The organism is Barnesiella sp. An22 (genome assembly GCF_963931395.1).
Taxonomy (GTDB): Bacteria; Bacteroidota; Bacteroidia; order Bacteroidales; family Barnesiellaceae; genus Barnesiella; species Barnesiella merdigallinarum.
The window spans coordinates 1,902,652-1,960,322 of record NZ_OZ007014.1 but is presented as its reverse complement, the minus strand read 5'-3'; the positions used below and the strand labels follow the sequence as shown (position 1 = coordinate 1,960,322).

Here is a 57,671-nt window from a genome sequence, read left to right as displayed (position 1 = left end):
CATATTTGCCTACGCAGCGCGAAGCATTTCCGCACATCTCGGCTTCACTGCCGTCCGAGTTGAACATCCGCATTCTGAAGTCACAACTCTCCGAGGGCATGATAATCACCAATCCGTCGGAGCCCACCCCAAAATGCCGGTCGCTCATCTGTCGGGCCAACTCGCCCAAGTCGGCAGGCAACGGTTCAAATCCATTCAGGTAAATATAGTCATTGCCTGCACCTTGCATTTTCGTGAATCTCATAAGAACACTCTTTTTGATACAACATTTCGGTTTTCGAAAACTAAATGCAATTATTTTGTTGCAAAATTACCCTTTTTGACAAACATACTTACAGATTGAAAGTATAAATATTGTATAAATACATTTATATATTATAAAAACAGCAACACATTTAACTACCCTCCCGTACAGCCGATGCACAGTTCGAAAATTTATTTTTACAATCTGGCGGTAAAACCTGCGGAATAGGGATTTTTTTCCTATCTTTGCATGGTTTTCACGATAGAAATCCACCCTACTTACTTAAGCTAATTACTAATACATATATAATTCTATCGTAATGCAAACAACAAAAAAGGCTTCTCTAATCCTGGATGATGGTACCGTATTCGTCGGGAAATCATTTGGCTACGAAAAACCTGTTGCCGGCGAGGTCGTCTTCAACACCGCAATGATGGGCTATCCCGAAAGCCTGACCGACCCCTCCTACTCCGGACAAATCTTAGTGACCACCTACCCGCTTATCGGAAATTACGGAGTGCCTCGGCGTGAAGAGGTAAATGGATTGTCACGATTCTACGAATCGGAAAAAATCCACGTCGAAGCACTGGTCGTATCGGACTACTCGTTTGAATACAGCCACTGGAATGCCGCCAAGAGTTTGGCCGACTGGCTGAAGGAAGAAGAGATTGTGGGTATCTACGACATCGACACCCGCGAGTTGACCAAGCGATTGAGAGAGCACGGCTCCATGAAAGGCAAAATCGTAATCGAAGGCGGCGACGACATCGAGTTCGTAGACCCCAACCTTACCAATCTGGTAGCCAAGGTGAGCTGCAAAGAGGTGATTCGCTATGGAAACGGCGATAAGAAAGTGGTGCTGGTCGACTGCGGCGTGAAGCACAACATCATCCGCTGCCTGCTCAAGCGCAACGTGACCGTCATTCGCGTGCCCTGGGACTACGACTTCAACACGCTCGAGTACGACGGCCTGTTCATCTCGAACGGCCCGGGCGACCCCGACATGTGCGGCATTACCGTAGACCACATACGCCAGGCCATGAACGGCACGAAACCCATTTTCGGCATCTGCATGGGCAACCAACTGCTGTCGAAAGCCGGAGGGGCCCGCACCTACAAACTCAAATACGGACACCGCAGCCACAACCAACCGGTGCGCCAGGTGGGCACAAACCGCTGCTTCATTACCTCGCAGAACCATGGCTTTGCCGTAGACAACTCGACTCTGGGAGCCGACTGGGAACCGCTCTTCATCAACATGAACGACGGCACCAACGAAGGGATACGTCACAAATCGAAACCCTACTTCTCGGCCCAGTTCCACCCCGAGGCTGCCAGCGGTCCTACCGACACCGAGTTCTTGTTCGACGAATTTGTAAAACTGTTGTAAACCCGGAAATACCATACCTATGAACCAAGAAGAGATTAAAAAAATAAAGAAAGTATTGCTGTTAGGCTCCGGAGCCTTGAAAATAGGTGAAGCCGGTGAATTTGACTATTCCGGGTCGCAGGCCTTGAAAGCCCTCAAAGAGGAAGGCATCACGACGGTTTTGATCAACCCCAACATCGCCACGGTACAAACCTCGGAGGGTGTGGCCGACAAGATTTACTTCCTGCCGGTTACCCCCTACTTCGTCGAGCGGGTTATCCAAAAGGAGCAACCCGACGGCATCCTGCTGGCCTTCGGCGGACAAACGGCTCTCAACTGCGGTGTGCAGCTCTATCAGGCCGGCACGCTCGAGAAATATAACGTGAAGGTATTGGGTACGCCGGTACAGGCCATCATGGATACCGAAGACCGCGAACTCTTCGTCAAAAAACTCGACGAAATCGATGTCAAGACCATCAAGAGCGAGGCCGTCAACTCGATAGAAGATGCAGTTCAGGCTGCCGCCGAGCTGGGCTACCCCATCATCATCCGGGCTGCCTATGCGCTGGGTGGATTGGGCAGCGGTTTCTGCGACAACGAAGAGGAGCTGCGGTTGAAAGCCGAAAAGGCGCTGTCGTTCTCGCCCCAGATTCTGGTAGAGAAATCGCTCAAAGGCTGGAAAGAGATTGAATACGAGGTGGTGCGCGACCGCTACGACAACTGCATCACGGTATGTAACATGGAGAACTTCGACCCGCTGGGTATCCACACGGGCGAAAGTATCGTGGTGGCTCCGTCGCAAACACTCACCAACAGCGAATATCACAAATTGCGCGAACTGGCTATCCGCATTATCCGCCACATCGGCATCGTGGGCGAGTGTAACGTGCAGTATGCCTTCGACCCCAAGTCGGAAGACTACCGGGTAATCGAGGTAAATGCCCGTCTGAGCCGCTCGTCGGCCCTCGCCTCGAAAGCTACGGGTTATCCGTTGGCCTTCGTGGCTGCCAAACTGGGTTTGGGCTATGGCCTGTTCGACCTGAAAAACTCGGTCACCAAAGAGACCAGCGCCTTCTTCGAGCCGGCTCTCGACTACATTGTCTGCAAAATACCCCGTTGGGACCTGGGCAAATTCCAGGGCGTAGACCGCGAGCTGGGCTCCAGCATGAAATCGGTCGGCGAGGTAATGGCCATCGGCCGCACCTTCGAGGAGGCTATCCAGAAAGGTCTGCGCATGATTGGTCAGGGCATGCACGGCTTCGTGGAGAACAAGGAACTGGTTATTCCCAATATCGACAAGTCGCTGCACGAACCTACCGACAAACGTATCTTTGTCATCAGCAAGGCCATGCGCGCCGGTTATACGGTAGACCAGATACATGAACTGACCAAAATAGACTGCTGGTTCCTGCAAAAACTGATGAATATCGTGCGCACGGCTCACGACTTGGAAGAGCTCGACGAGTCGATTACCCGCGCCGAGAATCCCCAGGAATACTACGACCTCATGCGTCGGGCCAAGATACAGGGCTTCTCCGATTTCCAGATTGCCCGCGCCATCTGGAAGGAAAAGATGGAAGACTGCCACATGCAGTGGGTGCGCCAGTTCCGTAAATCGCTCGGCATCGTCCCCGTGGTGAAACAGATCGACACGCTGGCCGCCGAGTATCCGGCACAGACCAACTATCTGTACCTGACCTACAGTGGCATCGCCAACGATGTGAAATATCTGGGCGACCACAAGTCGATTGTGGTACTGGGTTCGGGTGCTTACCGCATAGGCTCTTCGGTTGAGTTCGACTGGTGCGGCGTACAGGCCCTGAATACCATTCGCAAAGAGGGCTACCGCAGTGTAATGATCAACTACAACCCCGAAACGGTATCGACCGACTACGACATGTGCGACCGCCTCTACTTCGACGAGCTGACCTTCGAGAGGGTGATGGATATTCTCGAGCTCGAGAATCCTCACGGCGTAATTCTCTCGACCGGCGGACAGATTCCCAACAACCTGGCCACGCGCCTCGACGAGCAGCACGTGAGCATATTGGGCACGACGGCCGACAGCATAGACCACGCCGAAGACCGACACAAATTCTCGTCGATGCTCGACTCGCTGGGTATCGACCAGCCGCGCTGGCGCGAGCTGACCTCGCTGGCCGACATCTACGACTTCGTGAAAGAGGTGGGTTACCCCGTGCTGGTTCGGCCCTCGTATGTGCTCTCGGGTGCTGCGATGAACGTCTGCTCGAACAACGCCGAGCTGGAACAGTTTCTGCAACTGGCCGCCAACGTATCGAAGAAACACCCGGTCGTAGTGAGCGAGTTTATCCAGCACGCCAAAGAGATCGAGATGGATGCCGTGGCCCGCAATGGCGAAATCATCATCTACGCCATCTCGGAGCACATCGAGTTTGCCGGTGTACACTCGGGCGACGCCACCATACAGTTCCCGCCGCAAAAGCTCTATGTCGAGACCGTGCGACGCATCAAGAAGGTGGCCGGGCAGATAGCCCAGGCGCTCAATATATCGGGTCCCTTCAACATCCAGTTCCTGGCCAAGAACAACGACATCAAGGTAATCGAGTGTAACCTGCGTGCCTCGCGCAGCTTCCCGTTCGTTTCGAAGGTTTTGAAAATCAACTTTATCGAACTGGCCACGAAGGTGATGATGGGGTTGCCGGTAGAGAAACCGGGCAAAAACGAGTTCGACCTCGACTACGTGGGCATCAAGGCTTCGCAGTTCTCCTTCTCCCGTCTGCAGAAAGCCGACCCCGTACTGGGTGTCGACATGGCATCGACCGGCGAGGTAGGCTGTCTGGGACTCGATACCAGCGAAGCCATCTTGAAAGCCATGCTCTCGGTCGGTTACCAGATTCCGAAGAAGAACATCCTGCTCTCGACCGGTAGCGCCAAACAGAAAGCCGACATGCTCGAGGCGGCCCAACTCTTGCACGAGAAGGGATACAGCCTCTTTGCCACGGGCGGAACCCATCAGTTCCTCACCGACAACGGTATTCCGGCCGTGAAGGTATACTGGCCCAGCGAGAGCGACCACGAACCTCAGGCCCTGGAGATGCTGCACAACAAGCAGATAGACCTGGTGGTGAACATTCCCAAGAACCTGACGCAGAAAGAGCTCGACAATGGCTACAAGATACGCCGTGCCGCCATCGACTTCAATATCCCGCTCATCACAAACGCCCGATTGGCTTCGGCCTTTATCGAAGCCTTCTGCAGCCTGAATATCGACGATATTCAAATCAAGAGCTGGGACGAATACAAGTAATGTAAGAAAACTCTGAACCGTATAAAAGCGTGGTCTTCAATCGGGAAGGCCGCGCTTTTTTATTATCCCTTTTTTTGTATAAAACGAATAAATTCTTATCTTTATGCTCATGATTCAGAGGAATCGTTTCACACTCTTCCTTGAAGAGTCAATACCTTAATCAAATACAACACGGTAACAAAATGAGAAAGTTTATTTATGCCGCGACACTGTTGCTCGCCTTCGTAACAGTCAAGGTGAATGCACAAGATTTCATGGACCGGGTACACTTCGAATTCTCTGCCGGAACAGGAATGGAGAATAAAGGGATAAGGCCTGTTGACTTTTCCTTCAAATCTCAGGTAGAGTTTGTCTCTCTCGCCTATCTCTTTGTTACCGTGGAAGACAACATCTCCCTGTACAATGATGAAGGGATAAAAACCTATTATAATGGAGTCAGCATAGGCGGTGGTCTGGGGGTAAAACTGCTTGACCGCGTGAAAAGCATCCATGCCCTCGATATACGGGCCAAGGCATTGAGCAGTGTAGGCTGCCCCTCGTGGAAACGATCGAGCTATGATGTATCGTTGGCCTGGTATCTCAAGTCGTACAGGTTCTCGCCTGTCGTCGAGTTGGGTTACCGGTTTATTGATTCGCACACTTCGGGGCTCGACAACTGCGGGAATGTCTTCCTCTCCATCGGATTCAGATATTGACAACGGTTGTTTATTTGCGGGTCTTGTACGAAAGAATATGCCACGACAGGGCCACGGCCAGCAGCACGAAGAGCAAAGCGAGCCACCACACCCGGGCCACAAACAGGGCACAGTAGAGCAGCGTAATCCACACCAGCGATACCGAGATGACCTTCACCCGCAGCGGTATGGCCTTGTGCTCGAGGAAGTCGCTGATATAGGGTCCCAGCCGCTTGTGATTCAAAAGCCATTGGTACAACCGAGGCGAACTGCGCAGCCACAGGGCGGCCGACAGCAACAGAAAGGGCGTGGTAGGCAACAGTGGCAGGAATATACCGGCTACACCCAAGCCGAGAGATAGTCCGCCTAAAAAGATATAGATAGCTTTCACGGTGCAAAAATACAACAAAACCCGAAGCCGGAAAGAATAGCCGAGAGAAAACCTGCACGAACCGATAACCGATTGCTCGGGGTGCAGCGTTCCTCAAAACGGGATACCCCTCTCCTGCTCCACAACCTTATAAACAAGCAAGAGGGAGAATCTGTTGGCTCCATTGTCCTCAGACTCTCCCCCACCTTCATCGGTTTTCAGTCGTATCAATTTCTGTTCAAGATTCCGGAATCCTTATCCCGGTTCTGCATTTTCAATTTCACGCCCGATTCAGACTGGCCAAATGAGAAGTTATAAACGAGATTGACATATACCATATTGGCATTGTTGACGATTCTTTCGGTTTCCGTCCGTCGCAGAAGCGATGTTCCAGATACGGATGAGACCTGTTTCCAAGAGTCATAGAACGGGTATCTTATACCACCGGTGAGGGTCAGGTTTTTAATGGGTTTATAAGAGAACTCTACCGATGCCATACTGGGTATATTTCTCGTCGTCTGTCCGATAAGGGATTTCTTCTGAGTTTGATAGAACACCTGCAATCCCCATTGACGATAGGCAAGATATACCGAGGGTATGATGGAATAGCCCGTATGGTCCCATTTCGAGGCGCCCCATTTATTTATCTGATGGAACACTTCGGAGTAGAGTCTCAACCTGAACATATTGTTGGCGAATGGATACCACTGTAAAAAAAGGCTGACTTTCATGTTCTGTGCATCATCCAGATTCCCGAATGTTTCGATGATGTTTGTATGATCCGATTGGAAAATCGGGGCGATAGCATCTTTTGTATATGAATACCCCACTTCTGCATTGATTACCAACTTCTTGAACCCTTTGAAATAGGAGACTGAAAAATCGTGGTTGTTGCTTGGCGTCAAACGGGGGTTCCCGACAAAGATGTAATTGGGATCTTTATAATATGGATTATAAGTCAACGAAGAGACTGACGGGTTTTCGGTATTTATTTCATAATTGAACATCAGGTCGGAGCTCGGGTCTATGAAATACCCCAATTTCACCTGAGGACGGAAATAGGTGAAGTTGTAGGTCTTGTTTTCGATGGTGGTAAATATGTTGTTGTTTACACCAGCGCTGATGCTGTAATTGAATCTGTCGCCCCACATGCCGGTTATTCCCAGATAGGAATAGATCTCATGGGCCGTTATCTTGTTGTTCGACGGCAAGTTGTTCTGAATGCTGTTGTTGTACATGTATCGGGCCCCTGCATACAGATTCGCCGTTTTCATTTTGTAGGTATACAACACTTCTCCAATAACCGAATACTTGTCGGTATGTATTACCGTCGCCGTTTCAAAATCGGGTTCTGCTTCCTGTAATTCCTGATACTCATAATCATAGTCCGATTTGTAGTATGTACCGACGAGATTCACAATAAGCTCGTGTTTGGAACCGAACGATTTACTGAAATACATATCCATGACCGGACTGATGTATTTGTCTTTATCCTGACTCTCCCCTGTTTTATGGGATTCCTTGCCGTCCACGCTTGACAGAATGTCCTGCACCGATGACCGTCTGCGATTCAATGAGTTGAAGGAGAGTTTTGCACTGAACAGATAGTTGTCTGCTTTTGCATTGTTGAAGCTGATTTCGGCCATCTGCTGCTCATAAGCATACGGGCTGTTGCGCCCGCTCTTTCTCTTTTCAAAATCTGTTCCGCCGACGGAATAGGCCATTTCTTCGTCCAGCACCCTTTTGTTGTAGTTCCTGTAATTGATATTGTATGTCACACCAATCTGCGAATGGTCCCAGTTGTATTTGAAGTTGACGACATTGTTGCCAAATCCTGTGGTCACGGCATTCTGAGTATTGACACCGACCGACCCTCCATTCTGTTTTTCCCGGGTCACCACATTGATTACAGCCCCCAGCCCCATGTTGGAGTATTGGACGGGCGGTTGGGTGTAATAGTCGATTTTGGCAATATCCTCAGGCGATATGACAGACAAGTCTATCGGCGTTGATAGTATGCCATTGATCAGAATCTTCACGGCCTTGCCATCTACCGACGAAACACTTTGGTCAAGAACTTGAATCTTGGGCAGGAACTCCAACGCCGACAATGCACTGCTGTATCGACTCTTTTCGGCTGAGGTCAGTCTATACTCCTTCTTATCGGCAAACCGTTTTACCAGGCTGGCAGACACGACTACCTCGTCCAAATCGAGGGGCCGTTCTTTCAGGATAATAAGCCCGACACCTGTATTCCCGGCTACCGCGATTTCCGTAGAGTAATCTTCATAACCTAAAAAAGAGATGTTCAATATATATTTACCATCGGCTATCTTCTCCAGTTCGAATTGCCCGTTCCGATTGGTTGTGCCCCTTTTACGGCTTGATGTATCATGCTCCTGATACAGCCTCACCGAGGCGCCTGCAACAGGACTGTTCACCGAATCTACGACCACACCTCTTACCCAACCTTGTGCCCAAGCCGATACCGAAAACAGTATTCCTAAAAGAGTCGCAACGATTGTTCTCACCTTCTTCATAATTTGCCGTTTTTTGCTGACAAATATATGAGCAAGGCGATAAAAGGCCGTTATAAAAGAGCTGACATTTGGCTGACATTTAGCCAACAATATGCTGATAATCAGCTCTTCTCCGTTTTGAGCACATAAAAATGCCCCTTTTCTGCCTCAATCTTCACATTACATGCTTTTCCCAAAACCGGCTTTATCCGGCGAACCAATGTATAAAGAGTATCGCGAGCATCTTCTTTCCCGGGCCAAAGCGTGTGACATATCTCTTCCACCGACAATCGATGACCGTCTGCCGCTATAAACATCTGCATCAACCGATGCTGCATTGGAGTGAAATATATCTCCTGCCTCTTCTCATCCCAAAAACGATTTGAAGATTTGGAAAAATGCAATGTCCCTACGGTTATTGTTTCCGGCTCAACCGAATAACAGTCAAGCGATTTCGTTCTCAAATACATCAGTGAGAATGCGCCCCATATCAAACTGAGGAGAAACAGGATAGAGGGAATCTTTTGTTCCGACATGCCAAATATCGCAGCCTTCGAACAATTAGGATAGGCTCGGATATACAACCGCTCGTCACCCACCTTGTAACTCATCGTATCGCTGCAAAAGGTCACATTGCTGGGGGCCTCTGTACAAATCGACAGATAAGAGGTCTCTCTCAACTCGTCTATTTTCAATTTAGACCTGAAAACCCTCAATGTATCGACCGTAATGTGGTCGGCGTTTTTATCTAAAATAGTTTGTGCCAAAGCCTGATTTACATCTGCTATAATATTCTCTTTGGTGGTTGCATAATTTCCAAAGCCTAACACGAGAGACGGAAGCATCAATGAGAAAAAAACTACAATGGCTGTTATCGGTTTCATATTGTCCTTTTTCATGAGGTATTAGCATTTACAAATATAGGAAAAGTCGAAAGTAGAAAAACAAGCTCGCTTGATTTTTTATGCTGAGACGCACCCTATATTCTACAAATATAGAGAATATCGTCATCAAATACCTGCATGCCACGAGCAATTTTATTGGCTCGTCGACACAAAAAAAAGGGAGCACTCACTTGGAGTACTCCCTGTTATAGGATGTCGGAAGAATTGCGGGATTACATCATGCCGCCCATTCCACCCATACCGGCAGCCGGCATGGCAGGAGCAGGATTCTCTTCCTTCTTATCGGCGATTACACATTCGGTAGTCAAGAACATACCGGCGATAGAAGCGGCGTTCTCAAGAGCTACACGAGTTACTTTGGCAGGGTCGATTACACCGGCTGCGAAGAAGTTTTCGTAAGAATCGGTGCGGGCGTTGTAACCGAAGTCGCCTTTACCGTCTTTTACGCGTTGTACCACTACGGCACCTTCTACACCAGCGTTAGCGGTAATCTGACGCAACGGCTCTTCGATGGCACGTTTTACGATTTCGATACCGGTAGTCTCGTCTTCGTTAGCACCTTTCAAGCCATCCAAGGCGGGGATACAACGGATGTAGGCAACACCACCACCCGGTACGATACCTTCGGCTATAGCAGCTCTCGTTGCGCTCAAGGCATCGTCTACACGGTCTTTCTTCTCTTTCATTTCTACTTCAGAAGCGGCACCGATATAGAGAACGGCAACACCACCAGCCAATTTGGCCAGACGCTCTTGCAGTTTCTCACGATCGTAGTCGGAGGTAGTCGTTTCGATTTGAGCCTTGATTTGAGCTACACGAGCGGCGATAGACTCTTTGCTGCCCATACCATTGACGATAGTCGTGTTCTCTTTGTTTACGGTAACCTTCTCGGCACGACCCAACATTTCGATAGTGGTCGATTCGAGTTTCAAACCTTTCTCTTCGGAGATAACGACACCACCGGTCAATACGGCAATATCTTCGAGCATCTCTTTACGACGGTCGCCAAAGCCAGGAGCCTTCACGGCACATACCTTGAGCGAACCACGCAAGCGGTTTACAACCAGTGTAGCCAGAGCCTCGCTGTCTACATCCTCGGCAATGATGAGCAGAGGACGACCCGTCTGTGCGGTAGCTTCGAGTACGGGAAGCATATCTTTCAGAACCGAAATCTTCTTGTCGTAAATCAAGATGTAAGGCGTATCCATTTCGCACTCCATCTTCTCGGTGTTGGTTACGAAATAGGGCGAAATGTAACCGCGGTCGAACTGCATGCCTTCTACAATATCGACAGTCGTGTCGGTACCTTTGGCCTCTTCGACGGTGATGACACCCTCTTTCTTAACCTTCTTCATGGCCTCGGCGATGAGTTGGCCTATTTCGCTATCGTTGTTGGCCGAGATGCGGGCAACCGATTCGATTTTCTCGAAGTCGTCGCCAACCTCTTGAGCCTGCTCTCTGATGCCTTCTACCACTTTGGCCACGGCTTTGTCGATACCACGTTTCAAATCCATGGGGTTGGCACCGGCAGCCACGTTCTTAAGACCTACGTTTACGATAGCCTGAGCCAATACGGTAGCCGTAGTCGTACCGTCGCCGGCATCGTCGCCCGTCTTCGAGGCAACCTCTTTAACCAACTGGGCACCCATGTTCTGGAACGGGTCTTCCAGTTCAACCTCTTTGGCAACCGTCACACCATCTTTCGTGATGTGGGGAGCACCGAATTTTTTCTCGATGATGACGTTGCGGCCTTTAGGACCCAGGGTGACTTTAACGGCATTAGCCAACTCGTCTACACCTTTTTTCAGCTCTTCGCGAGCCTGAATATTGAATTTAATTTCTTTAGCCATAGTTCTTTTTCCTTCTAAAAATTAAACATGAAACGCATTAAAGGATAGCCAAAATATCCGACTGTCTCATAATCAGATATTTCTCGCCGTCCAGTTCGATTTCGGTGCCCGCATATTTGCCGTACAAAACGGTATCACCGGGTTTAACTACCATTTCCTCGTCTTTGGTACCATTGCCGATGGCTATTACTTCACCTTTGAGGGGTTTTTCTTTGGCCGAATCAGGGATAATAATACCGCCGATTGTTTTCTCTTCTGCAGGAGCTGGAAGCACCAATACTCTGTCTGCTAACGGTTTAATTGTCATGGTTGTTTATTTTAGTTATACTTTTATTTTTGTATTTTTATCTGTACAAGAAGTGCAGACACTGGTGATACAGCCAATTTCATGCCAAACGATATATTGGCTCGAAATATGACAAAACGTCACCTTTGCGTATAACTCGAAGTGAATGAAAACTGACAAAGATTCCTGTCGGCCCGGAGTGCCTCGAGGCTACAACCCGAATCAAGAGGGTATGGCGATAAGCGGAGTATCGGTGTGGAACAGCATCTTATGGGCGATACTGGGGTTGAAGAGGCGGGCAAAGATGTTGCGCTTGCGGTTGGGCACCACCATGACATCGATCGATGCCTCCTGGAACAGGCGCTCTACGTTATCGAGGAAATTCTCCTCGCCGAGTATCTTGTAGTCGATTTCCCGACCGGGATAATGCGACTGACAGTAGTCGCGTATGCCGGCCAGCTTTATCTCGGTCCAGGCATCGCTTTTCTCGGTCAAATGGAAGAACCGTATCCCGAACGAATAGTTCTGGAACAGGCGCATGAAGGTGTCGAGCGAGATTAAATCCTGCTGGTCGAAGTTGGTAAAGAAGGCCACATTCTTAATATCACTCACATGGGTATGCGTGAATCCCTCGGGTATGGCAAACACCGGAAAATTGCCGTTGTCTACCACTTCGGCCGTAACGCTTCCTATCAGGTCTATCTCCTTTCGGGTCTTTCCCCTTGACCCCATAACAATGAGCGACGGGTTCAACTCTTTTGCCATCAGGATGATCGTATCTTCAGGCACCCCTTCACATACCCTATATATAAAGGGGACCTGAGGGATGGCGCCCTCGACCATCAACTGGTGCAACTTTTCACAAAAGGATGTCATCTCACGATTGGCCTTTGCAAATAATAGTTTATGTTCTTCACTTTCTTTCAATTCATGACTGATCGTCTCGGCCAACGAGAGAGACCCCATGGAGAAAGGAGACAAGAAGGTATGAAGCAATACGACTTCGGCCTGATGGGCCTCCGCAAAATCGAATCCCAGCCGACAGGCCAACAACGAATAGTCGGAGAAATCGATCGGGATAAGGATTCGGTTTTTCTGCGGTTTTTCCGAGACTTCCGATTTACCGAAAACCGGATCGGTCTCTAAAATCTCGAGGGCGTGAGGCAAATCTTTTTCGTGGATTCGCACTCGCACCCCCGGAGAAATGACTGGTTTCAACAGATTGACATTCTGAATGGCGACGGCTATACCCTGGCTCTCCAAAATGCCCTTTAAGATGAGAGCCTTCGGATAAGTGTGAATGGCCAGTGTGATTAAGCGGTCTTTCTTCATGGTCGATCTGTTTCTTTAGTATGATTTATTTCTTATTGTTTTCTTCTTCCAGAATACGGATAGCCATATCGTAGATTTGGGTATTATCGAGAACAACGATACCTCCGTCGGGACCCGGTTCGATATGAAGACCACAATTTTTCCCAAATGAATAATTGGTTCCTCCAAAATAGTTACGCACGGTTTGGGTGGTAACATTCAACTCGTCGGCTATTCTATGCATGGAACCATCGGGCAAACTGTCTTTGATGCGACGAAGTTCGTTAAATGTGATTGTCTTAGTCATAAGGGTAATGGTTTTTTATGGTTAATTATTCGGTTAATTGTACTCTTTTGAATACGCAATAAATTTAAGTTCTATTTTCTTTATTTCCAAATTTTGCAGCCAAAATTTTGCGGGCTTTCAAAAATAGATTGCGACGAGTGCATAGACCGAGATAGCTACCACGCTCAAATAGATGACCGTAGTCGCAATCGCAATACCGGGGTCTTTACAGTAAGGCGACTGCCGTTGTGGCAAGCGGTGCCGCTGCCACAGCATGTAGCGGACTCTCTTCCACATTATATATATGAGTAAGGCAATGACGACACCGGCTATCGTACCGGCCAGAATGTCGCCTGGATAGTGTACCCCCAGATAGATGCGCGAGTAGCAGTTGACGGCTGCCCACGCAAGGCCGGTTATGGTAAAAAGCCGGTTGCGGAATATCAGCGCCAGCAACACCACGGCTCCGAAACTGTTGGCGGCATGGCTCGAGATGAAGCCGTAGCGCCCTCCTCTGTACCCGTTTACAATCTGTACAAGAGGTGAGAAGTCGGGGTCTTGTGCCGGCCTGAACCGGGCGAAATAGGGCTTGCACAGGGTCGAGGCAAACTGGTCGCAGAGGGTGATGGTGAGCGCCAGGGCAACCACGACGAGGGTAGCCTCTTTCCAGTTCTTCCGGAACAGCACAAAGAGCAGGGCGACTATGAGGGGTGCCCATGTGAGACGCCCCGTGTATATCCACATGAAATGATCCCAAAAGGGTGTGTGGGTATGGTTCAAAAACAGGAAGACCGTTTTATCCCACTCGATTAACTGTTCCAGCACTTCTGTCTTTCGTTTAAATGATTTCTATGGACGACGACGGCAGCCACCCGCGGTTGCCATCGCTTATCTTCACCTCGTACCAGTCGCTCACCTTGTCCAAAATCACCACCTTGGTTCCTTCGTGCAGCACAAAAAGGTCGGTACCGCCCTCCGATGGCGAACTCTTGGCCGGTACCGTAGCAGCAAACACGATAGCTTCGCTGCGGCGTTCCATCTTGTCGCTCAAGCCCCAGGCAAACCAGTTGGCCATGATGGCGACAAGCAGTATGACGATACCGCCGAAGAAACCTATCTTCTTCAACCGTACCGACCGCGTGAAGAGGTAGAGATAGCAACCGCCCAGGAAGAGGAAGAAGGCGACGATACCGATGACAGCCCACGTGTTGGACGACAGGAAGCTGCGCATCGAGTCGATCCACACCGCGAGGAAGAAACGCCCCACGGGGTCTATCTTGTCGACAATGTGCGTGTTGGCCATGTCGAGGTTGAAACGGGCATCCTCGTTACCGGGGTTCAGCAACAGCGCCCGCTCGTAGTTCAGAATAGCCTTGGCAAACTCGTTGTGCTTGTAGTAAGCATTGCCCAGGTTGTAGTAGAGGTCGGACGACACGCCCTGCTCCCGGGCCGTCTGCTCATAGAGTTCGATAGCCTTGATGTAGTCCTCCTGAGCATAGGCTTCGTTGGCCTGTTGCAGGGTCTCCTGGCCAAACATCGTCGTCACGCCGGCGACGACAAAGAGCATGTATATGATTATCTTTTTCATCTTCGTTGTGTTTTACTTTTTCACCGTATTTTCCATTTTACCGATGGCCTCGACCGTCTGAGTATAGAGCTCGTCCATAGCCTCGTCGGTCTGCGAGGGTGCATATTGGGCAAACTCGCAACGGCCCAGTATGTCGTTGAACTCGGCTATCAGTTCGGCACTGGCACCGTATTTCTCCAGCTCGGCAGCCACGTTGTCTTTGGTCAGCTCCGAATTGGGCAACCCGAGTTTATCGCTCAGGTATCCCCATACGGCCTTGAGTACCTCGTCGTAGAAGTGCTCCCGGTCGTGGTTCTTCAGGTATTTGCCGGCTACCTTCAACCGTTTCGAGGCTACCTTGTTGGCTTTCCGATTCTTCATCAGAGCCACATTGGCGTTAGCCTTGGCCTGCTTGCGGTTGATGATGACAAAGACAATGAATGCCAGAGCCGGGACGATGTACCACAACCAGTAAACCCAGTTGTCGATATAGAGGGTCGGGGTCTGTACCAGATTCATCTTGTCCAGCTTGATATAGTGAATATCCTGGTTGAGCAGCTTCAAATCCTCTTTGTTGGAGAAGTTGGTGACGGTCTTTCCTCCGCTGCCGGGAGCACCCTTGTCGACCGTAATCTCATACGCTTCGGTACGCAGGGTTTTGTAGCTCTTGCTCTTGATGTCGAAGTACGAGAACTCTACGGCCGGGATTTTGAACGTACCGGCAAAGCGGGGAATGGTGGTGTACTCTACCGTGCGGGTTCCGCTCACCCCACCGGCCGAAGCCTTCACATTCACATCGACCTTGGGGTCGTAGGTGTCGAAATCGTTGGGCAACTGCAACTCGGGGTTCTTCAGGTATTTCAAGTTGCCCGATCCCTTGATGGTCAGTTTCAAGGTAATGGCCTCGTTGGCCTTGACGTGGGTCGAGCTGATGGAACTGCTCAGCGAGAAGTCGCCTACCCCACCCATGAACGAGGCCGGTTTACCGCTGGGCAAAGGCATCACCTCGACCGAAGTGGTATTGGTGCTTACCGACCGGCTTACCCCCTGAGGCACCCGCATGGGACCAAAGGGACCGTTGACCAGTTGATAGGTTTCTACCTGAAAGTCGAACTTGCCGGGCGTGATGGTAATCTTGCCCGTACGTTGCGGGAAGAGCAGGCACTGTTTCAGCACGGCTACCTTGTAGTTTACGCCGTTGTAGTTCTCCAGACTGAACGAGGTATTTTGCGGCAGGTCAATATCTTGTACTACAAAGCCTTCGAACGAGGGGAAACTGTAATTCTCGGCTTGTACGCCCGAAGCCTGCGTATACAGCTTGATGGTGGCCAACACGGCCTCCTGCTCATATATCCGGCTCTTGGAGAGTATCAAACGGGCAAACAGCGTCGTGTTGTCGCTGCTCTGCCCACCCGAGCGACCCGACGAAGCGCTGGCCTTGTCGGGCGGTAATACGGTCAGTTTCCAGGTATTGGTCGACAGGGTGCGCCCGTCGGCCGAGATGGTGGCCGGTGCAAAGGTGTAGCTACCCTCTTTCTCGGCCCGCAGGGTGATGACGTGGGTCTCGGTAGTCTGGCGATTGACTTTGCCGTTGACCACCGACACGCTCGTACCCGAGCTCGTACCCTGATACAACACCTTGCAACCTTTGAATTCGGGCAATTTCAAATCCTTACCCGAAGCGTTGTACAACGTGTATTCCAGTTGAAACTGCTGTCCCTGTATCACCTGCCGGGGCCCATCGACCGCAAAACGCACATTGTTGGCCCACAGTCCGGTAACACAGACCAGCGTAAAGAACAAAATCAAATATCTTTTCATCGCTCTGTTGTATATAAGTTAGACACCCCGATTACCACTCCTTGTCGGTCTTCTTGCGTTTTTGCTGCTGCATCAAAGCCCGTTGCACTTTCTCCTGGGTGTCGCGCTCGTCTTGCTGGATGGCATCGAGAATCTGTTGGGCATTCTCCCGCGACATCTGAGACTGCTGGGGTTGCTGTTGCTGGGGATTATTCTGTTGTTGGTTATCTTTCTGGTCTTGATTCTGTTTATTCTGGTTGTTCTTGTTCTGGTCCTGATTCTGTTGCTTCTGATCTTTCTGCTGGTCCTTGTTCTGGTCCTGCTGATCCTTGTTCTTGTCCTGGTTCTGATCTTGCTGTTGTTTCTTCAGCAACAGTTGAGCCAACCGCAGGTTGTAGCGGGTCTCGTCATCTTTGGGATTACGACGCAGCGCATTTTTATACTCTTCGATACTCTGGGCGTAGTTTTTCTCCTGGAACGAGATATTTCCCAGGTTGTGCCAGGCGTGAGCCGTGCGCAGCGTGTCGGACGAGGCCTGCACTATCTTCTTATACTCGTTGCGCGAATCGTTCCACTTCTGCTGCTTGTACAGGGCGGCACCCAGGTTGTAGGTAGCTATCTCGGACGAAGGGTTGGCCTCCAGCGCCTTGCGGTATTCGATTTCGGCCTCGGTATATTTCTTGTCGTTAAACAGGTCGTTTCCTTTCCGTATCGAGTTGCGCTCGCTCTTCTCGTCGATTTTTTTCTCTTTGGGCGGTACGACCTTGGCCGGGGCCTCGTTGGCAGCAGGAGCCGCAGGAACTGCCTGTCCCTGAGCCGAGGCAGTCCATGCCCCACTGGCCAATATCAAACATAGTATATAGTTGATTGCTTTCATAGTGCAAATTACTTTTCTGAATTTTCGGAGAAGAAAGTTATCTTCTTCAGCCAACTGTTCTTACGGTCGATAATAAAGAGGTCGATCAGCAACAGCACCAGGGCAATCCAGGCCAGACCCTGGAACTGCTCGTCGTATTGCGAATAGACCTTGCTCTCTATATCGGCCTTCTTCATCTTCTTTACCTCGGCCGTCAGGGCCCGCAGAGCCGCATTGGTGTTATCGGCTCTCACGTAGATACCGGCACCGGCTTTGGCAATCTCCTGCCCGAGGGCCTCGTTGAGTTTCGAGATGACCACATTGCCATTGCTGTCCTTGATAAAGTTGGTCTCGCTATCACCGATGGGGATGGGTACACCCTCGAGCGAACCGATACCGATGACATCGACCTTGATGTTTTTCTCGGCTGCAGCCTGAGCCATCTGGGCGGCATCGTCCTCGTGGTTCTCGGCATCGGTAATGACGATAATGGCCTTATCTACACTCTCGTTGGGCGAGAAGGAGTTCATGGCGGTAGAGATGGCCCGCCCGATAGCCGTACCTTGTGTAGGTACCATCGAGGGGTTGATGGTGTTCAGGAACATCTTGGCCGACACGAAGTCGGAGGTGATGGGCAACTGCGTATAGGCATCGCCGGCAAAGACGATAAGACCTATCTTGTCGTTGTCGAGTTCGTCGACCAGTTTCGAGAGCATCATCTTGGCCTTCTCGAGACGGTTGGGCGCTATATCCTTGGCCATCATCGAGTTGGAGACGTCGAGGGCAATCATGATTTCTACCCCCTGCTTCTTGACCGTCTCGAGTTTCGAACCGAACTGAGGCCGTGCCAACATGAATATGATAACAATAAATGCCAGTTGCTGAAAGATAAACTTGATCCAGGGCTTGTACTTCGACACATCGGTCATCAGCGGTGCCAGCACCGACGGATTGCCATACTTGGCCAGATTGCGGCGCGAGCGGTATCGCCCGTAGATAAAGAGCCCCCACAGCACAGGGACGAGAATCAGCAGATATAAATATTCGGGTTGTGCAAATCGAAACATAATCAACTTCTTTTTAAGGAATATTTTTCAACAACGTCTGACGCAGGAGTATCTCCAGCCCCAGGCACAAGAGTGCCAAGAGGGCCCATCGGGTATATTCCTCTTCTTTTACACTGAATTCCTTGACGGTGAGCTTGGTCTTCTCCAACTTGTCAATCTCTTCGAAGATACCTTTCAATACGTTCTTGTTGGTAGCTCTGAAGTATTTGCCGTCGGCCGTAGCTGCAATTTGCTGCAGGGCGGCCTCGTCCATCTCGACCGGCATGTTCTGGTAGGTAATGCCGTAGGGGGTCTGCACCGGCGTGGGGGCCAACCCTTTGGTACCTACCCCAATCGTGTAGACGTGTATGCCGAACGACTTGGCTATTTGTGCCGCCGTGGCCGGGGCTATATCGCCCGCATTGTTGGTACCGTCGGTCAACAGGATGATGGTCTTCGACTTGGCGGGACCGTCCTTGATGCGGTTGATGGCCGTAGCCAGACCGTCGCCGATTGCCGTACCGTCGTCGACCATACCGCAATGTACATCTTTCATCAGGTTGAGCAGCACGGCGTGGTCGGTTGTCATCGGGCACATGGTGAAGCTCTCGCCGGCAAAGATGACCAGACCGATATTGTCGTGCTCACGCCCCGAAACGAACTGGGCAGCTACGTCTTTGGCAGCTTCGACCCGGTCGGGGGTAAAGTCGCGGGCCAACATACTGCCCGAAATATCGAGCGCCAGTACGATGTCGACCCCTTCGGTCGATGAGTTTTGCCAGTTGTCGGTCGACTGCGGCCGGGCCAGAGCAATAATCAGGAAGGCAACGGCCAGTATCCGCAAGGCAAAGTTGAAGTGGCGCAAGTATATCTTGTAGGTGCGCGGCATCTTGTCGAACGGTTGCGTAGTCGAGACCTGCAAAGGGGCCTGCATGTGCTTCTGTTTGAGGATATACCACACGACGGCCGGTATAATCAGCAACAACAGCAGCAGATATAAAGGATTCGCAAATACCATTTTTCAAAAAATCTATTTAAAAAGCCACATGAGCCTTTGTTCAACAATGGGTTTATTCCGGTTTCTCGGGAGCCGTACCGTCGGCAGCCGGTTGTTCGGGTGCCTTCTCTTCGGGCTTGGTCTCTTCGACAAAGTTCTCGGCATACCGCATCACCTGCTCGTTGTCGTCGGGGAGCGGCCGCATCTTGGCAAACTTCACGAAGTCGGCCATCTCGAGAATATCGCGCAACTGCTGGTTCACCGCTTTGGTCTCCTCGTTACGCCGCAGCGTGTCGATAATCTGGGTCGAGGTCATCTCCATGGCGTTGATGTGGAATCGCTGGTCGATGTATACCCGCAGGATTTCGGTCAGGTTGGTATAGTAGGCCTTCTCCTGACCTTGCTGCCAGAGCTTCGAGTCTTTCAACTCGTGCAAAGCCTGTATGGCTCGTTCGTAGGGCGGTATGGCCTTCTCTTCGGCAGCAGCCTCGCCACCCTTGGCCTTGCGACCCCAGCGCCAGTAGGCATAGATACCGGCGGCTATGACAACGAGAGCGATGAGCAGATAGATGCCCCATGCCGGCACATAGTCCCAGAGGACGAAGGGAGGAGCATCGACCCCCTTGATGTCAAACTCGGCATGCGTCGTATCGACCGGCACCGGAACCACCTTGAGGCTCAACGACTGGGTCTCGAAAGTATCGTTGTCGATAACATATTTGAAAGGAGGCAGATAGTAGAGGCCCGAGTCAAACGAGGTGATAAGTACCTCGTTGTTGACCTGTATACGGTTGTTTTTCAAATCGACCGTATCGGGTTTCGAAATCTTCAGCACCTCTACGCCGGCTACCAGCGTGTCTTGTATGATAGGCAGCCGCACAAACTTGCCTTTGTCTTGCGACACCTCGAGGCGCACCGTCGTCTGGTCGCCCATCATGATGGCGGCCGAGTCCATCTGGGCCCGCACCACTATCTGATTCTGGGCCGACACCGTTGCGGCACTCATCGACACGAGCAGACATCCGCCAAACACTCGCAATAAGATAGATCGTATTTTCATAGAATCTCAAATTTTTATTACCCTCTTCGCTGGAAGAGATTCATCAGGGCCACCACAAAGTCGTCGTCGGTGGCGATGGTCGCCAGGTCGACACGGCTCTTGCGCAAGGTGGTCAGCATCTTGTCTTGCCGGGCATTCCACCACTCGGCATACCGGGCCCGCACGGCGGCCGACGACGAGTCGACCCACTGCTCGACACCCCGCTCGGAGTCTTGCAACTTGATGAGCCCCACGTTGGGCAGCTGCGACTCCCGACGGTCGTAGACCTGTATGGCTACCAGGTCGTGCCGGCGGTTGGCAATGGAGAGGGCGTTTTTGTAATCGCCGTTATCGATGAAGTCGGAGATTAAAAACGTCGTACACCGTTTCTTGATGGCGTTGGTCATGTACTCCAAGGCCAGACCTATGTTGGTTCCCGTATTGTCGGGGGTGAAATCGATCAGTTCGCGTATGATATAGAGGATATGCTTGCGCCCCTTCTTCGGCGGGATAAACTTCTCGATTTTGTCCGAGAAGAAAATCATGCCGATCTTGTCGTTGTTCTGTATGGCCGAAAAGGCTATCGTGGCAGCGACCTCGGCCATCATTTCACGCTTGGCCTCTCCCACGGCACCGAAGTTACGGCTGGCAGAGACATCGACCAACAACATCACCGTCAGTTCACGTTCCTCTTCGAAAACCTTCACAAAGGGCTTGTTGTAGCGGGCTGTCACATTCCAGTCTATATCTCTCACATCGTCGCCATACTGATACTCCCTCACTTCGGAGAAGGCCATACCCCTCCCCTTGAAGGCCGAGTGGTACTGACCCGCAAAGATGTTGCGGGAGAGACCCCTCGTCTTTATCTCTATATGACGGACTTTCTTTAACAGTTCACTGGTTTCCATAAACAGCAGCTCTCCCTAACCGGTTATTTAGGGTACTTCTACCTTGTTGAGTATCTCGCTGATAATCTCCTCGGCCGTCATGTTGTTGGCCTCGGCTTCGTAGCTGAGCCCGATACGATGACGCAGCACGTCGTGGCATACGGCACGCACATCCTCGGGAATCACATAGCCGCGTTGTTTCAAGAAGGCATAGGCGCGAGCTGCCATGGCCAGACTGATAGAGGCACGAGGCGAAGCACCGAACGAAATCATCTCTTTCAAGTCGGCCAGACCGTGATCTTGCGGGAAACGGGTAGCAAACACGATGTCGACGATATAGCGCTCGATCTTCTCGTCGATGTATACCTTTTGTACAATATCGCGAGCCTCGATAATTTCAGAGGGTTTCAGCACCGGTTTAATTTCGACCTTACGTCCGCTGATGTTCTGGCGGATAATCTGCTTCTCCTCCTCTTTCTTGGGATAGCTTATAATCACCTTGAGCATGAAACGGTCGACTTGCGCCTCGGGCAGCGGATAGGTACCCTCCTGCTCGATGGGGTTCTGTGTAGCCATTACCAGGAAAGGATCGTCGAGACGGAACGTCTGCTCGCCGATGGTCACCTGGCGCTCCTGCATGGCCTCGAGCAAGGCACTCTGTACCTTGGCCGGGGCACGGTTGATTTCATCGGCCAGCACGAAGTTGGCGAAGATGGGGCCCTTCTTGATTTGGAACTGCTCCTTGGCCTGGCTGTATACCATGGTACCTACCACGTCGGCAGGCAACAGGTCGGGGGTAAACTGGATACGGCTGTATTTCGAGTCGATCAGCGAAGCCAGCGTCTTGATGGCCAACGTCTTGGCCAAACCCGGAACACCTTCGAGCAAGATGTGACCGTTGGAAAGCAAACCAATCATCAACGAATCGATCAGATGCTTCTGGCCTACAATCACCTGGTCCATGCCCTGTGTAATCATATTCACGAACGAACTCTTGCTGGCAATCAGGTCGTTCAACTCCCGAATATCAACTGTTTCACTCATACGTTTTCTCTTTTTATATTTTCAATTTATACGTTTTTTCACTTTATCTCTCGCAAAATTAGCGATAGAGAGGCTCTATATCTCCCCTATCGCGTTAAAAATGGCTAACCATTCACTTAAAAAAGACTAAGTCGCCAACCACTTCGGTCAACGACTCAGCTATCGGTCACTCATACTGGCTCAGAATCTTCACGGCCAGAGCCTTGGCAGCTTCGACCGAACGTCTGTCTTTGGCATCGATATGATACTTCGAAGCTTCGGGAATAACCACCCGTGTTCCGATGGGTACCTGATTGGGATTCTTAATCACCTTTTTATTCTCTTCGTAGATATATACCCAGAAAGTCTTGTGCCCGAAGTATTTACGGGCCAACGTCGTGAGAAATACCCCCGATCGGATGGTCTCGACCACCGGCTCGGCCTCTACAGCCGTTGTGGGTGTTGTTGCCGACTGGCTCGTTTTTTCTGTTTTCTCCACACGCTCGGTTTTCTCTGACTGGGCAACCGGCTTTTCAGCTACGGAATCCCGTTCGGCCACATCGACCATAGCCGTCGTATCGACCGGCTCCGATACAACAACCGTATCGGCCACTTGGTTCGCTTGCAGCTGAGGCGCGAATACCTCTTCATTGGTTAGTGAAAGTGTATATTCGCCTATCTTGATTTTTTCATCTCTCCGCAAGAAGAACCCCACGGCTACCCCGATAACCACGATTACACCCAGCGCCGAAAGGGCTCCCCACCAGAAGGCCCGGCGCGAGGCCGACTTCTGCAAATAGTCGGTATGGTCGGCATCGGTTTCTACGGGGATAAGAGCCGGGACTTCGGCTTTCGGTTCGTCCGCAACAGGCTCCGCCTGGGTTTCAGCCACAGGCTCTACGGCGGGTTGGATCTCGGTCTCGAGCGGTTGCTCTTCCGAGGTTTCGGCTGGCTCATCTTGCTCCAATGAAACCACATCGGGCTCCGGCTCTGTTTCGGCATCCGGGTCAGAGGCCGGTTCAGGTATCACGCCCGATTCGGGAACAACCGGTTGCTCCTCCTTTTCGCCCGGCAGGTCTTCGATCTCCGGCGCTTCAGGCTTATCTGTTTCGGGCATAATGGCGTCTTCAACCTCTTCTTGAAGGGGCATCGCCTCCGGGGCTGCCGGTTCGTCGGCCGCCACCGGCTCCTCTTCGGATCCATCGCCCTCACGACTTTCGGCCATTCCTTCATCGCCTACGGCCATCATGGCCTCGGTCGACACGTGGTCATTGAGAATCTCGACCGAAAAGCTCGAAAAGGGAGCATTCACCGCCTCGCGCAGCACCTTGTCGGGAACAAACGACACCTTGTAATGGCCCGGTATCTCCACCGGCTCGCCCGTCTGCACGTTCACGCTGGCACGAGGTTCTACCCAAATGGGCTTGAATACACCCAGCTCGTTGATTCTCAGCTCCTCGCCCGACGAGATAACCTCTGTCGAAATCGTGAAGAACTCCTTGAGAAAAGCCTCGGCCTCCTTTTTCGTCACATTCAGTTTTGTGGCGAGCAGAGTGACCAAATCGGGGAAAGATATTTTTTCATTCATTTCGACGAGAGCATTTTAAGTTTCATTTTAATAGCGCTGCCCGGCTTAAACGACAGAATCATTTTGGGGGGCACAAGCATGCGTTTGCCCGTAGCAGGATTCACGACAACCCGTTCCAGCTTCTTCTTCGGTTCGAACGTGCCGAACCCCTGAATAGCTACCGAGTCCATCTGTGCACAACGCTCTTTCATGATTTGGAGAAAGGCCGACATATACTCCTCGACCTCCCCTTTATCTTTGCCCAAACGGGTCTGCAACTGCGTCAAAAAAGTTTTGTGATCCATGACCATTGTTTTTCAAGCCCCTGCCAGGGCCATAATTCGCTATCTGCAAAATTAAAAAAATTCTGTGGAATAATTGCAAGAAACAACAGATTCATGCAGTAAGATATGGAGAAACGAGACATGCAGATTTGCGAGAAAAATTTGTACACCCGAACATTATTTGTATATTTACCGTTACTTAATCCTTACGACGATGACTATGGAAAATGTTCGGAAGTATTTCAAACGTGATATCAGTTGGTTATCTTTCAATTACCGGGTATTGATGGAGGCCATGGACAAGACGGTGCCGTTGTTCGACCGCATCAGGTTTCTGTCGATATACCAGTCGAATCAAGAGGAATTTTATCGCGTGAGGGTTTCGGAGTATCACCAGATTCTGTCGGACTCTGCGAAAAGCGACGAGGAGAAGGAGCAGGCCGAGCGTACCTTGGAGTCAATTAACCGGGAAGTCAACCAGCAGGTCGACGACTTCAACAAATTCTTTTTCAACGACATCATCCCCGAACTCGAGCGCGAGGGTATGGTGCTGTACCATCAGGAGAAAATCGAGGAGTGCCACCGGGACGAGGTGCGTAACTTCTTTAAAGAAGAGGTATTCCCTTTCTTGCAGCCGGTGTTGATATTGAAAGACGACATCGTCTCTTTCCTGCGCGACAACCGGCTCTACCTGGCCATCAAAATGTATCGGAAGAGCGAACGCAACAACCCCGACCGACAACCGTTCTATGCCCAGATAAAGATTCCGTTCAGCAAAGTGCCGCGGTTTATCAAGCTCACTCCGCACAACGGAAAGAACTACGTGATGTTTATCGACGACATGATTGCCTTGAACCTCGACATCGTCTTCCCGGGATTCGACATCGACTCGCACTATGCGATACGGGTCTCGCGCGATGCCGACTTTTCCATCGAGCCCAAAGAGGGGGCCAACATTGTCGATGCCGTGCGCAAGCGGGTCAAGAAACGCAAGATAGGCAACGCCAACCGGTTGGTCTACGACGGCTGCATGCCTCGCGACATGCTGGAGTATATCTGCGAAGCCTACGACATTCCACACGGCCAGTGCATCCGCTCGAGCCGGTATTTGAATCTGGAGGATCTGACCAAGCTACCCAACCTCACCGGCAAGGTATTGAGCGAGACACTCCCCTCGCCCATGCGGTTACCCATCTTCGACAATGCGCCATCGATGTTCGAGGTAATTCGTCACCGCGACTTTCTGATACACTTCCCCTATCAGTCGTTCGACTACCTCACCCGGTTCCTGACCGAGGCTGCCGAGAACCCGGCCGTGACTGAAATAAAACTCACACAATATCGGGTAGCCGAAAACTCCGAAGTGATAGACCGGTTGCTCTACGCCGCCAAACAGGGGAAACAGGTGACGGTATATGTCGAAATCAAAGCCCGGTTCGACGAGGAGAACAACATCATCACCTCGGAACTGATGCAGGAGTCGGGTGTTCGTGTCGTATACAGCACCCCGGGATTGAAGGTCCATGCCAAGGCCTTATTGGTCAAGTGTGCCCCTACCGACAGCTCTCACCCCCAAGCCTATGCTTTCATGAGTACCGGCAACTTCAACGAAGACACAGCCCGCATCTACTCCGACATGGGGCTGTTTACCGTCAACCGCGCCATTACGAGCGAACTCGACAAGCTCTTCTCCATACTCGACGGTTCTTCAAAAGACCGCGATTTCAAGACGTTGCTCGTGGCCCAGTTCAACATGGTCGACGAGTTGAAACGGAAAATACGTTTCGAGATGGAAGAGGCCCGTCAGGGACGGAAGGCACACATCATTCTGAAAATGAACGGCCTGCACGACACGGGCATGATTGATGCCCTCTACGATGCCAGCGAGGCAGGCGTACACATCGACCTGCTGGTGCGCGGCATCAACTGCCTGGTACCCAACCAGCCTTACAGCCGCAACATACACATGACGCGCATCATCGACTCGTACCTCGAGCATGCCCGCATCTGGTACTTCTATGCCGGGGGACGCGAAGAGGTATATCTGTCGTCGGCCGACTGGATGCGCCGCAACCTGAACCGCCGCATCGAGACCGCCGTACCCATTTTCGACCAGCATATCAAAAACGAAATCCTGTCGGTCATAGACCTGCAGTTGCGAGACAATGTAAAAGCCTGCCGCATAGACGAATATCTGGGTAACCAATATGTCCGCACCCCAGGCCCACCCATACGCTCGCAACGGATGTGCTTCCACCTGCTGGAGCAGTACTCTACCCCCGACTCTGCTGCGGGCATGCCCGAGATATTTATCAGCTAGCTACTGCTCTTGTCGATATTAAGTTAAAGAACAGGTACAAGGCTCCAATAATTCCGAACAAAAGAATAAAGATTATTATACGTATATTATTCTTTTTATATACTTTTGTCCTGAAACAAAGATCTAAAATTATGAAACGAATTGTACTCTTATGTCTTATCGGAATGTCGATAATACCTCTGTCGGCTCAGACTCTGAAAAAGCAGAACCAAATGTTGAAGGATTCGATCGGTGTCATGCAAAAAGTCATCGACGAAAAGACAACCGCCAATCAGACACTGTCGCAGGAAAACTCGACCCTCAAAAGCAAACACGCACTACTCCTGGCTACTAAAGACTCGCTTGACGGAGCACAGAAAAACTTGTTGGGCAAATACAAGGAGCTGTCGGTCGAGAACGACCAACTGAAAGATTCGCTCTTTGTCTATCGCAACCAGAACAAAGCATTGCGTAATCAGGTAGACAGCCTTAACACTTCGCTGGTAAACCTCACCAACGAGATGAACGCCAAACTCGAATATCTGGCTCGTCAGGAAAAGATTTGGAAACGCAGCAAATACTTTTATATCGCCTATGGTATGACCTCGCTCGACCGAGGTAACGGACAACCGAAATTGAACAGCGATTTTGCATTCTCTATCGGACGTGGCAAAACCTATTACCTGCACAAAAAACCGCTTCTGGGTATGATCAAATTCGGTTTGGACTGGACCTTCTTCGACATTGCCGTAGCTCAATACGAAGAGGAAGACGGACTCTATACCCGGGACGACAGTGATATTTACAAAGGAGAAATCTCCATGCAGTTCGGCCCCTCGATTACCGTCAACCCTATCGACTTCCTGAAGGTCAATCTCTATTTCCGCTATGACCCCACCTACTCGATGATGTTCAATACCGACGGCAACGAGTTCAAAGGCAACTACGGCTCTTACTTCAATACCGGTTTGGCTGCTTCATACAAAGTTATCTCGCTGGGCTATGAATACCGTTGGGGCTCTACTTCATATAAAATCGACGACGAGAACCAGACCTGGAAAACGTCGGGTAACTACTTCTACATCAGTTTCCGGTTCTAAATTCATCGGAGAAAAAATCATATCATACCGACTGAAGTCTCCCTTCGGTCGGTATTTTTTTACCCATTCTTTTCTTCAGCTCCGTTCCCAAACTTTTCACAACCATCGAGCGTTTATAAAAAGGCCGGCAACAGGCTCAGTGACGAGAAATACATTCACCCCCATGGGGTTCGTAAATATTTTCATACCTTTGAATCGGCCAGACTATCGCACATGTTCTAACTTAATATACAGCAACGATGAAACGATTATTTTCCTTACTGATTGCGGCTGCCGCTATTGCTACACCACGGCTATGGGCGTGCACGGGAATTACCCTCACGGTAAAAGACGGTTCCAAAATCGTAGCCCGTACCATCGAATGGGGCGGCAGCGACTTGAACAGCCAATATGTGATTGTTCCCCGCGGATACGAACAACGCTCCTATGTACCGGGCGGGCAACAAACCGGCATGAAATTTACAGCCAAATATGGCTATGTGGGATTGGCCGTAGAGCAAAAAGAGTTTGTAGCCGAAGGACTGAACGAAGCCGGATTGTCGGCCGGGCTCTTCTACTTTCCCAATTACGGACAATACGAAGCCTATAACCCGGCACAACAAGCCTCGAGCATGGCCGACCTGCAACTGGTTGCCTGGATTCTGGGCAACTTCGCCACTGTCGACGAAGCCATCGAAGGACTGAAAACGATGCACGTCGTATCGATAGACCCGCGGGCCTCGACGGTCCACTGGCGCATGACCGACGTAACAGGCCGCCAAGTGGTGCTGGAGATTATTGCCGGCAAGATGCAATTTTATGAAAACAAGCTGGGGGTACTCACCAACTCGCCGGGCTTCGATTGGCAAATGACCAATCTCAACAACTACATCAACCTCTATCCGGGAACGACCGAACCCAAGTCGTTCGGCGACATCAAGCTATCCTCGTTCGGTGCCGGCAGCGGATTTCTGGGTCTTCCCGGCGACATCACGCCGCCCTCCCGCTTTGTGCGTGCGGCCTTTTACCAGACCACCGCTCCACAGTCCCAGTCTGCAATCGAAGCCGTTACCGAGAGTTTCCACATTCTCAACAACTTCGACATCCCCATAGGAGCTGAGTTTACGACCGGTCAGACTCCTACCGACATCCCCAGCGCTACGCAATGGACTTCGGCTGCCGACATGGCCAACCGCCTGCTCTACTACCGCACCATGTACAACAGCGCTATCCGCTGCTTCGATCTGAAGAGCATCGACTTCGGTCGGGTCAAATATCAGGTACAACCGCTCGACACCGTCAAGCAACAACCCATACAGACTATTCGAATCAAATAACCTGCGAGCTGCAAGTTGCAGAAAACAAAACAGCCGGTCACCCGAGTGGTGACCGGCTGTTTCCATATCGTTGCAATCGATTTAATGCTCCTCTTTTACACCGGCAAGTTCCGGGTCAATCATGATACGTCCGCAGTATTCGCAAACGATAATCTTTTTACGCATCTTGATGTCGAGCTGTCTTTGAGGCGGAATGCGGTTGAAGCAACCACCGCAAGAGTCGCGTTGGATGTAAACCACAGCCAGACCGTTGCGGGCATTCTTGCGGATGCGCTTGAAGGCAGCGAGCAAACGGGGCTCTACCTTGTTCTCGAGTTTCTTGGCCTTCTCTCTCAACTTCTCCTCGTCCTGTTTCGTCTCCGAAACGATTTCGTCGAGTTCGCTCTTCTTCTCGGCCAGGATATGCTGACGATCCTGCAGCGTCTCTTCCGAAGCAGCCACCTCTTTGCTCTTGGCCTCTTGTGCGGCAATGTATTCGTTGATACGTTTCTCGCACAACTGAATTTCGAGAGTCTGATACTCTATCTCTTTCGAGAGGAAGTCAAATTCGCGATTGTTGCGCACATTGTCTTGCTGCTTGGTATATTTGTCGATAAGCGTTTGGGCGTTTTGTATTTCTACTTTTTTGGCCGCTACGGCAGCTTTCAGGTCTTCAATCTCGGTATGGTAGTTTTTGATACGCGTTTCAAGACCGGCGATCTCGTCCTCAAGGTCCTGAACTTCGAGAGGCAGCTCACCTCTCAGCGTCTTTATTCTATCAATCTCCGAGAGAATGGTTTGCAAATCGTACAGTGTTTTCAACTTCTCTTCCACTGTATATTCTTTTTCAGCTTTTGTTTTGTCAGTAGCCATACGTTACAAATAATTTATCGGATTTGTATCTACTTGTGTAGAACGGATTGCAAAGGTAGGGAATTTTTTTTGAATAATCTCACAAAAAATCTCTTTTGTATATTGTTCACTCTCATAGTGACCGATTTCGGCCAGCAGGATACGCGACTCATATTCGAAATAATCGTGATACCGTATCTCTCCCGTCACAAACATATCGGCTCCGACGGCAACGGCTCTCGACATGAGCGATGCTCCGGCACCGCCACACAGGGCCACACGCGAAATCTTGCGCCCGTGCAGAGGCGAATGCTTCACACAACCTACCGCAAAGGTATCTTTCAGCTTCTCCAGCACCAGCAGTTCGTCGGCCGGTTCAGGCAAATTACCCACCACGCCGGCCCCCACCTGCTCCCAGCGATTGGCCAGGGGTATCCAGTCGAAAGCCGGTTCTTCGTAGGGATGGCTCCGCTTCAGGGCGGCCTCGACGGCACCCTGCATGTAGGCGGGCACGATTACCTCGAGCCGAGTCTCGGGCTCGCGATGCTGCTCGCCTATCGTACCGCAATAGGGATGAGCCTGCACCCCGGGACGATAGGTACCCTCGCCCTCCTGACCGAAACTGCACTGGTCGTAATTGCCGATATGTCCAGCCCCGGCCTCGAACAGAGCGGTTCTCACCGCTTCGACATGAGAAACAGGCACATAGGTAACCAGTTTCATCAGCAACCCGGGCATGGGGTCGAGCACCCGCACCTCAGTCAAGCCCAACTTGCGGGCCATTCTGAACGAGACACCGCCCGGAGCATTATCGAGATTGGTATGGGCGGCATAGATGGCTATGTTGTGTTGGATTGCCTTGATGACAATACGCTCGACATAGCTCCTCCCCGTAATCGATTTCAGCCCCTTGAAGAGCAGGGGGTGATGCGACACAATCAAGTTATAGCCCAAGGCGATAGCTTCGTCGACAACCCCTTCGGTCACATCGAGACATACGACCGCTCCCGAAACCGGCTGAAACCGGTTGCCCACCTGCAACCCGGCATTGTCGTACGACTCTTGCCAGGCGACAGGTGCTACCGACTCGATGGTCTCTATAATATCATTTAGAATTACCACGTGCTGTTAATCCTTCAAATCTACTTTGATACACAATTCGTTCAATTGCGAGTCGTCCAGCGGCGACGGTGCATTGAGCATGACATCGCGACCCGAGTTGTTCTTGGGGAATGCGATGCAGTCGCGAATCGAATCAAGACCGGCAAACATCGATACCAGGCGGTCGAGACCGAATGCCAGACCTCCGTGAGGAGGAGCTCCGTATTTGAAGGCATTCATCAGGAAACCGAATTGAGCTTCGGCCTGCTCTTCGGTGAATCCCAACAGACGGAACATGTGGTCTTGCAACTCGCTGTCGTGAATACGGATAGAACCGCCACCCAGCTCTACGCCATTGATTACCATGTCGTAGGCATTGGCCCGCACGGCTCCCGTATCGGTATCGAGCAGGGGAATATCTTCGGCCTTGGGCGAGGTGAAGGGGTGGTGCATCGCATAGAAGCGTTGTGTCTCGTCGTCCCACTCGAACAAGGGGAAGTCGATAACCCACAGCGGAGCAAAGGTATTCTTATCGCGCAAGCCCAGACGCGAACCCATCTCCAGACGCAGTTCGCACAGTGCCTTGCGGGTCTTCATCGCAGGACCGGCCAGAATCAGCAGCAGGTCGCCCGGTTTGGCTCCGAAGCGTTCGCCCCACTTCTTCAGGTCGTCGGGCGAATAGAATTTGTCGACCGACGACTTGGGATTTCCGTTCTCGTCGAAACGTACATAAATCAAGCCCTTGGCTCCGATTTGCGGACGTTTCACAAAGTCGGTCAACTCGTCGAGCTGTTTGCGCGAATAGGTAGCACACCCTTCGGCGCAGATACCGCCCACATACTCGGCACTGTCGAACACCCCGAAGTTGTGGCCCTCGGTCAAATCCTTCAGCTCGACAAAGCGCATGCCGAAACGCATATCGGGTTTGTCGCTACCGTAGTATTTCATGGCATCGGCCCACGTCATGCGCAAGAACGGCTCGTTGAACTCGATACCGCGGATTTTCTTGAACAGATGCTTGATCATGCCCTCGAAGATATTGAGAATATCCTCTTGCTCCACAAACGACATTTCGCAGTCGATTTGCGTAAACTCGGGCTGACGGTCGGCCCGCAGGTCTTCGTCGCGGAAACACTTTACAATCTGGAAATAGCGGTCGAAGCCCGACACCATCAGCAACTGCTTGAGCGTTTGCGGCGACTGCGGCAATGCATAGAACTCGCCCGGATTCATTCTCGACGGCACCACAAAGTCGCGGGCACCCTCGGGAGTCGATTTTATCAGCACAGGCGTCTCTACCTCGAGGAAGTTCAACTCGTCGAGATAACGACGTACCTCGAAGGCCATCTTGTGACGCAACTCGAGATTGCGGCGTACAATGGGACGGCGCAAGTCGAGGTAACGGTACTGCATGCGAATATCGTCGCCGCCATCCGATTCGTCTTCGATGGTGAAGGGCGGAGTCTCAGCCGTATGGAGAATGACCAGTTTCTCGGCTATGATTTCGATGTCGCCCGTCGGCAGATTGGCGTTCTTGTTCGAGCGCTCGGTCACGGTACCCGTCACCTGTATCACATATTCGCGCCCCAGTTTATTGGCCTGGTCGCACAAACCGGCGTTGGTCTCCTGGTTAAATACCAACTGAGTGATACCGTAGCGATCGCGCAGATCGACAAAAGTCATACCACCCATCTTACGGCTGCGTTGCACCCAACCGGCCAGGGTTACCTGTTGGCCCACATGGCTCAATCGCAGCTCTCCACATGTATTCGTTCTATACATTGTTATAGGATTTATATGTTTTGTTGTTATTGATTTCGGTTACTCAACGGCATTCGGAACAGCCCGAATGTCCTTGCAAAATTAAAATAAAACATCGGTAAACAGGTATCTTTTGCCGAAGAATTTGATAAAAATGTAAGCCCATAGTTGGCGATACGAAAAAAAGCAGTAAATTTGCCCTGCCCAAAAAAGAGAGGGCCATTGCTTGTTTCGGGGTGTAGCGCAGTCCGGTTAGCGCACCTGCTTTGGGAGCAGGGGGTCGTGGGTTCGAATCCCGCTACCCCGACAAAATTAAGGTTAACAGCTTATAAATAAAGGTGTTAACCTTTGTCGCTTAAAAGCGACCGGGAGAAATACGGGAGATGTTTAATCGAGGGGAGATTCCCAAAAAAATCTCTTCTTAAAAAAAAATGTCTACACAAAAAAATTCCATGATGTCGGAGGTTATATCTTACACTCCTCCAAAGCTATACACTGGAAAAACCGGTAAAGATTGGTATATTGGTTTTTACGCATTTGATCCAATATCCGGGTCTCTAAAACTTAAACGCATCAAAATCAATCATATCAATAAAATTTCAGATCGTCGGAAATATGCTTCAGACTTAATCTTGCGATTGCATGAACAACTTCGCCGAGGATGGAATCCATATATCAGTGATGATAATGTCAAAGGATTATCTCTATTTGAGGAAGCAACCGATAAATATCGGACTTACATAACCCGCTTGCGATCCGACAACGTCATTCGCGAAGAGACATATATCGGATATATCTCATATCTACGAAATCTCATACGATACAACCAAATGCGAAAAGTACCGATCACGTACATCTATCAATTCAATCGATCTTATATCAACGAGTTTATCGATCATATCTACATCGAGAGAGAGAACAGCGCTCAAACGAGAAACAATTACCTGGCTTTTCTCCGGATATTTTCGAACTGGTGTTTTAAGCAGGGATACATAGACAAGGTTGTTACCGATGGTATTGATTTTCTTCCCAAGCGATCGCTCAAGAAGCAAAGAACAGTTATAACAGAGCCGGACCTTGTTCGTCTCCGTGAATATTGTGAAAATCATAACAAGCGATTCCTTCTCGCGTGCTATATCCTTTTTTACTGCTTTGTTCGACCCAAGGAAATATCCTATATAAAAATCGGTGATTTCCATGTTAAAGAAGGTACTCTTCTACTCCATGGTGACTATACCAAAAACAAAAAAGATGCTGTCCTGACTATAAATCGAAAGATTATAGACTTGATGCTCGACTGTGGTTCGTTTTCTTATCCAAGCGATTTTTACCTGTTTTCTGATAATTTGTCCCCTGGAGATTCCTGGCGATCAGAAAAGCAATTTAGAGACTATTGGACTCACTATGTACGAAAGAGTCTAAAGTTTCCGAACTCGTATAAATTCTATTCTTTAAAAGATACAGGTGTAACTACCATGTTACGATCGAGAATAGACAACATATCGGTCCGAGACCAGGCACGGCACTCTTCCATCCTGATTACCGACATCTACACCCCTCATGACATCGAAAAGGCCAACCCTATAATTAAGAATTTTGATACAGTATTCTAAAAAAAATAGCCGGCTTATTGGCCGGCATTTTTTTGTGAACCTATTTCCGTTAAATACGTTCTTAAGTTCGTTTCTATTTTACCGAGATTTCGCTCACCTTTCTATATAAAATCCAGATAAAGGTTTCGTAATAAGATTCAGGTACAAATATAGATATTTATTTTTGATTTTCAATATTTTGAGCATCTTTTTTTTCTTCAGGCTCCAATATGGGAGCTTTTGTCTTTATCCATTTGAAGATATTGATTCGGAACTTAGATCCTCGGGCCTCAAAATAGTTATTAAAACAAGAATTAATTTCACAGCCGTATATGACAAATAGCACTATTGCCGGTATTATCGGAATACCAAATGGGGTTCCAAATGCGGCGCCTACACTGTTGGCCACAAGAATCCAACAAATATAATCGATTATCTTGTTGATAGTCCTTCGTATGGCCCGGCTTTTACGGATTCGCTCTCCCCTTTTATGGGCTGCTTCTATTCCAAACTTAGCATCGGCCAATATAAGGCACAAGGAAGCCAGAAGGAACCACTTGACCGGTTCTATCGATTCGATAAAGATTGTGAGCCATGAGGCTAACATCCCAGACAAAATATTACGCTCTTGCATTGTTCCCAGTTTCTTGTTTTAATTCGGTTTCTCTATCAGTTTGGTACTGAAGATGCTCTTCAGGTGAAATCTCTCTTACTGAAGATGTATCGAATGATGCGGGGCAATACATGACTTTTGCCCCTTCATAAGTCTGGATGTCGTCTCCATCTTGGAAGGTTGTAAGATAATTACCTTCTACTCCTGGAGTAATTTTTTGATAGGTTTTTTCTTCGATTTTCATTGTCATATCTTTTTTTACATGCTATCAGCAAAGTTTACAACCCAGTTCTTATCCGTCGCTGCTTGAATTGCACTTTCAGATATACTGCTTTGCAGCTCGGTATTAAATGTTATTGTTTGCGATGTTTTCCCCGTAAGATCAGCTAACATTCCCAATATTGAAGATTCTGCATCACTTGGATTCAGCAAAGGACTATCGGCAAATGATAAAGAACATGATATAGTAGATGTATTCTGGAAAGAAGTAAGAGAAGAACACCTATAAAACATACTTATAGCATTTGATATATTAGAAAAATCAATTCCTTCAACAGTAGCAAGCAAATTGCAGGCATAAAACATTAAAGAAGTAGTTGTTAATGTCAAAAAAATATTATTAAAAGTTGTGAGTGCATAATTCCTAATAAACATGCCATAAGCATTTTTTACCAGTTTAAAGTTAACTCCTTCAAATGTGACTATTTTGTTATCTGCAAACATAGAACTAGCGTCTATCACCGTAGAAAAATCAAAATAACTCGGCACTTCTTCAAAAGTAGAATTCCCGAGCTTAATTTTAGCCGCAACCACATCGATAGTAGTCGGCATGGTACCGGTGATTTTCTCTCCTTGCACATAAGCGGTAGCGCCTTCCGCAATTTGCGAGGCGGTTGCCGTAGCGTCGGCGGTCAACTCGGCCAGCGTGGGGCACTGTTTGTCCGGCGATCCAGCCTGTACCAATCCCATTCTTCCCACACTCATATCAGTTCATTTTTATCAGATAGATACTTGTCGAATCGGTCTCATTCGAGACTTCTGTTCCTGCCGGCAGGTAGAAGTATTCGATGGTGCCCTGCATCGCGTAGATTGTCGAGCTGGTTCCATCAGGAAAAGACACTCCCAGGCTGGTGTTGTTCTGGAAATAGACGCGATACACGCCAGCATTGGGCAAAGTCACTGAAGAGACATCGTCCAGGGCATAGAGTTCACCAGGGCACAAGACTCCCATCGGATGCTGATTGATGTCGAGCGGTTGATATTCGTTAGCCATAGTTTTATCTCCTATTCTTTATAATAGCCGCGAATCACGGACAAGTTATTGGTCGTCCCGCTTATCGATGTGTCAAAAGTCACGGTAAAGCTGTTTTCAATCACAATTCCAGGATCGTTTTTCAGCACCAGGTTCTGTCCCGGTACAATAGCTACATTCCCGAGGATGTAAGCAATCGATGTTCCCTGGTTGTGAAAGATAATGACCGAAGGCGAATTTTCACCCTCGTTCGTAATTGTCCCGTTTGACGAAAGGACCGTGTTCTTATATATGATTCTAATCGGCTTAATCATTTTCATCTTTCTTTAAGAGGTACCACAATAAAATCCCGGCACAGATAACGGATCCAAAAATCCAGTAGACATTCCAACCAGTTTCTATACCCATACTTTTTTTTTTAAGTCGATCCAGCGTTTGAACTCTCCCACCGTGATCTGGTCGTTGTTGTCCAGGTCTATCCCCGGGTTGGCATCGGCGATGACCTTGGCCGACAGTTTCGAAGTCTGCAAGACATAGCTGTCGTCCTTCCCCAGTGCAGCCGGAAAGAATGTCACCAAATACAAGTCGTAGATGCTGTCCATCCTTCCCCGGTAGGGATAGAAATATTTGTACACGTAGTCGAGCTGATCGACATTCGACATCTGGCGAAGAGCTGCGGTAGTCGTACCGAGCCCTACCGCCGTGTCTGGCATGAATTGGATAAGACCCGAGGCACCGCCGTTAGGATTGTAAGCCGCCGGATTCAACCCGCTTTCGCTGTTCATAACGAACATCAGCCAGTTCGGGTCTATACCCAATTTCACAGCTATAAGTTTTACCTTTTGAAGGAATGCTTCTTTATTTGTTGTTACCTTGTTTTCAAACCACATAACACGCTACTTTTGAATCGTTAAAAAATACACGGCCGCAATAGCGGCTACCACTACCGCCCATCGATGCCATTGGAGATCTTCACCGGTTACGACCACATCGTCGAAACCTCCGCCGTCCAGTATGTTGTCTTTTTCATTCATACGATTATATCCATTTGTTCAACACAATCAATCCAAGAGCAACCGCTCCGGCTCCTGCCAGAAGGTTGCGGTCCACAACTTCTTCGCTGGTAGATGCAACACCCGAATCTTCTTCTATCTCCGTCTCCGATTTCACTTCGTCAGCCCACTCCTTCATATATTCGGAGTTTCCTCCATTCTCATACGCAGTTACTCTTTGACGCGGATATTTATCTCCGAAATAAGCCATATAAGAGGTGTTTTTTAAATGGGAAAGATCATACCTTGGAATCAAGAAGTAAAGATATGACAACCCCTTGTCTGCGTTCTCATAATACGCATATTCGTATTGATAGAATCCCGGGTATTGGTAGCCGGGAATCAGCTCGCGAAAACAATCGAGCGGTTTCCGATAATCATACCGCCCATATCGATCGCCGGTAACGAGTTTGTAAATCTCCTGGGCCAATTCGCCTGTTGGCCTGGATTGTTTCCGAACCAGATAGGCCGGTTCTCCGGCTGGCTTATACCAGCCTGGATAATGAGCAAACGTAGCTGCAAGACTCATTCGAGCTTCTTCTATTTCTTTGCGTTTTGATTTTGGCAAAAGGCTCAATACTATATCACTAACATTTAGAGCCTTATTACCATACTCTTCGTATGTAATCGTTATTGAATTTGCCGGCAACCAATATGGATAATCTTTATACAGGAAATCACTCCACCCCCGATTAGTAAGCTCAGATTCATCTCCAACAAACTTTTTCAGATATTCAATATCGAAAAACTCGGGGTGTTGCAGTTGTCCGATGAGATCTTCACGCACGAACGCAAATCGAAAGTCGGTTTGCGAGCTCTTGTAATCGTCTATCTCTTTTTGAGTCGGTTTCCGCCCTGAGAACTCCATAAACTCGGCGATGAACTGCTCTTCGACAAACTGTTTCGGCAGAAAATTCCACGAAAACAGCGCCGTATTCAAGCGTAGAGCATCGACAATGTACACGTAGTGCCAACGGCCATCGGGCATATCGACAAACTGACCGGTTAGTTGGACTTGGTAAGGAATATCCCAGTCGGTCAAGAATCCCTTTTGATGCTGAAGCGCATGGGATATATACTGATTCACATCGATTGTATAGATTGCCACCGACTCGAAAGTAGGCCGGGCTCTCAGATTCAGGTAGCTGCACAACCGGGTCACCTCTTTCCCGACAAGCTCTTCCGAAAATCCCTTTGCCGCACTCTTGTACGAGTTTTCGATGTTCCACCAGAACGGAGTCGAATCGGGCCACTCGTGCCCGAGATTCTCTGCGGTGATTCTTGGAACATTCTTAGCGGTATAGTTCCAGGTGTTGATCTGGAAATTCTGATTCGTCAACTTGGGGGGCTGAGCTTCGTCAAGAATAGCTTGTAACTCTTCTTCCGTAGAAAAGTTACACCAAACAGAATCGTATATTTTATCGCTGTAAATCATAGCGTTAAAAGTTGTTTTTCAGCCATTTTACAAGATAGAGCGCACCGATACCAATAGCACCCCACTTGAGAACTGAAAACCAAGATACTCCAAATGTGGCTTTAAAATACCCATTTTTATAACCTTGTGTTTCAGCTTCTTTTATCTGACGGTCTATGTCCGATCGGATTTTTTTTGCAGTCTCTGGATCTACTTTTTCAAGAATTTCAGAAAGCTCTTTACATTCTTCATATGTATAAGTAGATTCTTTCATTCTTGCTTCATTTGTAAAATAGAAATATGTAGCTGTTGCTCCAACTAATACAGCACCTACAATAATTGTTATAAGGGCTGTCGTAGAGATGACAAGACCGACAAATGCCGTATTGTTGACAATCGCCAGAAGAGCCGGGGCAAATTCGGTCAAAGTGCTTTGACCTTCTTGTATGTTTTCAGCCGTATTGCTTGCCTTTATCGCCTGGTTTCTCTCGACGATCGAGTTGTACAGTTCCCGAATCTTTTGCTTCTGGGCACTCACATCATAACCCTTTGCTTCCAACCGGCGACAATACTCGGCCGAGATCAGCAAATAGGTAAGGCTGTTCATGTCGTTTTCTATAATCAGGTTGAGCCGCGCCTGGGCTGTATTGTATTCCACCGGGCTCACCGATTTCAGATCTACATAGTCCTCGCGCACCCATCCCCATACATGAGTTCCATCGATGGCCCCAATTCGATACCAGGTCCATCCGTCTACATTCTCATACATGCCATCGGTCATTCCCACGAATCCATTGACGGTATAAAGTACTGCCGAACTGTACGAAGGTTTCTCGTATACGGTAACACCGGTAAACCGGGGAAATACGCCTTTGTTGAATATGTTGGGATTATATTTCATTATGCAAATTGTTTAATCATGCCCAACAGGGCGGGATTCTCTTCCAGTTTGTCGCACAGTTTTTCGAGCAAATCGAGATAATTCGGCTCGATTGCAGCCAGCCGTTCGGCAATTCGCAATATACGGCTGTTATCGTCAGAATTGGATTTCGTGTTAACCCGAATCGGATGGGACGTACCTGCTACCCCTACTTGCATGCCAGTCTTGGGAAAGAGTCGATCCAGAATAGCCGGCAAATAAGGCGTAACTCTTCCGATAGCTTCCTGGAGCGGAGTCTGTCGTTCTTCGAGTTCGTCTTCATACTCGGCAACTTTGGCTTCAAGTTCGGCAATTCGAAACTCTTTTTTCTGAGCATCGAGCGCTGCGGCGATGCGACGATCTACTTCTTCGGGAGATACCCCACTCATAGACGGACCCGACAAGGTTGGTACAGATGCTGCATCGCCTTCAAGAATGAAAAACTCGCGGTACCAATTTCGGCGGGAGTTCCCGTCTGACATTTCGATATAATATTTCCCGGGTTCCAGGAAATCGAGAGTCCGAGACAGACGATCCTCAATCGCCTTTTTGTTCTCGCCTTCGTCGCTCTGAAACAGAAAAGCATCAGCACCTGGGGCCGTTCTTACCTGAACCTGCTTGATTCCCGGTGTACTCTTCACCCACTCCATTACGTTGTCTTTTCCTCGTATCATAGCCGTAATTTTTTAGTCCGTGTATTCAAAATTCAAAAACACCGTTTTGTTTCCCACCGATTGAGCTACATTTTGCGAAAGCTCGATGTAAGAAGTAGGAAGATCGGCCTGAATATTGTTCATTCGTAACCTAAATGGCGAGTTCCATTGCGAAAGATACAATACCGGTAACCGGTATAAAACTATATCCGAGCCATGAATCAACGTCAAGAATGTATTCATCGGAGACACAATTACATTCCCGTCTGGAGAATTGACTTGCCCCGTGGATATATTTGAATAGATATTTTTAAACTTTTTGTCTACCAGTATCCGATTGTCCGAAAGATAGTACCGATTAAAAGAACTGGATTCTACCGGGGTACTCATACTCTGTATTTTAAGAGCCAAAGGATTGACTTCTGCCACATCTTTCTGATCAGTAGTAGAATAGAAGAATGTGATAAAAATATTTTGAGTTGCGGCTGTGCTTTGTTTTATCAAGTAGCAGTTTGGCAATACCAGTTCTTTGTTGATAGGTATTTGTCTACCTCCATACATAAAATAGAACAGAGGTACGTTAGAGATAAAATCAACATTCTCTTTATCGACCAGCGTTAAATAGAACTGGCCTATATTGCTGTTTGTAATGACATTACCATCTGGGTCTTGAGTATTAGGTTCCTGCAAAGCCAATCCAAAAACAAACAAACCTGTAATCTTCTTGTTTGCCAATACAGGAGTATCAGGCAAATAGATTCTATCTCCGGCATTATATTGAGATGTATCTACCGAAATAGAGTAGGCAGCATCAAAAAGAGCATATTCCAAGCTATTCATAGCAAAAAGTTAAATTTAAAATTCTCGAAACACTATTGTCTGATCGTATATAGATTTTAGACCGATCGAAGTCGATTTCAACAGGATCAATAAACTTTCTCCAAAGAGGGACAGTTCCCAATTGAGTCAAAGATTCAACTCCAGAAAAGAAAGATATGGGTATCCAATTCAAATATCTACGACTCTCTTTCGGAACAAAATAAAGGTAGCCAGATTCAATAAAGTTTGGATATATAATCTCTTTAGATGGATTTTCAGAAGAGACATATATACCGGTAATCTTTTTATTAGAAAGAGCTTGAACTTTCCGATATAAAGATATATCCATCAGGGCAGAATCAACAGGTATTGAGAGATTATACACGTTGTTCTGTTGGGGTACCGGCAAATTATATTCTCCGATGTATACCGAAAAATACAATACGCTGGTCTGTGTTATTTCTGTTTGAATTGAGACAAACGATCTTTCCCAGTCTATAACTGCATCTATTCTTGGCAAATCATTACCAGAAAAAGAGTTAAAGTAAGATATTGTGAGAGAGTCTACAATAAGGTTTCCGTTTACGTCAAACAGTGTTATATATACGTTTTCTGTTGAAAGAACTGGGTATCTTCCGGTCAAATCGTATATAGTAAACGGAGCAAAACAAGATTCCAAAAACAAAATCGTTTTACCCAAAAGATGCGAGGATACAGGGAAATAGACCTTTGAATCTCCTGGATTGACTTGCATCTGTATAAAATCTACATTTTGTATAACGTACTCTCTCATAGTTTTTTTTTAGAAGAGGGTCCCCGAGAATTTACCGGGGACCCGGATAGCTGACACGATTATGAACACATCTCAGAGATTACTCCGGAGCGAGGAAGTCGTTTACGTCTCCTTTGTAGTTTTCGAGTTCCAAGGCGCCGTTCTTCACAAGGAAGCCAAGCATAAAAATTGAAACTCCTACTACACCTTTGGGAGAACTGTCCGGTTGAAAGACCGTAGTATTCGCACACGGGAATTTCAGCTGGAACGATTGCTCTTTGGTACCGGCAAAGGCAATCATTTCAGGCGTGTAGAATATCTCATCGGCAATAGAACTGTCGATCGAGACAACAGCAGCCGAGTCGCTTCCCGAGTTTGCTGCCTGATGGGAGATGTCGAAAATTTTGGTTTCCAGAGCTGCCAGGGTCTGAGTCGTACCGGTCTGCAACGTAAGAGCGCCATTGAATACACTCTGTACGCCGACAGGGATTGTATCGGTAGAACCCAACACCTTGGCTTTGGCTACAAGGTCAGACAGCGAAGATGCAAGGACTCCGGCGCCCGGGTTGGCAGTCAACTCATAGGACAGTTGCAAACCGATTCCATACATCAGGAACAGGTCGTTACGGTTCAGGAGCTGCCCGTAAGTACCTTGCTGTCCATTCTGTCGCATGGGGTCAAACACATAGGTGCCTACTCCGTTCGAGAGAGTTTGGTCAATACGGATATACGAAGACTGGGGGAAAAGCGTTTCATTCAACGCTTTCACTTTTTTGTTTGCATACTCCCATCTTTTGCGAAGGAAAGGAGCAATAATCTGGTTATTCATAATTTACACTTTTTGATTAGAACAAAACATTGTTAAAAGGAGATCCCTTTACAGCAGGACCGTGCTGCGATTTTTTTTTTGAGGGCGCGAAATCACAGTCTGGCGATACTTTGCCTGGCCGGTTCCCATAAGCGCATTGTTGAACCGGCTGAAGGGCGTACCGGCCAGCGAGGGCACAGCGTTTGCGATGAGACCGGCAGCTCCGGCACCGACAAGACCGGCGCTCATCTCGTTCACACCGTTCATCTTCACCAGCGCGGGGAGAATTGCACCCAGAGCAATAGCGCCCAGGTCGGCATACATCGTATTCTTACCTTTCAGGAGAGTTCCCTGCACGACTTGTTTCACGGCACCGCCAGCGGCGCCGCCGAGGACTGTCTTTACGACATTGTCCGTTTTCATACCTTTTTTTTTCATAAACAATCTTTTTTACCTTGTTTCTTACTTCATTTTCTTGACTTTGTCGATGATGCGTTTCTTTTCCGCCTCTTTACGCTTCAACTCGTTGTTGTAGCGATCGACCTCTTTACAGCGCTCTTCGTAGCGCTTCCAAACCTCTACCGATGCTTTCATCTTCGGCTGTTTGGGGTACTTTTTCATTTTTGCCATTGTTTTGGTTATTTGAGGGTTAGTATGTTATTTTTTCTTTTTCTTCTTTTTGTCGCCGCTGTCTCCGAGAATCAAAGCCATCAATAATCCACCGATGAGAATGATTCCCAAGTAATTCGAGCCGGCTACCGTTCCGGTTGGCGTTGTAATATCGAGCAGCGTGTCGTCAGATCCGCCGGCATCGGGGATGATGGACGGCGAGGTGACAATTCCGCTCGTATCGCTCACAATTCCGGCAAAGCCATCGGTCACCGATGGAGCGTTAATCTTGAGATCTTCGTTGAGCTTATCCTCAGAAGTACCGAAGACAGAAGAGAGCAAAGAGGCAAGAACCCCAAGAGCCGAAAGGATGGCACCGACAACAGCAATCCAACCGCCCACAATAGGGATCTCTCCTTTCTTGACCCGGAACAAAAAGAGCTCCCCATCGCATCCATAGCGCGAATAGATGGCATCGTTGATGATGCGAAGGCACTCCTGTTCCGAGAAGCATCCGGCCGCCTTGATGTCGGCATAGACCGAAGTGTAATAGTCTCTCTTATTGCGCACCGCGTCGGGATATTCGTCTATCTTCGAATCGGGTATAAATGAATACATGAAGTATTCGGCACTGTCAATCAGCGTCTTTTGGGCTGCGTTTATCTCGGCTTGCGTAGCCTGGCGGTTGGGCGTTTTGTAGCTCGGAGCCTTTCGCATCAGGGTCCTATTCGAGAGATAGGCCGAAGGGTCGAAACCGGGCGTAGAGACAGACACCTCGGCAATCAACGCGTCAAACGCACTTTCGTCGGGGTCGTACTGGCCTGCATTCTGAATCACAGCGCCCAGGTTGATATTCATCACCTGCGATCGCTGGTCGTTGGTTGTACCCGGATCCTGGTCGAAGGCTCCCGATTCGTAGAGAGCCAACAGGCAGGGCAACGCGCGATTTATCTCCGTCACTCCATTTTCGGCGCTTTCGTAAAGCAGGATAGCGACCGAAGCCAGGTCCATCAGGTTCTCGAGCCGGGTGGAGAATTGTGTATCTCCGGTCGTTTGGGCTCCTTTATATAAGGTATTCAGGTTGTTGAGCGCAATCAGGAAATCCTGCTCGCCGCGCGGAAGATTCTCTTTACCAGATACGGTAATCATCTCCGTTTCCGTAAAGTATCCGACGGCAGGTGTCCCGCTCAATCGGCTTATTTCGGTAGTTCCGTTCATATCTATTTTTTTTGTGTATGGACATTCTTTATTGAAGAGTGCCTTCCCGTCATCATCGCGATAGACCGGGTCGAGAATCACTTCGTTTCCCTGTTCGTCGATGGCCACGGCATAGACGTGGGTCGGCTCGTCGTTCCCTTCGTAGCAGGCGAAGCGGAACAGGTGGGGAATCCTCCGGCACCGCAAGCACGAACAGATGAAGATGGCAAACGACTTGCAATCTCCTTCCCGATCGGCCCATAACCGGGCCGGGGTACGAATCCACTGCTTTTTGAAGGGATCAACCTGGTAACGGATGTTCCCGTCGACGAAATCGAAAACAGACCTGCAAACCGATTTCACATCGTCCCCGGGCAAGCTCTGGGCAAGTTCTTCTACTTGCGCATAGTCCGAGTTATAGCAGTCGATGATGGCCTGCATGATGTCTTCGGTCGTACCCCGGCTGTTGAGAACTGTATCTTTATGTTCGGCTTCGGCAATCATTCTTCTGTTTTTGTGGTGGTGGTTATTTCGGTCACTTCGGCATTGTCGTCCTTGGCAATATCGGTGACGGTATCTTTGTTGGTGAACATGTTTTTAATCAGGTTGTACAGGGTGACGAGCGTCGGTATCCGTACATAGAACGATGGGGAAAACCGGTAGCTCGTTCCGTTGGCAATCAGTCGGCCCGGCACATATACCCCGATGCTGTATTTGCTGGCATTGGTCGAAAGGTAGGCGCCGAGCAGATCGATGAGATTGCTGGTCCTGAATTGTACGCGAGCGCGCACCGTAGCCATTTGGTAGCTGTCCAATACCGTATCGCCCAGCGACTGGCTCGACGATCCTACAAATTCATTGTTCAGATAGAGGGAGAGCTGAAGACCGTTCAAAACAACGCGATTCTCCGACAGGTTCTGGAGAGTCACATCCAAATCGACAAGGGTGTAATCCCATTTGATCGAGAAAAATCGGAACCCCGTAATCTCGAGGTTCGTCTTCATCAACGCGAAGGCGGTAGAAACCTTGTTGTAGAGATATAGTAGAGCAGCTCCACCGAGGAGCCATTTAAGGGCTGAGCTCATTACATTGTCTATTTATTCTCGAGCGAAAATAAACGAGACCGCAACGAGCTCTGCAAAATATGGTAAAAGAGGGACAAATGACAATCTTTTAACGCGGATTCGCTTCAATTCCAAGAAATTCGCAGAATCTCCCCCACTCTATCGGGGTGTATTTTTTCAGCGCAAGGGCGTCGCGATAGAGGCGAACCAGCCGGCTCGCTTTACTCGTAGAGCATCGCAACCGCTGGGCAATCTCTTTGTTTGTGACTATATCCAGTTGCATGGCAATTTGTTTTTTTATGTTTTTCTTTTGTGCTCAAAAAGGTTGAGAAAAACAACCTTATTTTTAACCATCTAATAATAAAGAATTTACGAATTTCCAAATTTAAACATTTTCTTTGAATTATCATTGTAATTTATTGAAAATCTTACCGTTTTTTATTGCAATAATGATATTCTTTCAAAAATATTTTTTCTGGAGTAGGGCGAAAAATTTGTTACATTTGTTACAACCGGGTCGAAATCGCTCAGAACGCCCACCACCAAATAGATTCGGGGTGTAACAAACTTTGTTACAGGGGGCGAAATTGTGTAACAAATTTGTTACAACCGGGTCCAAGTTTGTAACAAAGTTGTTACAACTTTCCAATTTGTTACAAGGTTTGTTACAACAGATAGCAATACTTAATCTATTTATTATCATGCTATTATCTTTATTTTGTAACAAATGTAACAAATGTAACAAATTTTCAGTCAGTAAATTTTTTCTCCCCTACTTTTTAAAAAAGCGAAAAAGCAAAATGACAGCCAAAAGCGCGATAACGGCGACAACTGTCTTGTAAATGTAGCTCCACGTATTGCTTCCACTCTCTTGCACATACTCATTCTTTACCGTCGTTTGACGGGTAACGACCGGCAGCTCCTGGCGCCTGGTTTGTGATTCGACTCGCAGAGTGTCGCCGCTGATGGCGACCGATGTACTGATCCCCGGCGTGTTCTTCGTCTCAATCTCCCGGAACACAATACCGGTACCTGGTATAAAAGACAAGGTACCCGAGAGCGACGATCGCTCCGCAGGTACCTCGATGGTGTCTACTCTACTTTGCTCGATTATCGAGCTGTTGACTAATCTCTCTTTACTCTTGCACCCGGCCAACATTACCAATGCCACCAGGCAAAAAAAAATCGGTGTTTCATAAGCTAAAATAGTTGTTGTTGTTTCTGTTGTTCTGCTTCTATGGATTTCAAGATCTGTTTATCTGCCTCCTTGATGGAGCAAAGGCTTTCCCCGTATGCGAATATCGGATGTTTCTTGAGCAGGTTGTGGCTAATCCACACCCGATAAACATACGCGTCTTTACGCGCGCTTTTGGCTCCAGACAGGGTCTTGTAATAGCTGTTTGTCTTCTCTTCATAAAACAGCTTCTCCAGGTTGTCAAATTCAATAGGTGTCATGGTCTTTTCCTTTTACGTTGTTTCTAAAAATCAAATAAAGTCTTTATGGCTGGATTATAGTATTGGATAAAAACATCCAGTTGTTTTATCGCTGCTTTTATCCCGGAAATAGAAGAACAGGTTTTTACTATATTACCAGAATCATCATATTCTGTTCGGCTTTGTGTCTGTTTTAATATATGTTTGGTGTAGTCCCGTATGAAAATCAATGCAAAATAGATACATTCTTTTTCCGTTGAATACCCATCTGTACATGTTGAAATAAATTGAGGAGAAAAATATCTTCCACTATTATAAATAGTTATATGAACCCCATAATCCCATCTTAAACAAGGAGATTGTGCCGTACTTATTTCAATACTACAAGTCTTGTTTTTCCATTTCACAGGGTTATTAGGAGTCAGACAGACATCGGTTATGTTGTAGTTAAAATTTTTAAATGTCAACTGAACTTCGTCAATATCATGTTTTTTCAACCATTTTATCCATTGGTCAAATGTAAAGTTTTTACCTATACATCTGCAAGTGTGGTGAACCATCCTATCCATCTTATTTATTCCTCCTTGATAAAATCTTCGTAGTTAAACTTATAAGCTCGGCCGATTTTTGAACCGGCCTTCCGGTATTTGATTTCGCCCGTACCCATCACCGAATAAGCCTCATAGTAATCGTATCGAATAGGTTTGTCGGATGGTACCATATTCAGATCGTAGCGAAGGTAGTCGGAGATAGCCGTCTTGGATATTGAAAAGCCTCCTTCCCGGTTTATCTCCTTGGCAAGGTCTTTCGGGGTAAAGTATATTTCCCGGACATTCTCATAGTTCACAAAACACTCGGCGATAAATTGCTTGATCTCCTTGTTGACCTTGTTCTCCGTGCGCTCCTGCACCCGTTTCAGTCCTTCGGTCTCGTAGACCTTGGTATTGAACCCAAATCGCGACTGATCGTATGGATAATAATATTTTCGGCTCTGCAAGTAGTACAGGAAGTGTCCCATCTCCTTCTTCATCTTGGCCATGATCATCGGGTCGTCTTCGGTGAGCGTGGGCACCTTAATCACGGCAAACCGGTTTTCGCCTTCGTCGATCTGCATAAAATTGGTTTCGTTGTTGGTGCAGATGATCAGGTGCATGTAGTTATCGATAAGGTAGGGTTTCTCTCCCTTCGGCTCGACCCAAACCGTATCGTTGGTCGCGTAGTTCTTGATTCGCTCTTTCAGGGTCTTCTTCTCTTCGCCGACGAATCCCTCTTCTATGCCGACCACCAGCTTGTCGACAAAGTGGTCGGTGAACCGGCCGGCAAATCGCTCGTTGTCGAGCACCACCGCATTGTCCTGAAAGATCTCGCGCATAAAGTAGAGAAACGTAGACTTACCGGTATTCCGCTCGGTCGAGGTAAGACAGAGCACCGGCATCTTCTCCATCGGCCGGAAAAAGGTGTGTTGTATGTAGTCGAGCCCAAACTCGTATAACGATTCTCCCGCCGTGTTCGTGGCCGAAAATATATGGCGTAGAAACTTCTCGATTGTAGACCAATCTCCCTCCGACAAATCGTGTTTTACCGGGTTGTACCGATTGTAACACGTTGTATCTACACCGTTGTAGTTGTAGAACTTGTATCGCTTATACCCCGATGTGTTGTCGGGGATATTGGTAAACATCTGAAATTTGGGGATAAGCGACAGATCTTTCACCTCCTGCTTCACGATCTCCTTGTTGTAGGGTACCAGGGTAAGGATAGGAAATCGATACTCCTTGTCGGTCTTCTCGTTGAAGGTGAAACATTTGCGATAATAGACGTTACCGACCAGCATGTAAAGCCGGGCCTTCGATGCGACGTCGCGCTCCACCTTCTCGCCGTTGTAGTAGTACGACTGGCCCTTCCATTTGAAGATTCGGTCTTGCAGCGTCTCTTTGTATGCCTCATAGAACGACGATACCGAATCCAGGCGGAAATACTTCTCGAGCTTGTACTTGATGCCTGGCGTCAGGGCCATGCAGTTCACGAAGTTCTTCCGGCCGGTAATAAGGGCATTCAACTCGTCTACCAGTTTCTTACGTTGAGCCGGTTTGAGCGACGCAATCAGGTCGTCGAGACCCTTGGCCGTCTCGCTGTACTTTACCGCGATATGCGAGAAGTACAGGTCCACATCGAGCGGTTTCATGTACTCCATGAAGTTGATCACAGCCGAGCAGAAGTTTTGCAACCGGGTCGCCAGGTCTTTGTCTTCGGCATACTTCACATCGAGCAGATCGGCGTCGAACAGCAGTACCACGTTGTCGGGTCGGCATCGCTTCACCAACTGCTCGATGTATTCGTCGATGGTGTTGTTCTCCTTGTCCTTGATGTTCTGGATACCGCCGATACCGATAATCGGAAGCCCCAGCACATCGCCCGACAGGGCCTTGATTTCGCCCTCTACGATAAACAGTGTCTTAATCTTCTCCGACAACCGGTACCGGTTCACAATCCCTGGAGTCATATAGGTGAATACCCCGCTCTTCGGGGGCTGGCTGTATCGCATGGTCTTCTTCTTCCCGGTCGCCTTGTCTTCATACTCTTTCGGCTTCATGTATCGGAGCCGAGAGAAGGGTCGCTTCAATCCGTCGCGCTCATAGGTGGCTATCTCCCCATCAGGCGCGCAATACGGGATATAGATGGCTTGCTCCAGCTCGTTTACACCCAGAATAGGCGACTCTTTCGGTTTCCCCGCATCGTATAAAGTTCGTGTGTTCGTCTCTGGAGTCAACCCTATGCTGGCAAGTCGGGTGTTCAAATATTCTTCTGTTCGTGTCATAGCTCGATGTAGATCGTGTCGGTAATGATTTCGTTTGTCGTCGTGTCGATGATGATTGTATGACCGGGTCGACGGTCATCTTCCGGGTTCTCGGTCTCCGGTTCCGGCACCGGTTCCTCCCGGGGGTAGCACCCCGAGAGTAATATCAATAGAACAAGTAATAATCTATTCTTCATTTCCTTTTATCAATAAGTAGAGCAAAATTGCAAACAGAAAAATAATAAGCAGAAAGAGACCGTATAACACAGTTCTAATTACATATAGATTCATCAGTCGTGTATTGTTCCAGTCATTGTCATTCTGTGTAGGTCAAATCCCGAAATCTGGTAGGTAGGTTTATCTATCCCCTTCCCTACATACCCCGCACAATCGGGGTCGTACTCGACCACAAACTTGTGGCCCTGGTGTTCGAAGGTATCACCCTCGTAGATGGGGCTACCCGCGCGGTCTTCTATGCCGGTGCAGATGCCCACGGTCGACTCCCTCACTTGAATGTACTCCTTGTCTATGCCGTAGATCCAGTCTTCTACCAGATACCCGTACTGCCAGTGATTGTAAATGTCTTTACCGCGATACAATCCGCGATGTTTTGTAGATGTGTTCATAATCGTGTCGTTTTTTTAGATCTTCATGTAGATAGCCGTAGTGTTGGTGTCGGAGTCGTATTCGTCGTAGAACGATTCGTATTGTTTCTCAAACAGTCCTTTGATTTTGCGAATCGCCTCGGGGTTCTTCCCGCTGAACTGAAACAGGAACCGGTTATCGCCCATAAATTGCGTGACGATAGGCTCGCCGGTGAGCGCCGATAGAGCTTCGGTGATGAACTTCTTTCGGCTGGCTTGGCTGCCAATCGCCGAAATCAGCATCTCGGCCGGGAAATCTTCTTCGATTCCGGCAATCTCTTCGCCTTTCTCATTCACTCTTCTGTACCCATAAGAATCCAAGAACCGGTGAGCTCCCTTCATGCTCTTGAACTTTTTACTCGAACTTACAGTTACAGCTATGTACTGATCTTATCCGTTTACAAGGATTGCACCTTCATCATCATCTCTTTTGTACTTGATAATTTCCATACGTTGATAATTTATTGGTTAATACTCAAATAGTTTCTTTTCGACAATAGTCTCTATTCTTCGAAGAGCCCATCCTGGTATTTCGCTAAGTCCATATAACCAGAAGGCCAACGTGAATCGTGATATGTCACATTCGCGAATGATTCGCGCCCGTATATCGGCATGCTTCTCTTCCGGGACCTCATTCTCTATCCAAGCGCAAAGTCTGTCGTTGTTTGTCATAGCTCTTTCGTGTGTGGGTTAATACAAAAACAGTTTCTCTCCGGCGATAGCCTCTATCTTTTGGAGCGCCAGGTAAGGGATTCGCGTGCGACCCGATAGCCAGTGAGCCAGGACGTATCGCGAGATACCGCAGTCGCGCATGATTCGAGCCCGAACTTCAGGCAACTTTCCTGCCGGTACTGTCGCCATCCAAGCCAAAAGCCGGTCGTTGTTGGTGGTAATGGTTGTTTTTTCCATATTGTAAAATTTGCTTAAATCGTTCATTTTTGTTTCTTTTGTTCAGAATTGCACATAGCAAAAGTACATAAATTCACTTTACAAGTACATATATGCACGTTAATATTTGTAAAACGATAAAATATATTTTGTAAAACTATGAATTACAATCTATTGAAAGACTATATAAAAAAGAGTGAACATCAATACAAAGAGTTCGCGGATGTATCTCAGAAGACTGAGTCTGGATTACGCAGATCAATAGAGAATCAGACTTTAACCGTTTTTACATTAGAAAAAGTCTGTGAATTATTAGAAGTATCTCCTTCTTTATTTTTTGATGATGCAAGCCAGTTGTCCATATCTGGGAATCAAAACCAGATAGGTAATGGTAATAGAATTATTCTCACCTCTCCAGAGGTGAAAGCCCTTAAGCAGCGAATCAAAGACCTGGAAAAGATTATTGCTACCCAGGAAAAAACCATCGAATTACTAACCAAAAAATAAATAGTTATGAAGAAAATTTTATCACTCTTATTTTTGTCTCTTATTCTTTTCTCTTGCTCAAAAGATGAAAAGTTATACGATGATGAATTTCAGATTTATACCCGTAATGAAACGAACTATGCAGTGGTTATATCGGCCATGAATGACGATGGGAATCGACTTGGGTCTATGCAAAGCAATCCCAATTCGACTAATATAGGACGCTTTACAGGCTCAAAAAAAGTAATACTATACTTGAAATGGTACGAAATAAGAAACGGAGTAGGTATTGAATTTCAAACTGCCACGGCTTCAATTACAAATCCAACAGGCATATATAATATAGTTTTTGCGGGTAAAGATTATTCACTGTCAGAGTAAATCGTTATGAAAAGAATCTTTTTATTATCTATTATCTCATTATTTTTATACTCTTGTGTAGGAGATATACCAACAGATCTCAATAAAGGAGGTGACAAGACCGAGTATGCCAATTTAATTATAGCAAATACAGATTATTATAATTCAACTCTTAACTTCCTTTGTGAAGATATGGTTATTCCCGAAGTATCTTATCGTAGTAAAATAAAAGTTCCTTATCCTATTCTATCCGACAATACATATAAAGTTTCGTATAAAGATGTATTAGGGGAAAGACATATTGTTTACCTTGGAAATTTGGAAGCTAATAAAACTTATATTTTGGCCATAAATCCATCTGCAAAAAGAGCAGAAGTAGCCGAATATATAGGTGATTTTTCTATGCAAATAACCAATAAAACACCGTATGCTTACACCGGTTTAGATTTATATAACAACAAATCTTATACTATCCAACCTTCAAAAACAGTACTTATAAAAGACTTACCGTGTTACATTACTAATACACTCTTTTTTCACACAAACTACCCCAATGACGATATTAAATATTCTCAGTATTTTGAAGATTTCAAAAAAATTGCAGTAGATAAAGTTTTTGATTATTCAATTACAGACACCCCAAGATGTGACGAGTATAATCTTTGTGTATTACAATTGATAAATAATTCAGAGGATAATTTTTGCCTACTTGATAAAAATAAAAAAGAAATTTTAGTTGTTGCTCCTGGTAATGTTGGAGAAGTTGTATCTACGGCTGGGTCTTCTACAATATATATCCAACAAAAAGATGGTTATATATTTTACCCCGATGAATATACCTTTAATGAAGTCATTCCTAAATGTGGGTCGGTAGATTTTTCTGTTTTTGATGATGATTGTACTTGGAAAATATACAATTAGAGATAAACAATGCCGACCGAAATCCCGGGAGAAATACGGGAGAAACTTCGGTAAATCGCGAATATATTGGCGTTGAAAATCAATAGTTTAACTTCAGAATTTTCCCCGATTCAAATCCCGCTACCCCGACAAAACAATAAAGGCATTGGCAATCGTTGTTCATGCGGTTGCCAATGCCTTTTCTGTTTCACCCATCTCCTCACTCTACCCCACTCCATTTGTATTCTTCCCTGGCGGGAAAAAAAGAAAGGTTATCCGATTCACATCGGATAACCTTTCGAGAGAGGCAGTCTTTTTCAGACTGATTATAATCTAAAACAATCTTAGATTATTTTTTGATCATCTTTTGGTTGCGAATTACGCGACCGTTTTGCATCTTCACTACATAAACACCGGCAGAGAGGTCAGATACATTAGCCGATTCGGGGTTGTTCTTCAAGAACTTAACGAATTGACCGTCGGCAGTGTATATCCAAGCCTTTTCTACGTTGTTGAAGTAGATCATATCGCTCGTAACCGTGGGATACATCGACGAAACAGCAGAGAGACCACCGTTTTCGTTGACTACGTTCTCGATACCCGATACTTCGTTCATTTCGGGTTCGTCGGCAACACCGGTATCACGGAAGTCGGCATAACCGGCAGCCGGTTCACGACCAGCATTCGAGCCAGAAACTTCAACCGGGAAGTCGATCGAGAAACCTTTTTGCGTGCCGCCCGTGGGACCGGGGTGCGGGAACCATGCATCGGAGAATACCATACGCAGACGAGTCGTACCCACTGCAGCATCCTCGGGAACATTGATGATGAAGGTCGAACCCGATACGATCGAGTCGGTACCGGCATTCAGCTGACCAACCTCGAAGAGTTTTTCGTCGGTCGTAGCATCGAACTCGTAGTTGATATCCCAGTCCATATAAGCAACACCGAAGCAGTATTTCAGGTTATCGTCCAAGTCGGCACCTTTGAGGGTCAAGGTTACTTTCTGACCTTGCTCAACTTTCAGTACATAGTCCTCGGCGAAGAGGTAGTTTTCACCACCTACAGAGTCGCTTCTCGAGTAGTCGATGTTTTGAGTAGCACCGGTCGTCTTCACTTCGGCAATGTAACGAGTTCTCAAAGCGGTCTCGTAACCATCGGCAGCCGAGTTGATGTACGTCGGAGGATATTGCGAGTTGGAAGCCTCGGGCAAAGTTTCGGTAGAACGTGCGATGTGAACCCATTCGATGGGCGAGTAGGTCTTCATGTCTTTCGATACCGAACGGATACCTACATAAGGATCGTCGTTTTCGTTTGCGAATTGGATGTTACCAATATAAGCCGACCAGGTAGAGGTACGACCTACTTCCGATACACGGCCGTCTTCGCCATTCTTGTAGAAGAGTTCGAAGTGATCTACGTTTACTTCGTCGTTGTAAATCATACCATAGTCCTTGCGAGCAGGCGAGAAACCGGTGGGATCAACTTTCCAAGTCAGTTTCACCGACAACGAAGAGGTAGTCTCTTCTTTTACTTCGGCGATGATGCTTTCGCCATCGATGCTGGCCGGAGCCGAAGAAGCACGGTCGTCGCTCAGCATGAGTTGACCAATCATGATCTTATAGTCGTCATTGGCAGCCGAACCTTTTACACGGAAACCGATGTATTCGATTACATCGCCGGCGTTAATACCGGTAAGAGCAATCTCTTTCTCTTCCCAGGTTGCACCAGCCAGGTCGCCTACGGGGAATTCCATCCAGTTCGAATCGTCGAATTTTCTCAAGATGAGGTAGAGGTTCGAAGCGTTGGTACCCTCAACACCCGTCTTCACAGCAATTTTAGCTTTAGGATTACCAGCCGAAACATTCAGTTTGGCACGATACAACCATACGTCGGCACCCGTCGAAGTGGGAGTACCTTTCAGGCGCAACGAAGAACCACCGATGTAAGCATCTTCGTGAGTAAACTCGGCCTTGATGTCGTTAGAGAGGGTTTCGGTACCCGTGTTGTAGATGACCCAACGATAGGTAGGTACATAGTCTTGCTGACCCATATTGTACCAGCTACCCAGTGTCTTTTTACCTTTGTAGGCATAGAAATCACCGTTACCCAGCGTGAAGTTGGTGTTGAAAGGCAGGTCGCCTTGGATAGCCGTACGCTCGGGAATGAACGAAGCCAGACCGCAGAACGAGGTCAACTGTTGGTCGATACCAACAGAGGGAGATACTTGGAAGTTACCGGCCGAGTTCGAGACAACCGGACGATTCAGCGGCGTGCGGTTAGCACCCGAGAATACCTTCTCCAACAGCGTCTGATAGTTGGATTGCAACTCCATCAGCGAGTTACCTACCGTATATTGGAAGATACGGCTTACTTTGTGCTCACCCCACAGACATACACCACACTTCTTGGATTGCTCATCTTGGTTCAGAGCAGTCCAACGACGGTTCAAAGTTACCATCCATACACCGGCATAGAGACCGTCGGCAGAACCCATGGCCTGCTCGGCAGTCGTTACAGACGAAGCAATACTCCACGAGAAGTCATTGGCAGCATAGTTCAGCATCAGGTCGGCCGTCTTACCAGTATCTTTTGTACCAAATACAGCATCCAAGTTGTAGCTGGTCAACGACGAGCTGCTCGTATAGATACCGATGTGGAAGCTGTCGAAACCAATCTCCTCAGCTCTTTTGTAAAGAGCTTTGTGGAAAGCCATTACATCGGCATTTTTATAGCCTTCGTCCTCGAAATTGTAGTTGATACCATCGAGACCCAGATAAATCAAGGCATTCAACAGGGCATCGACATAACGGAACGAGCCGTCTTCGTTCTTGGTCGTAATAAACTTAACATACTCACTCGATGTTCCTCCAGGAGTCCAAGACTCGAAGAACTTGATACCCGAGAACATGTGGGTACCGTTTTTGTGAGCGGCATCGGCCCACGAACCGGGAGCTTGCAGAATGCTGTGGTTCCAGGCACCATAGAGGTTGGTGTAGTTCCACATGGAGTAAACGTCGTTGTGGAACTCGGCGCTGGGATAACCGCCAATCAGGTCACCTTGACCGGTAGGAATGTTCATCCACAACCGACGGGTAGGATACACATCGGGAACGATGTTTTTGTCGGCATCCTCCATGATGGCGGCAGGACGCACGTGCGAACGCGAGAACTCCAGGTCGAGATTGAAACCGGCAGCCTCAAACTCCTCCTTGGTAGGATATTTGCGGCCCTCGTCGGCTGCCTTGGCAAAGAGCACGAGCAGCTGATCGTCGTCCCATGGAGCAAAGTCAAAAATCTCAGTCGATGCAGACGCGGGGTAGGTTACGTCCTGTGCCTGCACGTTTACGGCTGTGCCTAAGAGCAGAGCCGCACCGAATACGGTAAACTTCTTCATGATAAAAACATTAAATTAAAAAAAAGATTGTGTTTTTTGTTATAGCGAGGAGCGGGGAAGCGACCCGAGGGGGTTCTCCCCCGCTCTTTGACTATACTGGTTAAATTTAGGAATTAGAAATTGGAACCGGCTACGTCCCACCATACACGAGTACCTTGCGTATCGCTACCGCCCAATGCTTCGATACCCGAGGCGGTGATATCGGACATACCTACCGACGTATCACTACCGGGCAAAGGTATCTTGCGAATGATATCGCCCTGTACCAGGCTACCGTCTCCATCCTCTACGTTCAATACCTCGAACTGCTTGGGATAGCCGGTGCGGCGCAAGTCGTTCCAAGCCTCGTAGGAGTACGGGAAACCGGCAATGTACTTCTGGGTAATGATCTTCTCGAGCTTCGTCTCTTGCGAGTCGCCTTCGTTCCACTTCACACCGATGGTGGTCACGCTCTCGGCATCGTAGCTGTGATCGTACTGATCTACATACTTGTAGGCCACTGGAGCTTCGAGGCTCATGTACTCGTCGACGGCATTGGGATAATAAGTAGACATCAGACGGTGTTCTACCTGAGCGTTGCGGATACCTTGCTCGTAGAACTGTTGAGCGCTACCGCCCATGTTCCATCCACGCAGAGCACCCTCGGCACGCAGGAACTCAACCTCCGAAACCTTCATCAAATAGAGCGGAGCCATAGCCATCTCGCCATTGTTTTTAATGGACGAATAAGCGATGCGGAAGTTGTCCTTGTAGGCCTGACCCGGAATCATGCGGATACCGGCGCGCAGACCCATGATGCGGGTATTGGCTTGCATGATGTCGTTGGGGTCGGACGAGTTGACAACGATATTGCTGTTCTTGTCGAACACATACTCCAGATAGGGGTGCTTGAGGCTGGCGAGCAGGCTCTCGAACGAAGCGTTCAGACGGGTATCACCCCAGTTGTTGGCAATCTCGAACAAGGGGTTGGTATAACCCATATTCATGGGGTCGAGCAGCAACTCTTGGGCAGTAGTCTCTACGACACCGGCTTGAACAGCCTCTTCGGCCCATTTCTGAGCTACACTGGGTTGAACCTTCACGGTGTGCATGGCCATACGCAGTTTCAATGAGTTGGCCAGACGGCACCACGATGCTACACTCTTGTCTTGGGTCATCACATCGTACTGACCCAAAATAGATTGTACACCGGCTTTGTACCAGTCGGGACGGCTGTCGAAGTGTTTCAAGCAGGCATTGATGGTATCGAGGTTATCTACGATAGAGGCGTAGATGTCGGCCATCTTATTGAAGGTAAAGGGGTTGCTCTCCTTATTGGACTTGTGGTCAACATAAGGAATAGAACCGTAGAGGTCTACCATCTCTTGAGCCGAATAGTCGAAGATCAACAGACCGATAGCTTTCATTTCGGGAATCGAGTCGAT

The 57,671-nt window shown here is 48.3% G+C and carries 58 protein-coding genes and 1 tRNA gene (2 of these 59 only partly in view); 11 read left to right on the top strand and 48 right to left on the bottom strand.

What is annotated here, in order from left to right:
- Positions 1–244 carry the beginning of a diaminopimelate epimerase gene (gene dapF / locus ABGT88_RS08060; RefSeq protein ID WP_087407469.1) on the bottom strand. Its footprint begins 614 nt before the window's first position, so only the first 244 of its 858 coding nucleotides appear in the window; it begins with the start codon at positions 242–244; its stop codon lies beyond the left edge, outside the window.
- A gap of 319 nt (positions 245–563) precedes the next feature.
- Here dapF and carA point away from each other — a divergent pair, with 319 nt between their 5' ends.
- From carA to ABGT88_RS08045, 3 genes are all read left to right on the top strand, one after another.
- Positions 564–1,634, top strand: a complete 1,071-nt coding sequence (gene carA, locus ABGT88_RS08055; protein ID WP_087407470.1) for a glutamine-hydrolyzing carbamoyl-phosphate synthase small subunit — start codon at positions 564–566, stop codon at positions 1,632–1,634.
- Positions 1,635–1,653: 19 nt separating this feature from the next.
- Positions 1,654–4,902: a carbamoyl-phosphate synthase (glutamine-hydrolyzing) large subunit gene (gene carB, locus ABGT88_RS08050; RefSeq protein WP_087407471.1), complete on the top strand. Its 3,249-nt coding sequence runs from the start codon at positions 1,654–1,656 to the stop codon at positions 4,900–4,902.
- 182 nt (positions 4,903–5,084) lie between these two features.
- Positions 5,085–5,597: a hypothetical protein gene (locus ABGT88_RS08045; protein WP_346701446.1), complete on the top strand. Its 513-nt coding sequence runs from the start codon at positions 5,085–5,087 to the stop codon at positions 5,595–5,597.
- 10 nt (positions 5,598–5,607) lie between these two features.
- On the opposite strand, the gene ABGT88_RS08040 is transcribed toward ABGT88_RS08045, so the two are convergent.
- The 18 genes from ABGT88_RS08040 to ABGT88_RS07955 form a co-directional block, all read right to left on the bottom strand.
- Positions 5,608–5,967, bottom strand: a complete 360-nt coding sequence (locus tag ABGT88_RS08040) for a YbaN family protein (RefSeq protein WP_298664140.1) — start codon at positions 5,965–5,967, stop codon at positions 5,608–5,610.
- Positions 5,968–6,173: 206 nt separating this feature from the next.
- Positions 6,174–8,573 carry a TonB-dependent receptor gene (locus ABGT88_RS08035; protein WP_346701444.1) on the bottom strand — a complete coding sequence of 800 codons (2,400 nt, stop codon included), beginning with the start codon at positions 8,571–8,573 and terminating at the stop codon, positions 6,174–6,176.
- Between the two features lie 14 nt (positions 8,574–8,587).
- Positions 8,588–9,349 carry a helix-turn-helix domain-containing protein gene (locus ABGT88_RS08030; RefSeq protein WP_346701442.1) on the bottom strand — a complete coding sequence of 254 codons (762 nt, stop codon included), beginning with the start codon at positions 9,347–9,349 and terminating at the stop codon, positions 8,588–8,590.
- 233 nt (positions 9,350–9,582) lie between these two features.
- Positions 9,583–11,220, bottom strand: a complete 1,638-nt coding sequence (groL, locus tag ABGT88_RS08025) for a chaperonin GroEL (protein ID WP_087407473.1) — start codon at positions 11,218–11,220, stop codon at positions 9,583–9,585.
- Between the two features lie 37 nt (positions 11,221–11,257).
- Positions 11,258–11,527: a co-chaperone GroES gene (locus ABGT88_RS08020; RefSeq protein ID WP_087407474.1), complete on the bottom strand. Its 270-nt coding sequence runs from the start codon at positions 11,525–11,527 to the stop codon at positions 11,258–11,260.
- A gap of 201 nt (positions 11,528–11,728) precedes the next feature.
- On the bottom strand, positions 11,729–12,838 hold the full coding sequence (locus ABGT88_RS08015; RefSeq protein ID WP_087407475.1) for a universal stress protein: 1,110 nt from the start codon (positions 12,836–12,838) through the stop codon (positions 11,729–11,731).
- 25 nt (positions 12,839–12,863) lie between these two features.
- The gene (locus tag ABGT88_RS08010; RefSeq protein ID WP_087407476.1) at positions 12,864–13,124 is read right to left on the bottom strand and encodes a DNA-binding protein; all 261 of its coding nucleotides are present in this window, start codon (positions 13,122–13,124) and stop codon (positions 12,864–12,866) included.
- A 117-nt stretch (positions 13,125–13,241) separates the two neighbouring features.
- Entirely contained in the window at positions 13,242–13,928 is a 687-nt protein-coding gene (locus ABGT88_RS08005) for a phosphatase PAP2 family protein (RefSeq protein ID WP_087407477.1), read from the bottom strand.
- 13 nt (positions 13,929–13,941) lie between these two features.
- Positions 13,942–14,691, bottom strand: a complete 750-nt coding sequence (locus ABGT88_RS08000) for a tetratricopeptide repeat protein (RefSeq protein ID WP_346701438.1) — start codon at positions 14,689–14,691, stop codon at positions 13,942–13,944.
- Between the two features lie 12 nt (positions 14,692–14,703).
- Entirely contained in the window at positions 14,704–16,491 is a 1,788-nt protein-coding gene (locus ABGT88_RS07995; protein WP_346701436.1) for a BatD family protein, read from the bottom strand.
- A 31-nt stretch (positions 16,492–16,522) separates the two neighbouring features.
- Complete coding sequence (locus ABGT88_RS07990; protein ID WP_300130680.1) at positions 16,523–17,347, bottom strand: tetratricopeptide repeat protein; 825 nt, start codon at positions 17,345–17,347, stop codon at positions 16,523–16,525.
- An 8-nt stretch (positions 17,348–17,355) separates the two neighbouring features.
- Complete coding sequence (locus tag ABGT88_RS07985; protein WP_087407481.1) at positions 17,356–18,393, bottom strand: VWA domain-containing protein; 1,038 nt, start codon at positions 18,391–18,393, stop codon at positions 17,356–17,358.
- A 13-nt stretch (positions 18,394–18,406) separates the two neighbouring features.
- Positions 18,407–19,390, bottom strand: coding sequence for a VWA domain-containing protein (locus ABGT88_RS07980; protein ID WP_087407482.1), 984 nt, complete (start codon positions 19,388–19,390; stop codon positions 18,407–18,409).
- A gap of 52 nt (positions 19,391–19,442) precedes the next feature.
- Positions 19,443–20,429: a DUF4381 family protein gene (locus ABGT88_RS07975; RefSeq protein ID WP_346701434.1), complete on the bottom strand. Its 987-nt coding sequence runs from the start codon at positions 20,427–20,429 to the stop codon at positions 19,443–19,445.
- Between the two features lie 17 nt (positions 20,430–20,446).
- A complete protein-coding gene (locus ABGT88_RS07970) occupies positions 20,447–21,316 on the bottom strand; it encodes a DUF58 domain-containing protein (protein ID WP_087407484.1) in 870 nt (289 codons plus the stop codon).
- Between the two features lie 27 nt (positions 21,317–21,343).
- Entirely contained in the window at positions 21,344–22,339 is a 996-nt protein-coding gene (locus tag ABGT88_RS07965) for a MoxR family ATPase (RefSeq protein WP_087407485.1), read from the bottom strand.
- 166 nt (positions 22,340–22,505) lie between these two features.
- Positions 22,506–23,906, bottom strand: coding sequence for an HU family DNA-binding protein (locus tag ABGT88_RS07960; protein WP_346701432.1), 1,401 nt, complete (start codon positions 23,904–23,906; stop codon positions 22,506–22,508).
- Entirely contained in the window at positions 23,903–24,190 is a 288-nt protein-coding gene (locus ABGT88_RS07955; protein ID WP_087407487.1) for an HU family DNA-binding protein, read from the bottom strand. The genes ABGT88_RS07960 and ABGT88_RS07955 overlap by 4 nt, the downstream gene beginning before the upstream one ends.
- Before the next feature lie 199 nt (positions 24,191–24,389).
- Here ABGT88_RS07955 and ppk1 point away from each other — a divergent pair, with 199 nt between their 5' ends.
- The 3 genes from ppk1 (at position 24,390) to ABGT88_RS07940 (ending at position 28,884) form a co-directional block, all read left to right on the top strand.
- On the top strand, positions 24,390–26,489 hold the full coding sequence (gene ppk1 / locus ABGT88_RS07950; protein ID WP_346701429.1) for a polyphosphate kinase 1: 2,100 nt from the start codon (positions 24,390–24,392) through the stop codon (positions 26,487–26,489).
- Between the two features lie 131 nt (positions 26,490–26,620).
- Positions 26,621–27,568, top strand: a complete 948-nt coding sequence (locus tag ABGT88_RS07945; protein ID WP_258327897.1) for a hypothetical protein — start codon at positions 26,621–26,623, stop codon at positions 27,566–27,568.
- Positions 27,569–27,807: 239 nt separating this feature from the next.
- On the top strand, positions 27,808–28,884 hold the full coding sequence (locus ABGT88_RS07940; RefSeq protein WP_346701427.1) for a choloylglycine hydrolase family protein: 1,077 nt from the start codon (positions 27,808–27,810) through the stop codon (positions 28,882–28,884).
- Positions 28,885–28,965: 81 nt separating this feature from the next.
- Here the strand turns inward: ABGT88_RS07940 and ABGT88_RS07935 are convergent, their stop codons facing one another.
- The 3 genes from ABGT88_RS07935 to aspS are packed head-to-tail and all read right to left on the bottom strand — an operon-like array spanning position 28,966 to position 32,598.
- Positions 28,966–29,736, bottom strand: a complete 771-nt coding sequence (locus ABGT88_RS07935) for a zinc ribbon domain-containing protein (protein WP_087407491.1) — start codon at positions 29,734–29,736, stop codon at positions 28,966–28,968.
- 3 nt (positions 29,737–29,739) lie between these two features.
- Positions 29,740–30,837, bottom strand: coding sequence for a Nif3-like dinuclear metal center hexameric protein (locus ABGT88_RS07930; RefSeq protein WP_346701425.1), 1,098 nt, complete (start codon positions 30,835–30,837; stop codon positions 29,740–29,742).
- A 6-nt stretch (positions 30,838–30,843) separates the two neighbouring features.
- Positions 30,844–32,598 carry an aspartate--tRNA ligase gene (gene aspS, locus ABGT88_RS07925; RefSeq protein ID WP_298664110.1) on the bottom strand — a complete coding sequence of 585 codons (1,755 nt, stop codon included), beginning with the start codon at positions 32,596–32,598 and terminating at the stop codon, positions 30,844–30,846.
- Positions 32,599–32,809: 211 nt separating this feature from the next.
- On the opposite strand from aspS, the gene ABGT88_RS07920 reads away from it, so the two are divergent.
- Together ABGT88_RS07920 and ABGT88_RS07915 are read left to right on the top strand one after the other, a co-directional pair.
- A tRNA-Pro gene (locus ABGT88_RS07920) sits at positions 32,810–32,884 on the top strand.
- Positions 32,885–33,008: 124 nt separating this feature from the next.
- Positions 33,009–34,190: a tyrosine-type recombinase/integrase gene (locus ABGT88_RS07915; RefSeq protein ID WP_346701422.1), complete on the top strand. Its 1,182-nt coding sequence runs from the start codon at positions 33,009–33,011 to the stop codon at positions 34,188–34,190.
- Positions 34,191–34,347: 157 nt separating this feature from the next.
- Here the strand turns inward: ABGT88_RS07915 and ABGT88_RS07910 are convergent, their stop codons facing one another.
- The 24 genes from ABGT88_RS07910 to ABGT88_RS07795 all read right to left on the bottom strand — a co-directional run bounded on the left by ABGT88_RS07910 (position 34,348) and on the right by ABGT88_RS07795 (position 51,125).
- Positions 34,348–34,803 carry a phage holin family protein gene (locus ABGT88_RS07910; RefSeq protein ID WP_346701420.1) on the bottom strand — a complete coding sequence of 152 codons (456 nt, stop codon included), beginning with the start codon at positions 34,801–34,803 and terminating at the stop codon, positions 34,348–34,350.
- Positions 34,790–35,026 carry a hypothetical protein gene (locus ABGT88_RS07905; protein ID WP_346701418.1) on the bottom strand — a complete coding sequence of 79 codons (237 nt, stop codon included), beginning with the start codon at positions 35,024–35,026 and terminating at the stop codon, positions 34,790–34,792. The genes ABGT88_RS07910 and ABGT88_RS07905 overlap by 14 nt, the downstream gene beginning before the upstream one ends.
- A 14-nt stretch (positions 35,027–35,040) precedes the next feature.
- A complete protein-coding gene (locus ABGT88_RS07900; protein WP_346701416.1) occupies positions 35,041–35,766 on the bottom strand; it encodes a hypothetical protein in 726 nt (241 codons plus the stop codon).
- Between the two features lies 1 nt (position 35,767).
- Entirely contained in the window at positions 35,768–36,055 is a 288-nt protein-coding gene (locus ABGT88_RS07895; protein WP_346701415.1) for a hypothetical protein, read from the bottom strand.
- A gap of 11 nt (positions 36,056–36,066) precedes the next feature.
- Positions 36,067–36,354: a hypothetical protein gene (locus ABGT88_RS07890; protein ID WP_346701413.1), complete on the bottom strand. Its 288-nt coding sequence runs from the start codon at positions 36,352–36,354 to the stop codon at positions 36,067–36,069.
- 78 nt (positions 36,355–36,432) lie between these two features.
- Positions 36,433–36,858 (bottom strand): transglycosylase SLT domain-containing protein, encoded by a 426-nt coding sequence (locus ABGT88_RS07885; RefSeq protein ID WP_346701411.1) that lies wholly within the window; start codon positions 36,856–36,858, stop codon positions 36,433–36,435.
- Between the two features lie 72 nt (positions 36,859–36,930).
- Positions 36,931–37,068, bottom strand: a complete 138-nt coding sequence (locus tag ABGT88_RS07880) for a hypothetical protein (RefSeq protein WP_346701409.1) — start codon at positions 37,066–37,068, stop codon at positions 36,931–36,933.
- Positions 37,069–37,072: 4 nt separating this feature from the next.
- Complete coding sequence (locus ABGT88_RS07875) at positions 37,073–38,521, bottom strand: hypothetical protein (protein ID WP_346701407.1); 1,449 nt, start codon at positions 38,519–38,521, stop codon at positions 37,073–37,075.
- A gap of 4 nt (positions 38,522–38,525) precedes the next feature.
- Positions 38,526–39,401, bottom strand: a complete 876-nt coding sequence (locus ABGT88_RS07870; protein ID WP_346701405.1) for a hypothetical protein — start codon at positions 39,399–39,401, stop codon at positions 38,526–38,528.
- Entirely contained in the window at positions 39,401–40,093 is a 693-nt protein-coding gene (locus ABGT88_RS07865; RefSeq protein ID WP_346701403.1) for a hypothetical protein, read from the bottom strand. The genes ABGT88_RS07870 and ABGT88_RS07865 overlap by 1 nt, the downstream gene beginning before the upstream one ends.
- A gap of 12 nt (positions 40,094–40,105) precedes the next feature.
- Positions 40,106–40,912 carry a hypothetical protein gene (locus ABGT88_RS07860; protein ID WP_346701401.1) on the bottom strand — a complete coding sequence of 269 codons (807 nt, stop codon included), beginning with the start codon at positions 40,910–40,912 and terminating at the stop codon, positions 40,106–40,108.
- Entirely contained in the window at positions 40,905–41,684 is a 780-nt protein-coding gene (locus ABGT88_RS07855) for a hypothetical protein (protein WP_346701399.1), read from the bottom strand. Before ABGT88_RS07855 ends, ABGT88_RS07860 begins: the two co-directional genes overlap by 8 nt.
- A gap of 79 nt (positions 41,685–41,763) precedes the next feature.
- Entirely contained in the window at positions 41,764–42,492 is a 729-nt protein-coding gene (locus tag ABGT88_RS07850) for a hypothetical protein (protein WP_346701397.1), read from the bottom strand.
- Positions 42,493–42,540: 48 nt separating this feature from the next.
- Positions 42,541–42,909 carry a hypothetical protein gene (locus ABGT88_RS07845; protein WP_346701395.1) on the bottom strand — a complete coding sequence of 123 codons (369 nt, stop codon included), beginning with the start codon at positions 42,907–42,909 and terminating at the stop codon, positions 42,541–42,543.
- 24 nt (positions 42,910–42,933) lie between these two features.
- Entirely contained in the window at positions 42,934–43,092 is a 159-nt protein-coding gene (locus tag ABGT88_RS07840) for a hypothetical protein (protein WP_346701393.1), read from the bottom strand.
- 36 nt (positions 43,093–43,128) lie between these two features.
- Positions 43,129–44,781, bottom strand: a complete 1,653-nt coding sequence (locus tag ABGT88_RS07835; RefSeq protein WP_346701391.1) for a transglutaminase domain-containing protein — start codon at positions 44,779–44,781, stop codon at positions 43,129–43,131.
- Entirely contained in the window at positions 44,778–45,362 is a 585-nt protein-coding gene (locus tag ABGT88_RS07830) for a hypothetical protein (protein WP_346701389.1), read from the bottom strand. The genes ABGT88_RS07835 and ABGT88_RS07830 overlap by 4 nt, the downstream gene beginning before the upstream one ends.
- Before the next feature lie 1,179 nt (positions 45,363–46,541).
- Positions 46,542–46,796, bottom strand: a complete 255-nt coding sequence (locus tag ABGT88_RS07825) for a hypothetical protein (protein WP_346701387.1) — start codon at positions 46,794–46,796, stop codon at positions 46,542–46,544.
- Between the two features lie 23 nt (positions 46,797–46,819).
- Entirely contained in the window at positions 46,820–47,344 is a 525-nt protein-coding gene (locus tag ABGT88_RS07820) for a hypothetical protein (protein WP_346701385.1), read from the bottom strand.
- Between the two features lie 5 nt (positions 47,345–47,349).
- Entirely contained in the window at positions 47,350–49,593 is a 2,244-nt protein-coding gene (locus tag ABGT88_RS07815) for a primase-helicase family protein (protein WP_346701383.1), read from the bottom strand.
- Positions 49,590–49,769 carry a hypothetical protein gene (locus ABGT88_RS07810; RefSeq protein ID WP_346701381.1) on the bottom strand — a complete coding sequence of 60 codons (180 nt, stop codon included), beginning with the start codon at positions 49,767–49,769 and terminating at the stop codon, positions 49,590–49,592. The genes ABGT88_RS07815 and ABGT88_RS07810 overlap by 4 nt, the downstream gene beginning before the upstream one ends.
- Before the next feature lie 93 nt (positions 49,770–49,862).
- A complete protein-coding gene (locus tag ABGT88_RS07805; protein WP_346701379.1) occupies positions 49,863–50,198 on the bottom strand; it encodes a YopX family protein in 336 nt (111 codons plus the stop codon).
- A 15-nt stretch (positions 50,199–50,213) separates the two neighbouring features.
- Positions 50,214–50,558, bottom strand: a complete 345-nt coding sequence (locus ABGT88_RS07800) for a hypothetical protein (RefSeq protein WP_346701377.1) — start codon at positions 50,556–50,558, stop codon at positions 50,214–50,216.
- Positions 50,559–50,906: 348 nt separating this feature from the next.
- On the bottom strand, positions 50,907–51,125 hold the full coding sequence (locus tag ABGT88_RS07795) for a hypothetical protein (protein WP_346701375.1): 219 nt from the start codon (positions 51,123–51,125) through the stop codon (positions 50,907–50,909).
- Positions 51,126–51,263: 138 nt separating this feature from the next.
- Between ABGT88_RS07795 and ABGT88_RS07790 the strand changes: the two genes are divergently transcribed.
- The 3 genes from ABGT88_RS07790 to ABGT88_RS07780 are packed head-to-tail and all read left to right on the top strand — an operon-like array spanning position 51,264 to position 52,871.
- On the top strand, positions 51,264–51,611 hold the full coding sequence (locus ABGT88_RS07790; protein ID WP_346701373.1) for a hypothetical protein: 348 nt from the start codon (positions 51,264–51,266) through the stop codon (positions 51,609–51,611).
- Between the two features lie 6 nt (positions 51,612–51,617).
- Entirely contained in the window at positions 51,618–51,971 is a 354-nt protein-coding gene (locus ABGT88_RS07785; RefSeq protein WP_346701371.1) for a hypothetical protein, read from the top strand.
- Between the two features lie 6 nt (positions 51,972–51,977).
- Positions 51,978–52,871, top strand: coding sequence for a hypothetical protein (locus tag ABGT88_RS07780; RefSeq protein WP_346701369.1), 894 nt, complete (start codon positions 51,978–51,980; stop codon positions 52,869–52,871).
- A gap of 328 nt (positions 52,872–53,199) precedes the next feature.
- Here ABGT88_RS07780 and ABGT88_RS07775 read toward each other — a convergent pair whose 3' ends face one another.
- Both ABGT88_RS07775 and ABGT88_RS07770 read right to left on the bottom strand, forming a co-directional pair.
- Complete coding sequence (locus tag ABGT88_RS07775) at positions 53,200–56,247, bottom strand: T9SS type A sorting domain-containing protein (protein WP_346701367.1); 3,048 nt, start codon at positions 56,245–56,247, stop codon at positions 53,200–53,202.
- Positions 56,248–56,360: 113 nt separating this feature from the next.
- Positions 56,361–57,671: the 3' portion of a SusD/RagB family nutrient-binding outer membrane lipoprotein gene (locus ABGT88_RS07770; RefSeq protein WP_346701366.1), read on the bottom strand. 474 nt of this gene lie beyond the right edge of the window; the window shows 1,311 of its 1,785 coding nt (coding positions 475–1,785); its start codon lies beyond the right edge, outside the window; the stop codon is at positions 56,361–56,363.

Bases quoted from the DNA above. Each gene is read 5' to 3' on its own strand.
- ABGT88_RS07910 (WP_346701420.1), bottom strand. From the start codon at position 34,803: ATGCAAGAGCGTAATATTTTGTCTGGGATGTTAGCCTCATGGCTCACA.
- ABGT88_RS07980 (WP_087407482.1), bottom strand. From the start codon at position 19,390: ATGGTATTTGCGAATCCTTTATATCTGCTGCTGTTGTTGCTGATTATA.
- ABGT88_RS07935 (WP_087407491.1), bottom strand. From the start codon at position 29,736: ATGGCTACTGACAAAACAAAAGCTGAAAAAGAATATACAGTGGAAGAG.
- ABGT88_RS07975 (WP_346701434.1), bottom strand. From the start codon at position 20,429: ATGAAAATACGATCTATCTTATTGCGAGTGTTTGGCGGATGTCTGCTC.
- ABGT88_RS07815 (WP_346701383.1), bottom strand. From the start codon at position 49,593: ATGACACGAACAGAAGAATATTTGAACACCCGACTTGCCAGCATAGGG.
- ABGT88_RS07860 (WP_346701401.1), bottom strand. From the start codon at position 40,912: ATGAATAGCTTGGAATATGCTCTTTTTGATGCTGCCTACTCTATTTCG.
- ABGT88_RS08045 (WP_346701446.1), top strand. From the start codon at position 5,085: ATGAGAAAGTTTATTTATGCCGCGACACTGTTGCTCGCCTTCGTAACA.
- aspS (WP_298664110.1), bottom strand. From the start codon at position 32,598: ATGTATAGAACGAATACATGTGGAGAGCTGCGATTGAGCCATGTGGGC.
- ABGT88_RS08000 (WP_346701438.1), bottom strand. From the start codon at position 14,691: ATGAAAAAGATAATCATATACATGCTCTTTGTCGTCGCCGGCGTGACG.
- ABGT88_RS07775 (WP_346701367.1), bottom strand. From the start codon at position 56,247: ATGAAGAAGTTTACCGTATTCGGTGCGGCTCTGCTCTTAGGCACAGCC.
- ABGT88_RS07985 (WP_087407481.1), bottom strand. From the start codon at position 18,393: ATGTTTCGATTTGCACAACCCGAATATTTATATCTGCTGATTCTCGTC.
- ABGT88_RS07900 (WP_346701416.1), bottom strand. From the start codon at position 35,766: ATGAGTGTGGGAAGAATGGGATTGGTACAGGCTGGATCGCCGGACAAA.
- groL (WP_087407473.1), bottom strand. From the start codon at position 11,220: ATGGCTAAAGAAATTAAATTCAATATTCAGGCTCGCGAAGAGCTGAAA.
- ABGT88_RS07780 (WP_346701369.1), top strand. From the start codon at position 51,978: ATGAAAAGAATCTTTTTATTATCTATTATCTCATTATTTTTATACTCT.
- ABGT88_RS07870 (WP_346701405.1), bottom strand. From the start codon at position 39,401: ATGAAATATAATCCCAACATATTCAACAAAGGCGTATTTCCCCGGTTT.
- ABGT88_RS08015 (WP_087407475.1), bottom strand. From the start codon at position 12,838: ATGAAGAAAGACCGCTTAATCACACTGGCCATTCACACTTATCCGAAG.
- ABGT88_RS07820 (WP_346701385.1), bottom strand. From the start codon at position 47,344: ATGGATAGGATGGTTCACCACACTTGCAGATGTATAGGTAAAAACTTT.
- ABGT88_RS07790 (WP_346701373.1), top strand. From the start codon at position 51,264: ATGAATTACAATCTATTGAAAGACTATATAAAAAAGAGTGAACATCAA.
- carA (WP_087407470.1), top strand. From the start codon at position 564: ATGCAAACAACAAAAAAGGCTTCTCTAATCCTGGATGATGGTACCGTA.
- ABGT88_RS07840 (WP_346701393.1), bottom strand. From the start codon at position 43,092: ATGAAAAAGTACCCCAAACAGCCGAAGATGAAAGCATCGGTAGAGGTT.
- ABGT88_RS07825 (WP_346701387.1), bottom strand. From the start codon at position 46,796: ATGACACCTATTGAATTTGACAACCTGGAGAAGCTGTTTTATGAAGAG.
- ABGT88_RS07785 (WP_346701371.1), top strand. From the start codon at position 51,618: ATGAAGAAAATTTTATCACTCTTATTTTTGTCTCTTATTCTTTTCTCT.
- ABGT88_RS07915 (WP_346701422.1), top strand. From the start codon at position 33,009: ATGTCTACACAAAAAAATTCCATGATGTCGGAGGTTATATCTTACACT.
- ABGT88_RS07835 (WP_346701391.1), bottom strand. From the start codon at position 44,781: ATGATTGCCGAAGCCGAACATAAAGATACAGTTCTCAACAGCCGGGGT.
- ABGT88_RS07965 (WP_087407485.1), bottom strand. From the start codon at position 22,339: ATGAGTGAAACAGTTGATATTCGGGAGTTGAACGACCTGATTGCCAGC.
- ABGT88_RS07970 (WP_087407484.1), bottom strand. From the start codon at position 21,316: ATGGAAACCAGTGAACTGTTAAAGAAAGTCCGTCATATAGAGATAAAG.
- ABGT88_RS07955 (WP_087407487.1), bottom strand. From the start codon at position 24,190: ATGGATCACAAAACTTTTTTGACGCAGTTGCAGACCCGTTTGGGCAAA.
- ABGT88_RS07945 (WP_258327897.1), top strand. From the start codon at position 26,621: ATGAAACGAATTGTACTCTTATGTCTTATCGGAATGTCGATAATACCT.
- ABGT88_RS07810 (WP_346701381.1), bottom strand. From the start codon at position 49,769: ATGAAGAATAGATTATTACTTGTTCTATTGATATTACTCTCGGGGTGC.
- ABGT88_RS07960 (WP_346701432.1), bottom strand. From the start codon at position 23,906: ATGAATGAAAAAATATCTTTCCCCGATTTGGTCACTCTGCTCGCCACA.
- ABGT88_RS07995 (WP_346701436.1), bottom strand. From the start codon at position 16,491: ATGAAAAGATATTTGATTTTGTTCTTTACGCTGGTCTGTGTTACCGGA.
- ABGT88_RS07875 (WP_346701407.1), bottom strand. From the start codon at position 38,521: ATGATTTACAGCGATAAAATATACGATTCTGTTTGGTGTAACTTTTCT.
- ABGT88_RS07855 (WP_346701399.1), bottom strand. From the start codon at position 41,684: ATGAGAGAGTACGTTATACAAAATGTAGATTTTATACAGATGCAAGTC.
- ABGT88_RS08010 (WP_087407476.1), bottom strand. From the start codon at position 13,124: ATGACTAAGACAATCACATTTAACGAACTTCGTCGCATCAAAGACAGT.
- ABGT88_RS07890 (WP_346701413.1), bottom strand. From the start codon at position 36,354: ATGAAAATGATTAAGCCGATTAGAATCATATATAAGAACACGGTCCTT.
- ABGT88_RS08030 (WP_346701442.1), bottom strand. From the start codon at position 9,349: ATGAAACCGATAACAGCCATTGTAGTTTTTTTCTCATTGATGCTTCCG.
- ABGT88_RS07845 (WP_346701395.1), bottom strand. From the start codon at position 42,909: ATGAAAAAAAAAGGTATGAAAACGGACAATGTCGTAAAGACAGTCCTC.
- ABGT88_RS07805 (WP_346701379.1), bottom strand. From the start codon at position 50,198: ATGAACACATCTACAAAACATCGCGGATTGTATCGCGGTAAAGACATT.
- ABGT88_RS07880 (WP_346701409.1), bottom strand. From the start codon at position 37,068: ATGAATGAAAAAGACAACATACTGGACGGCGGAGGTTTCGACGATGTG.
- carB (WP_087407471.1), top strand. From the start codon at position 1,654: ATGAACCAAGAAGAGATTAAAAAAATAAAGAAAGTATTGCTGTTAGGC.
- ABGT88_RS07895 (WP_346701415.1), bottom strand. From the start codon at position 36,055: ATGGCTAACGAATATCAACCGCTCGACATCAATCAGCATCCGATGGGA.
- ABGT88_RS07905 (WP_346701418.1), bottom strand. From the start codon at position 35,026: ATGAAAATCGAAGAAAAAACCTATCAAAAAATTACTCCAGGAGTAGAA.
- ABGT88_RS07990 (WP_300130680.1), bottom strand. From the start codon at position 17,347: ATGAAAGCAATCAACTATATACTATGTTTGATATTGGCCAGTGGGGCA.
- ABGT88_RS07940 (WP_346701427.1), top strand. From the start codon at position 27,808: ATGAAACGATTATTTTCCTTACTGATTGCGGCTGCCGCTATTGCTACA.
- ABGT88_RS07850 (WP_346701397.1), bottom strand. From the start codon at position 42,492: ATGAATAACCAGATTATTGCTCCTTTCCTTCGCAAAAGATGGGAGTAT.
- ABGT88_RS07795 (WP_346701375.1), bottom strand. From the start codon at position 51,125: ATGGAAAAAACAACCATTACCACCAACAACGACCGGCTTTTGGCTTGG.
- ABGT88_RS07800 (WP_346701377.1), bottom strand. From the start codon at position 50,558: ATGAAGGGAGCTCACCGGTTCTTGGATTCTTATGGGTACAGAAGAGTG.
- ABGT88_RS07865 (WP_346701403.1), bottom strand. From the start codon at position 40,093: ATGATACGAGGAAAAGACAACGTAATGGAGTGGGTGAAGAGTACACCG.
- ABGT88_RS07830 (WP_346701389.1), bottom strand. From the start codon at position 45,362: ATGAGCTCAGCCCTTAAATGGCTCCTCGGTGGAGCTGCTCTACTATAT.
- ABGT88_RS08020 (WP_087407474.1), bottom strand. From the start codon at position 11,527: ATGACAATTAAACCGTTAGCAGACAGAGTATTGGTGCTTCCAGCTCCT.
- ppk1 (WP_346701429.1), top strand. From the start codon at position 24,390: ATGGAAAATGTTCGGAAGTATTTCAAACGTGATATCAGTTGGTTATCT.